The 56,452-nt window shown below is 45.3% G+C and carries 69 protein-coding genes and 2 tRNA genes (1 of these 71 cut by a window edge); 57 read left to right on the top strand and 14 right to left on the bottom strand.

Features of this window, described 5'->3' with window-relative positions:
* The 28 genes from MH117_RS09725 to MH117_RS09590 all read left to right on the top strand — a co-directional run.
* On the top strand, positions 1-202 hold the end of the coding sequence (locus MH117_RS09725) for a phage portal protein (RefSeq protein WP_239328446.1). The gene continues 1,259 nt to the left of window position 1, outside the view; only the last 202 of its 1,461 coding nucleotides appear in the window; the start codon falls outside the window, past its left edge; the stop codon is at positions 200-202.
* The gene (locus tag MH117_RS09720; RefSeq protein ID WP_239328445.1) at positions 199-1,026 is read left to right on the top strand and encodes a phage minor capsid protein; all 828 of its coding nucleotides are present in this window, start codon (positions 199-201) and stop codon (positions 1,024-1,026) included. The genes MH117_RS09725 and MH117_RS09720 overlap by 4 nt, the downstream gene beginning before the upstream one ends.
* 16 nt (positions 1,027-1,042) lie before the next feature.
* Positions 1,043-2,260 carry an SGNH/GDSL hydrolase family protein gene (locus MH117_RS09715; protein ID WP_239328444.1) on the top strand — a complete coding sequence of 406 codons (1,218 nt, stop codon included), beginning with the start codon at positions 1,043-1,045 and terminating at the stop codon, positions 2,258-2,260.
* Positions 2,261-2,332: 72 nt separating this feature from the next.
* The gene (locus tag MH117_RS09710; protein ID WP_239328443.1) at positions 2,333-3,019 is read left to right on the top strand and encodes a phage scaffolding protein; all 687 of its coding nucleotides are present in this window, start codon (positions 2,333-2,335) and stop codon (positions 3,017-3,019) included.
* A gap of 60 nt (positions 3,020-3,079) precedes the next feature.
* Positions 3,080-4,207, top strand: coding sequence for an SU10 major capsid protein (locus tag MH117_RS09705; protein ID WP_239328442.1), 1,128 nt, complete (start codon positions 3,080-3,082; stop codon positions 4,205-4,207).
* 53 nt (positions 4,208-4,260) lie between these two features.
* The gene (locus MH117_RS09700) at positions 4,261-4,554 is read left to right on the top strand and encodes a hypothetical protein (protein WP_239328441.1); all 294 of its coding nucleotides are present in this window, start codon (positions 4,261-4,263) and stop codon (positions 4,552-4,554) included.
* A 14-nt stretch (positions 4,555-4,568) separates the two neighbouring features.
* Positions 4,569-4,955, top strand: a complete 387-nt coding sequence (locus MH117_RS09695; protein ID WP_239328440.1) for a hypothetical protein — start codon at positions 4,569-4,571, stop codon at positions 4,953-4,955.
* Positions 4,956-5,282: a hypothetical protein gene (locus tag MH117_RS09690; protein ID WP_239328439.1), complete on the top strand. Its 327-nt coding sequence runs from the start codon at positions 4,956-4,958 to the stop codon at positions 5,280-5,282. It begins immediately after the preceding gene.
* On the top strand, positions 5,237-5,707 hold the full coding sequence (locus MH117_RS09685; RefSeq protein ID WP_239328438.1) for a hypothetical protein: 471 nt from the start codon (positions 5,237-5,239) through the stop codon (positions 5,705-5,707). The genes MH117_RS09690 and MH117_RS09685 overlap by 46 nt, the downstream gene beginning before the upstream one ends.
* On the top strand, positions 5,704-6,069 hold the full coding sequence (locus MH117_RS09680; protein WP_239328437.1) for a minor capsid protein: 366 nt from the start codon (positions 5,704-5,706) through the stop codon (positions 6,067-6,069). The genes MH117_RS09685 and MH117_RS09680 overlap by 4 nt, the downstream gene beginning before the upstream one ends.
* A gap of 65 nt (positions 6,070-6,134) precedes the next feature.
* Positions 6,135-6,671, top strand: coding sequence for a hypothetical protein (locus MH117_RS09675; protein WP_239328436.1), 537 nt, complete (start codon positions 6,135-6,137; stop codon positions 6,669-6,671).
* A 57-nt stretch (positions 6,672-6,728) separates the two neighbouring features.
* Positions 6,729-7,121: a hypothetical protein gene (locus MH117_RS09670; protein WP_239328435.1), complete on the top strand. Its 393-nt coding sequence runs from the start codon at positions 6,729-6,731 to the stop codon at positions 7,119-7,121.
* A gap of 77 nt (positions 7,122-7,198) precedes the next feature.
* Complete coding sequence (locus MH117_RS09665) at positions 7,199-7,417, top strand: hypothetical protein (RefSeq protein ID WP_239328434.1); 219 nt, start codon at positions 7,199-7,201, stop codon at positions 7,415-7,417.
* A gap of 39 nt (positions 7,418-7,456) precedes the next feature.
* Entirely contained in the window at positions 7,457-11,434 is a 3,978-nt protein-coding gene (locus MH117_RS09660) for a hypothetical protein (RefSeq protein WP_239328433.1), read from the top strand.
* Positions 11,431-11,982 (top strand): distal tail protein Dit, encoded by a 552-nt coding sequence (locus tag MH117_RS09655; protein ID WP_239328432.1) that lies wholly within the window; start codon positions 11,431-11,433, stop codon positions 11,980-11,982. Before MH117_RS09660 ends, MH117_RS09655 begins: the two co-directional genes overlap by 4 nt.
* A gap of 15 nt (positions 11,983-11,997) precedes the next feature.
* The gene (locus tag MH117_RS09650; protein WP_239328431.1) at positions 11,998-12,396 is read left to right on the top strand and encodes a phage tail fiber protein; all 399 of its coding nucleotides are present in this window, start codon (positions 11,998-12,000) and stop codon (positions 12,394-12,396) included.
* A 12-nt stretch (positions 12,397-12,408) separates the two neighbouring features.
* A complete protein-coding gene (locus MH117_RS09645; protein WP_239328430.1) occupies positions 12,409-13,536 on the top strand; it encodes a hypothetical protein in 1,128 nt (375 codons plus the stop codon).
* A gap of 11 nt (positions 13,537-13,547) precedes the next feature.
* Positions 13,548-13,925, top strand: a complete 378-nt coding sequence (locus MH117_RS09640) for a hypothetical protein (protein ID WP_239328429.1) — start codon at positions 13,548-13,550, stop codon at positions 13,923-13,925.
* A 14-nt stretch (positions 13,926-13,939) separates the two neighbouring features.
* A complete protein-coding gene (locus MH117_RS09635) occupies positions 13,940-14,122 on the top strand; it encodes a hypothetical protein (protein WP_239328428.1) in 183 nt (60 codons plus the stop codon).
* A 48-nt stretch (positions 14,123-14,170) separates the two neighbouring features.
* Positions 14,171-14,695, top strand: coding sequence for a phage distal tail protein (locus MH117_RS09630; RefSeq protein ID WP_239328427.1), 525 nt, complete (start codon positions 14,171-14,173; stop codon positions 14,693-14,695).
* 10 nt (positions 14,696-14,705) lie between these two features.
* Positions 14,706-16,769 (top strand): phage tail spike protein, encoded by a 2,064-nt coding sequence (locus MH117_RS09625; protein WP_239328426.1) that lies wholly within the window; start codon positions 14,706-14,708, stop codon positions 16,767-16,769.
* A 70-nt stretch (positions 16,770-16,839) separates the two neighbouring features.
* A complete protein-coding gene (locus MH117_RS09620) occupies positions 16,840-17,394 on the top strand; it encodes a hypothetical protein (protein ID WP_239328425.1) in 555 nt (184 codons plus the stop codon).
* A 26-nt stretch (positions 17,395-17,420) separates the two neighbouring features.
* Positions 17,421-17,765 (top strand): hypothetical protein, encoded by a 345-nt coding sequence (locus tag MH117_RS09615; RefSeq protein WP_239328424.1) that lies wholly within the window; start codon positions 17,421-17,423, stop codon positions 17,763-17,765.
* A 66-nt stretch (positions 17,766-17,831) separates the two neighbouring features.
* Positions 17,832-18,026 (top strand): hypothetical protein, encoded by a 195-nt coding sequence (locus MH117_RS09610; RefSeq protein ID WP_239328423.1) that lies wholly within the window; start codon positions 17,832-17,834, stop codon positions 18,024-18,026.
* 3 nt (positions 18,027-18,029) lie between these two features.
* Entirely contained in the window at positions 18,030-18,233 is a 204-nt protein-coding gene (locus tag MH117_RS09605; protein WP_239328422.1) for a BhlA/UviB family holin-like peptide, read from the top strand.
* Between the two features lie 4 nt (positions 18,234-18,237).
* Positions 18,238-18,894: an N-acetylmuramoyl-L-alanine amidase gene (locus MH117_RS09600; protein WP_239328421.1), complete on the top strand. Its 657-nt coding sequence runs from the start codon at positions 18,238-18,240 to the stop codon at positions 18,892-18,894.
* Positions 18,895-18,928: 34 nt separating this feature from the next.
* Entirely contained in the window at positions 18,929-19,174 is a 246-nt protein-coding gene (locus tag MH117_RS09595; protein WP_239328420.1) for a phage holin family protein, read from the top strand.
* A gap of 225 nt (positions 19,175-19,399) precedes the next feature.
* Positions 19,400-19,789, top strand: a complete 390-nt coding sequence (locus MH117_RS09590; RefSeq protein WP_343224457.1) for a recombinase family protein — start codon at positions 19,400-19,402, stop codon at positions 19,787-19,789.
* Positions 19,790-19,967: 178 nt separating this feature from the next.
* Here MH117_RS09590 and MH117_RS09585 read toward each other — a convergent pair whose 3' ends face one another.
* From MH117_RS09585 to MH117_RS09570, 4 genes are all read right to left on the bottom strand, one after another.
* A complete protein-coding gene (locus tag MH117_RS09585; RefSeq protein ID WP_239328418.1) occupies positions 19,968-20,894 on the bottom strand; it encodes a helix-turn-helix domain-containing protein in 927 nt (308 codons plus the stop codon).
* 376 nt (positions 20,895-21,270) lie between these two features.
* On the bottom strand, positions 21,271-21,630 hold the full coding sequence (locus MH117_RS09580) for a hypothetical protein (protein ID WP_239328417.1): 360 nt from the start codon (positions 21,628-21,630) through the stop codon (positions 21,271-21,273).
* Positions 21,631-21,685: 55 nt separating this feature from the next.
* Positions 21,686-21,874, bottom strand: coding sequence for a hypothetical protein (locus MH117_RS09575; RefSeq protein ID WP_239328416.1), 189 nt, complete (start codon positions 21,872-21,874; stop codon positions 21,686-21,688).
* A gap of 19 nt (positions 21,875-21,893) precedes the next feature.
* A complete protein-coding gene (locus MH117_RS09570) occupies positions 21,894-22,298 on the bottom strand; it encodes a hypothetical protein (RefSeq protein ID WP_239328415.1) in 405 nt (134 codons plus the stop codon).
* Positions 22,299-22,708: 410 nt separating this feature from the next.
* Between MH117_RS09570 and MH117_RS09565 the strand changes: the two genes are divergently transcribed.
* From MH117_RS09565 to MH117_RS09525, 9 genes are all read left to right on the top strand, one after another.
* Entirely contained in the window at positions 22,709-23,953 is a 1,245-nt protein-coding gene (locus MH117_RS09565) for a DNA polymerase IV (protein ID WP_239328414.1), read from the top strand.
* Positions 23,950-24,273, top strand: a complete 324-nt coding sequence (locus MH117_RS09560; protein WP_239328413.1) for a YolD-like family protein — start codon at positions 23,950-23,952, stop codon at positions 24,271-24,273. Before MH117_RS09565 ends, MH117_RS09560 begins: the two co-directional genes overlap by 4 nt.
* A gap of 278 nt (positions 24,274-24,551) precedes the next feature.
* Positions 24,552-24,640: transfer RNA gene (locus tag MH117_RS09555), tRNA-Leu, on the top strand.
* Between the two features lie 117 nt (positions 24,641-24,757).
* Positions 24,758-25,441, top strand: coding sequence for a uracil-DNA glycosylase (locus tag MH117_RS09550; protein WP_239328412.1), 684 nt, complete (start codon positions 24,758-24,760; stop codon positions 25,439-25,441).
* Between the two features lie 423 nt (positions 25,442-25,864).
* Positions 25,865-25,939, top strand: a tRNA-Val gene (locus MH117_RS09545).
* Positions 25,940-26,661: 722 nt separating this feature from the next.
* The gene (locus MH117_RS09540; RefSeq protein WP_239328411.1) at positions 26,662-27,312 is read left to right on the top strand and encodes a zinc metalloprotease; all 651 of its coding nucleotides are present in this window, start codon (positions 26,662-26,664) and stop codon (positions 27,310-27,312) included.
* Between the two features lie 205 nt (positions 27,313-27,517).
* Positions 27,518-28,012, top strand: coding sequence for a hypothetical protein (locus tag MH117_RS09535; protein ID WP_239328410.1), 495 nt, complete (start codon positions 27,518-27,520; stop codon positions 28,010-28,012).
* 458 nt (positions 28,013-28,470) lie between these two features.
* Entirely contained in the window at positions 28,471-28,632 is a 162-nt protein-coding gene (locus tag MH117_RS09530) for a hypothetical protein (protein WP_239328409.1), read from the top strand.
* 139 nt (positions 28,633-28,771) lie between these two features.
* Positions 28,772-28,963 carry a hypothetical protein gene (locus MH117_RS09525; RefSeq protein WP_239328408.1) on the top strand — a complete coding sequence of 64 codons (192 nt, stop codon included), beginning with the start codon at positions 28,772-28,774 and terminating at the stop codon, positions 28,961-28,963.
* A gap of 89 nt (positions 28,964-29,052) precedes the next feature.
* On the opposite strand, the gene MH117_RS09520 is transcribed toward MH117_RS09525, so the two are convergent.
* The gene (locus tag MH117_RS09520) at positions 29,053-29,226 is read right to left on the bottom strand and encodes a hypothetical protein (RefSeq protein ID WP_239328407.1); all 174 of its coding nucleotides are present in this window, start codon (positions 29,224-29,226) and stop codon (positions 29,053-29,055) included.
* Between the two features lie 128 nt (positions 29,227-29,354).
* On the opposite strand from MH117_RS09520, the gene MH117_RS09515 reads away from it, so the two are divergent.
* The gene (locus MH117_RS09515) at positions 29,355-29,801 is read left to right on the top strand and encodes a GNAT family N-acetyltransferase (protein ID WP_239328406.1); all 447 of its coding nucleotides are present in this window, start codon (positions 29,355-29,357) and stop codon (positions 29,799-29,801) included.
* Positions 29,802-29,956: 155 nt separating this feature from the next.
* Complete coding sequence (locus MH117_RS09510) at positions 29,957-30,196, top strand: DUF3892 domain-containing protein (RefSeq protein WP_239328711.1); 240 nt, start codon at positions 29,957-29,959, stop codon at positions 30,194-30,196.
* A 75-nt stretch (positions 30,197-30,271) separates the two neighbouring features.
* Here MH117_RS09510 and MH117_RS09505 read toward each other — a convergent pair whose 3' ends face one another.
* A complete protein-coding gene (locus tag MH117_RS09505) occupies positions 30,272-31,006 on the bottom strand; it encodes an MBL fold metallo-hydrolase (protein WP_239328405.1) in 735 nt (244 codons plus the stop codon).
* A 151-nt stretch (positions 31,007-31,157) separates the two neighbouring features.
* On the opposite strand from MH117_RS09505, the gene MH117_RS09500 reads away from it, so the two are divergent.
* The 4 genes from MH117_RS09500 (at position 31,158) to MH117_RS09485 (ending at position 33,480) form a co-directional block, all read left to right on the top strand.
* Complete coding sequence (locus MH117_RS09500; protein WP_239328404.1) at positions 31,158-31,367, top strand: hypothetical protein; 210 nt, start codon at positions 31,158-31,160, stop codon at positions 31,365-31,367.
* Positions 31,368-31,562: 195 nt separating this feature from the next.
* Positions 31,563-32,231: an N-acetylmuramoyl-L-alanine amidase gene (locus MH117_RS09495; RefSeq protein WP_239328403.1), complete on the top strand. Its 669-nt coding sequence runs from the start codon at positions 31,563-31,565 to the stop codon at positions 32,229-32,231.
* A 212-nt stretch (positions 32,232-32,443) separates the two neighbouring features.
* Positions 32,444-33,019, top strand: coding sequence for a stalk domain-containing protein (locus tag MH117_RS09490; RefSeq protein WP_239328402.1), 576 nt, complete (start codon positions 32,444-32,446; stop codon positions 33,017-33,019).
* Positions 33,020-33,165: 146 nt separating this feature from the next.
* Entirely contained in the window at positions 33,166-33,480 is a 315-nt protein-coding gene (locus tag MH117_RS09485; protein ID WP_239328401.1) for a DUF1292 domain-containing protein, read from the top strand.
* A gap of 66 nt (positions 33,481-33,546) precedes the next feature.
* Here MH117_RS09485 and MH117_RS09480 read toward each other — a convergent pair whose 3' ends face one another.
* Entirely contained in the window at positions 33,547-33,966 is a 420-nt protein-coding gene (locus MH117_RS09480) for a DUF1885 family protein (protein WP_239328400.1), read from the bottom strand.
* 212 nt (positions 33,967-34,178) lie between these two features.
* Here MH117_RS09480 and MH117_RS09475 point away from each other — a divergent pair, with 212 nt between their 5' ends.
* On the top strand, positions 34,179-34,466 hold the full coding sequence (locus MH117_RS09475; protein WP_239328399.1) for an SAV0927 family protein: 288 nt from the start codon (positions 34,179-34,181) through the stop codon (positions 34,464-34,466).
* Between the two features lie 73 nt (positions 34,467-34,539).
* On the opposite strand, the gene MH117_RS09470 is transcribed toward MH117_RS09475, so the two are convergent.
* Complete coding sequence (locus MH117_RS09470) at positions 34,540-36,018, bottom strand: aminotransferase class I/II-fold pyridoxal phosphate-dependent enzyme (protein ID WP_239328710.1); 1,479 nt, start codon at positions 36,016-36,018, stop codon at positions 34,540-34,542.
* 219 nt (positions 36,019-36,237) lie between these two features.
* On the opposite strand from MH117_RS09470, the gene MH117_RS09465 reads away from it, so the two are divergent.
* Positions 36,238-37,413 carry an MFS transporter gene (locus tag MH117_RS09465; protein ID WP_239328398.1) on the top strand — a complete coding sequence of 392 codons (1,176 nt, stop codon included), beginning with the start codon at positions 36,238-36,240 and terminating at the stop codon, positions 37,411-37,413.
* A gap of 339 nt (positions 37,414-37,752) precedes the next feature.
* On the opposite strand, the gene MH117_RS09460 is transcribed toward MH117_RS09465, so the two are convergent.
* A complete protein-coding gene (locus MH117_RS09460; RefSeq protein WP_239328397.1) occupies positions 37,753-38,397 on the bottom strand; it encodes a DUF1054 domain-containing protein in 645 nt (214 codons plus the stop codon).
* Between the two features lie 216 nt (positions 38,398-38,613).
* Here MH117_RS09460 and MH117_RS09455 point away from each other — a divergent pair, with 216 nt between their 5' ends.
* Both MH117_RS09455 and gndA read left to right on the top strand, forming a co-directional pair.
* Complete coding sequence (locus MH117_RS09455) at positions 38,614-39,210, top strand: hypothetical protein (protein ID WP_239328396.1); 597 nt, start codon at positions 38,614-38,616, stop codon at positions 39,208-39,210.
* A 237-nt stretch (positions 39,211-39,447) separates the two neighbouring features.
* The gene (gene gndA, locus MH117_RS09450) at positions 39,448-40,860 is read left to right on the top strand and encodes an NADP-dependent phosphogluconate dehydrogenase (protein ID WP_239328395.1); all 1,413 of its coding nucleotides are present in this window, start codon (positions 39,448-39,450) and stop codon (positions 40,858-40,860) included.
* 100 nt (positions 40,861-40,960) lie between these two features.
* Here the strand turns inward: gndA and MH117_RS09445 are convergent, their stop codons facing one another.
* A complete protein-coding gene (locus MH117_RS09445) occupies positions 40,961-41,284 on the bottom strand; it encodes a methyltransferase (protein WP_239328394.1) in 324 nt (107 codons plus the stop codon).
* A 129-nt stretch (positions 41,285-41,413) separates the two neighbouring features.
* Between MH117_RS09445 and MH117_RS09440 the strand changes: the two genes are divergently transcribed.
* Positions 41,414-41,950: a shikimate kinase gene (locus MH117_RS09440; protein WP_239328393.1), complete on the top strand. Its 537-nt coding sequence runs from the start codon at positions 41,414-41,416 to the stop codon at positions 41,948-41,950.
* A gap of 11 nt (positions 41,951-41,961) precedes the next feature.
* On the opposite strand, the gene MH117_RS09435 is transcribed toward MH117_RS09440, so the two are convergent.
* Entirely contained in the window at positions 41,962-42,282 is a 321-nt protein-coding gene (locus MH117_RS09435; protein WP_239328392.1) for a rhodanese-like domain-containing protein, read from the bottom strand.
* A gap of 196 nt (positions 42,283-42,478) precedes the next feature.
* Here MH117_RS09435 and aroA point away from each other — a divergent pair, with 196 nt between their 5' ends.
* The 4 genes from aroA to ptsP all read left to right on the top strand — a co-directional run bounded on the left by aroA (position 42,479) and on the right by ptsP (position 48,307).
* Positions 42,479-43,783, top strand: coding sequence for a 3-phosphoshikimate 1-carboxyvinyltransferase (gene aroA, locus MH117_RS09430; protein WP_239328391.1), 1,305 nt, complete (start codon positions 42,479-42,481; stop codon positions 43,781-43,783).
* Positions 43,784-43,864: 81 nt separating this feature from the next.
* The gene (locus MH117_RS09425; protein WP_239328390.1) at positions 43,865-44,299 is read left to right on the top strand and encodes a CoA-binding protein; all 435 of its coding nucleotides are present in this window, start codon (positions 43,865-43,867) and stop codon (positions 44,297-44,299) included.
* A 349-nt stretch (positions 44,300-44,648) separates the two neighbouring features.
* On the top strand, positions 44,649-46,541 hold the full coding sequence (locus MH117_RS09420; RefSeq protein WP_239328389.1) for a glucose PTS transporter subunit IIA: 1,893 nt from the start codon (positions 44,649-44,651) through the stop codon (positions 46,539-46,541).
* Complete coding sequence (ptsP, locus tag MH117_RS09415) at positions 46,538-48,307, top strand: phosphoenolpyruvate--protein phosphotransferase (protein ID WP_239328388.1); 1,770 nt, start codon at positions 46,538-46,540, stop codon at positions 48,305-48,307. The genes MH117_RS09420 and ptsP overlap by 4 nt, the downstream gene beginning before the upstream one ends.
* Positions 48,308-48,519: 212 nt before the next feature.
* Here the strand turns inward: ptsP and MH117_RS09410 are convergent, their stop codons facing one another.
* Positions 48,520-49,044, bottom strand: coding sequence for a type 1 glutamine amidotransferase domain-containing protein (locus MH117_RS09410; RefSeq protein WP_239328387.1), 525 nt, complete (start codon positions 49,042-49,044; stop codon positions 48,520-48,522).
* A gap of 343 nt (positions 49,045-49,387) precedes the next feature.
* Here MH117_RS09410 and MH117_RS09405 point away from each other — a divergent pair, with 343 nt between their 5' ends.
* The 4 genes from MH117_RS09405 (at position 49,388) to MH117_RS09390 (ending at position 52,153) form a co-directional block, all read left to right on the top strand.
* Positions 49,388-49,825, top strand: a complete 438-nt coding sequence (locus tag MH117_RS09405; protein ID WP_239328386.1) for a hypothetical protein — start codon at positions 49,388-49,390, stop codon at positions 49,823-49,825.
* Positions 49,826-49,870: 45 nt separating this feature from the next.
* Positions 49,871-50,212 (top strand): bacillithiol system redox-active protein YtxJ, encoded by a 342-nt coding sequence (gene ytxJ, locus MH117_RS09400; protein ID WP_239328385.1) that lies wholly within the window; start codon positions 49,871-49,873, stop codon positions 50,210-50,212.
* A 118-nt stretch (positions 50,213-50,330) separates the two neighbouring features.
* A complete protein-coding gene (gene ccpA / locus MH117_RS09395) occupies positions 50,331-51,341 on the top strand; it encodes a catabolite control protein A (RefSeq protein ID WP_239328384.1) in 1,011 nt (336 codons plus the stop codon).
* 107 nt (positions 51,342-51,448) lie between these two features.
* Positions 51,449-52,153 carry a 5'-methylthioadenosine/adenosylhomocysteine nucleosidase gene (locus MH117_RS09390; RefSeq protein ID WP_239328383.1) on the top strand — a complete coding sequence of 235 codons (705 nt, stop codon included), beginning with the start codon at positions 51,449-51,451 and terminating at the stop codon, positions 52,151-52,153.
* 184 nt (positions 52,154-52,337) lie between these two features.
* Here MH117_RS09390 and MH117_RS09385 read toward each other — a convergent pair whose 3' ends face one another.
* Complete coding sequence (locus MH117_RS09385; protein ID WP_239328382.1) at positions 52,338-53,522, bottom strand: acetoin utilization protein AcuC; 1,185 nt, start codon at positions 53,520-53,522, stop codon at positions 52,338-52,340.
* A gap of 19 nt (positions 53,523-53,541) precedes the next feature.
* Positions 53,542-54,174 (bottom strand): GNAT family N-acetyltransferase, encoded by a 633-nt coding sequence (locus MH117_RS09380; RefSeq protein WP_239328381.1) that lies wholly within the window; start codon positions 54,172-54,174, stop codon positions 53,542-53,544.
* A 393-nt stretch (positions 54,175-54,567) separates the two neighbouring features.
* On the opposite strand from MH117_RS09380, the gene acsA reads away from it, so the two are divergent.
* Entirely contained in the window at positions 54,568-56,292 is a 1,725-nt protein-coding gene (gene acsA, locus MH117_RS09375) for an acetate--CoA ligase (protein WP_239328380.1), read from the top strand.
* Positions 56,293-56,452 lie beyond the last annotated feature (160 nt).

The following is a 56,452-nucleotide window of genomic DNA, read 5'->3' as shown; positions in this document are numbered from 1 at the left end:
GGACGATAAGGAACAGGCGGAGATTGCACAGATTCGTACGGGCGGAAAGTCGACATTAGACGTCCATACTGCGATCAAGAAATTGGACGGCGTGGACGATTCCCATGCTAAAGCGATAATGGTACGGATCGGACAAGACGAGAAGGACGCAATGGGTACCGTCACCAGCTCTGTGTATAACGAAGTTGAGGTAGTTGAATGACGACGAAGATTCCCGAGCCAGAATATCGATACTCAACGGACAAGCTTGTAAAGGCATATAAGAGTGCAGTTCGTGAGATATTTCGGACACTCGACCGTGTCGATATCTCGAATATGACTCGCGCTAATACAGCCGCGATGTTAACGGAAGTGTCGAAAGTTTTGGCATCACTTAACGATGAGTCTGCGGCATGGGTAGCCGAAAATATTCCGATTGCTGCACAAAACGGCGTATTAACCGCGCTCGTCGCACTTGACGTTAAAGATGCGGCAAAGGTCGTTTCATTCAACAAGATCAATCGCGAAATGGTTGCAGCAGTGGTTGCGGATACCCAAGCGGATCTTCTCGCTGTTACACAGAATGTCGACCGTCGTGTACGGACAACTATCCGCCAAGTCACCGCCGAATCAATGCGTATGAACATGGCGCGAGGAATTAACGGCAGAAAGACGATCAATCGCGATATCCTCGACGGACTCAAGAAGAAGCTCGGGGATTCGGTTAACACCGGAATAATTGACGCAGCCGGCCGTCGTTGGAAGCCGGAAGTTTACGTCGATATGATTACGCGGACGAAATCTTTAGAGGCGCACAAAGAGGCAACGCTCAACGAAGCAATTACTCGCGGTGCATTTTACGGAGTCATTTCGCGACACAATGCGAAGGATGTTTGCCGCAAATGGGAAGGCCAAATAGTAAAGTTAGTGCGGGATGCTCCCGGAGATTATCCATATATAGGCGATTTACCTCGAAATGAAATCTTTCACCCTTGCTGCCGTCACGTGGTAACACCGTTGCGAGATCCAGCGCTCCTAAATCAATAAGGGGTGAAAGTGGATTGTGAAAACAGTAATAACAGATTCAGTGAAAGAACGATTAAACTACTCAATGCCTGTTGCCAATGAACTAAAACTAGGGGACATCATCCAAGAATTACAGCAAAGTAGGGGGAACGAAACGCCGTTCATAAGTAGCACACTGGTTAACGACAGAATTGTTTGTTTTGGTGATTCGATTACCTCGGGTGATGCAGCAGGTGTTCGGATGTATCCGACATGGCTATCATTTCATACTGGTGGTTTTGTTCGAAACAGCGGGGTTTCCGGAAATACTGTCGCACAGATGCTACAGCGGATTGATGCGGATGTCATCGCACATCGTCCAGGAATATGTGTAATCCTTGGCGGAACTAACGATATCAATAGTGCTCGGCCACTCGCAGACATCACAGCGGATATCACAGCGATAACAAATAAATTAATCTCAAATAATATCACGCCAATCTGGTGTACAATACCGCCACGAAGCGATAATCTCGCGCATCTACCGACGATTCGCAAGCTTAATACGTGGATTTATGCACATTGCTTGCGTCAAGGTCTCGAAATCATTGACTTATATACAGCGTTTAGCAAGCCAGACGGAACACCCAAAGACGGATTTTTGCTACCGGACAAGCTCCACCCAACAACTGCGGGAATGACGGAGATCGCGAAGCTAGTCGCAAGCTACTTGCCTAGAAATCAGCGTAAAATTCCGACATTGTTTGGCGGAGACGCAGAAAGCATCGTTCCTAATCCGACTTTTTCGGGTAGTAATTCGGTAGCTAACGGTTGGATGCAATATGGTTCGGCAGGCACTCTTCTTAGTTACCGAAGAGAAGTTAGCCCTAACGATTCGTCGTCAATGTGGCAAGTGATCCGCAAAGAGCAAGGCATCGACTCAAAGACCGGCGGTATTCGATGCGTGCTACCAGCAACATTGGTTGCTGGGCGAACATATCGCGTTGAACTAGATATCGATTACGAATCAGACGTCGACAACGTGGTCACGTCTTATTTCCAGTTCAAGGACTCTTCGAACGCTGTTATCGGAAGTGCGGTGTTTCTCCTACGGTCGCCAACGCTAAAGCGTCTCGATAATGTTCGAATTAGTGCGGAGATAACAACACCAGCAGGGACGGTCTCGACCGAATGGATTACGTACTCGCAGGCCACGAGTGCCTTTACGCTAAAGGTTGGACGTCCACGAATCATCGAATATTATTCCACGCCGTAGAGCGTTGACCTACGACATGTCATAAAACTGACGGAAGATATAGCCGACGGGCTTTATACGGGAGGAATTATGATGAATAAAGTAACGAAGCGTTTTGCACATAAACTCAATCTCCAATTGTTCGCGGAAGGTGACCCGGAGCCAACTCCGCAAGAACCGCCAGCAAATCCAACGCCGGAACCGGATAAAACGTTCACTCAAGCAGAGCTTGACACCATTGTTTCGCAACGTCTCGAACGTGAGCGTAAGAAATACGGAGATTACGACGAGATTAAATCGCAACTAACAGAGCTTCAAACGGCGGAAGATGAGCGTAAAAAAGCGCAAATGACGGAATTAGAACGCATCGAAGCAGAAAAAAGCGAAGCACTCAAGAAAGCACAAGAGGCCGAGGATGCGGGAAAAGTGAAAATAGAGTCTGCGAACAAGCGTCTTATTCGCGCTGAATTTACCCTAGAAGCGAAAAACGCGGGAATTGAGTACGTAGAAGCTGCGTTTAAACTTGTAGACTTAGCTGGAGTTTCCGTAGATGATGACGGAAACGTACTTGGTGTTAAGGATGCAGTAAAGGCACTCACCGAAGATAACCCGTTTTTGGTCGCGCAGAATCCGATCAAACCAAGGACGATAGGTGATCCTCCGCCAGATTCCGAGGGGAAAACGAGAACACTTGAAGCGCAGCTTGAAGAAGCGAAGAAGCGCAAGGATTTTAGCAAGGTTATTGAGCTTTCAAACAAGTTAAAAGGACTTATTAAGTAGAGTCACCAGCTAACAAGTTGGCGGCTATTTTTATTTGAAAATTAAAGGAGAGATTTGTTAATGACATTTTTCGGTGCACAAACTTATGATTTCCAAGATCAAATTCGTGATCTATCGGCAGGAATTTCACTAATCATCGACGACGAACCTACATTGCTCAGTCTCATCGGAATTAATGGCGAACCATTGAAACAAACGAAGTATGAGTGGATGTCTGACAACTTAAATTCCAATCGTGCAACCCTTGCGGCTGATGTAGATAATGCAGCAACTGCATTAACAGTTAAAGCCGACGACGGCGAAAAATTCAAGGTGAACGCACTCGTTGTCCTGGGCGAAGAGTACGTCAAAGTGGTATCTATTACGGGTGATGTGGTAACGGTTGAACGTGGGTTTGACGGTACTCCTAAAGCTACACATAAAACCGGCGACGAGATTCGAATCGTATCCCGTCCGCAGCATCAAGGCGCAATGCCTGGCCAAGATGAAAGTCATGATCGTCATGTCGATTTCAACTTTACTCAGATCATCGAGCGATACGCGTCTGTGTCCAACACTCAACAAGCGGTAAGCACATACAACGTGACGAACGAACTAGACTACCAAGTTCAACTCCGTTTGAAGGAGATGGCTCGCGAACTGAATGATTGGTTGATTTATGGCCGTCGTATCGAAGGTCGCAAGAGCGTCCAACCGAGCATGACAGGTGGTTTGTTGTACTTCGCGCAAAAGAAAAATGCTGCAACTCAAAATCTTAATGGCGATGAAGTTTCCGCAAAAGCGTTGAACGATGTTATGGAAAAAGTGTTCCAACGTGGTGGTAACGTAAATACGATTTTGACTAATACCGCTGGCGCACGTCAGATCTCGAAGCTGGCGAAGGACGCAATACGCGTTGAGCGTACAGATACGACTACAGGGCACCGCATCTCGACGTTTGTAGGCGATATTGTCGGCGGAAGTGATGCAACAATTATCGTTGACCCGAACATGCCGAAGAACAAGATGATGTTATTTGACCGTAACATCCTGAGCTTACACACGCTGCGTAACATCTATGATGTTGATGCTTCGGTTCCTGGTGCTGACTTCGTTGCTCGCCAGATTCGCGGAGAACTCGGTGCGAAGGTCAAGAACGCTGCCGAGAAAATCGCGGTACTAGAGAACATTTCGACTTCGGTATCCTAATTTTCGTTGGGCGCTTTCGGGCGCCTTTATTTACGTTGAAAGGAGTGTGTGACTTGGCGAAGTACCAAGCGCGACCATTTTATGAAGTGAAAATCGGCAAGCAGACGGTAGTATTCGATTACTTCGGTTTATATGTGACTGAGGAAACAACTATCGTCGCGGAGCTGGATACACTGGTTCCCGGATACATTCAACGCATCGATGAACCGGAAACTATCGCTTCCGAAGTAGTGCAGCCGAAAGAGGATGAACCGGAGCCGGAAGCTCCTACAATGGAGCAACCGCAAGAAGATGAATCGAAACCGGAGGAAAAACCGTCAACTCGACGCAAAGCCTCCGCAAAATAATGGAGGTGTCGCTAATGGCGGTAAATATAACGGAAGCTGACGCGTATATCGCGGCAAATTGTATAGACGTAGAGGACTGGTCGGATTGTGACGAAGCGAAAAAACAACGGATTGTTAACGTCGCCTTTCGTACATTGACGACCAAATATCCGAAGCTGACGGTACCTGATGCTGCGGTATATGAGTTTAGCAACGAGTTAGCAATCGCATTTAACGATACAAACCGGTTGCAACAGCAAGGAATTGCGGCATTTTCTCTTACAGGAGTCGCGAGCTTTACGTTTAAGGATTGGGCGAAGTCCGGTGTCGAGAACTGGATTCCACAATCTGCGCTTGACATTATTGGAGCCGATAACGGCGTTAAGATTGGCGCACGGCAAGCGAAATGGACGGTGCTGTAGATGCCGTTGGGAGTTCCACTGAAGCAAACCGTTGTCGTTTCGCCTTTTATCAGCAATGACCCGGATTGGAACGAGCCTGTTTACGGAACGCCGTACGAAGCTAAGTGTCGCGTGACAAACGAAACAAAGTTAGTACGGAACCAACATGGACAAGAAGTCGTTTCATCCGCGCAGCTCTTGTTCAACAAGCTTCCGAAAATATCCACGTCCGATAAATTCGAGTTTACCGACGAAAACGGAGTCACGGAGACCTATGCGCCAATTTCAATTGATCCTAAAAGGTGGCTGAACGGCAAAGCGATTCTAACGGTGGTGAGCTGCGAATGATGGAGTTTGATTTTTCTGGCTTTCTAGCGATGATGGATATTCGCAAAAGGGAAGTTCAGGAGGGCGCAAAGGTCGGAATGCATGACGCAATGGACGATTTACTTCGCGTATCGAGGGACTTGGCTCCTCTTGACAAAGGTCAGTTAAGACGTACGAGTGGTAAAAACGTTGAGGCTACGCTGACGGGCGTAACTGGCGAGGTTTATTTTAACGCGACAGAGATGGACAAACACGGAAATGTCATCAACTACGCGCTGATAACGCATGAGCTGCATAGCGGCGACGGATATTCAGGATCTCGATTTAAGAACCCTACGACTCCTGGAACGCAGCCCAAATACCTCGAACGACCGCTCAAGGAACGTGCGGATCGGCATAAACAGATGATAGCGGACGGTATACGAAGGGAGATTGCGCGACAATGAATCTGACGGATATTACCGGATATTTGCGGCAGGCTGTGCCCTACACGTATGTGCCGAATGAGTTTGTGGCAGGTAATCCGGATGATTGCGCATATGTACGATTGACTGGCGGATTCCCACCGTCGGAGTGGACGAGCAAGCGGAAGCCCTCGTTTCAGGTCATATTGCGTGCGAAGAGTACCTCGGTTGCCGACTCGAATGCTAACGCGATATACGCCGAGCTTAACAGAAAGGCCGAGTTTTATTTCGGAACTCAACGAATCATTAAGTGTGTCGCGGATCAGTCCAGTCCAATATATCTTGGAAAGGACGAGAATGGACGCGCTACATATTCGCTTAATTTTACAGTGACGACAATTTAATACGAGCATTGATGGGCGATTCCGAGATGGAGTCGCCTTTTTCTATTTCGGAGGAGGAACGATAAATGGCGAGTGATGTAAAGAAAATCGAACTTGGACCCGCGATTGTCGAGTATGGTGACGCTCAGGATAAAGTTATCTTTGAGACAACGATTGGCGGCGTCGTGCTGACGGTAGAAACAACTTACCGCGAGCAGAAGATTGACCAAAAAGGTGAGACAGTCGTCTCTAAACGGATCACGGGACGAAACGCAAAGGTAACAGTACCCTTTGGTGAATATGACCTCGATAAGATTCCGCAAATCATGGTCGGTGCTACTCTAGTCAAGGCCGCAACAGGTGACGGCAAGAAAGTCGTGATCAGTACGGCAGTCGGCCACGATTTGATTACAATGGCAAAGAAAGTTGTTATTAAACCGGTAGCAGCAATGAGTGATCCGTCCAAGTGGGCGACACTTCCATTAGCATTTCCGGAGACAGAATTGCAGTACAACTACGACAATGACAATGAGCGAATCACGAATGTGACGTTAAGCTCAACCCCTGACGACAAGGACATCGTCTTGATTCTAGGCGACGAAACGGTAAAAGCAACCCCTTAATATCGATTGGCGGCGCTCATTGCGTCGCCTTATTTTATTTCATGGAGGCGAAAATAAATGCTTAATTTTAAGCGTTCAGATACAGTTCGGATCGGCGAGCGTAACGTTCGCGTTCGCAAAATCACAATTGAGAAGTGGGAAGAACTGTTCAACTCGATTCAGATACTACCGCAAATGATTATCTCGGTAATCAGTGCGCCAGCAGCCGATAGAATCGGATTTTTAGTCGTTGCCTTGCGTGAGACATTCGACGAAGTTGTCCGAATAACTGCGTTGTTAACGGACTTAGATGAGGAGTACATCCGAAAAAATGGCGCACTGGACGAGTTGGTCGAGTTTTACGCTGCGACCGTGAAGGTCAATAATTTCGGTGAACTTTTAAAAAACGGACAGAGCGTCTTGGGCAAGGTGATTCCGAAGATTCCGGCGATGAGCCAAGACGCAACTTAACGTTAGATCAATTCTTTATCGAATGTGCTGTTCGACTCGGGAAGACCCAAGTTGAGTTTAGCAATGGATATTACATCATGGACTTGTTCGACGTATTAGACGCGAATAAACGGGTAAATGCGGAGAATTGGCTAACGCAAATTAGCGTTCAAGCCGCGCCAAACTTGAACGAAGAAGATTTCCGAAGGTTTATCGGAAGTTTGCGAAAAGAAGCCGGACACATGACTAAGCAAACGCCGAAGTTTGATGAAGCCGGATTTGAAGCGTTGAAAATGCAATTAAAAATCGGTTTATAATGCGCCCAATTTCGGGCGCTTTTTTAATGCCCGAAAGAGGTGATTAGCATTAGCAGTACGACGGATGTAGGCGGAATAAAGGCGTCAGTCACCGCAGATATCTCCGGATTTATGTCGGCGATAGACCGCGCGAAGGCTAAAGCCGCAGAACTCGGAAGTGCCGGACAACAAGCGAGCGGATCGTTTATGACGTTGAATCGTTCGCTCGAAGATCTCGGCTTGTCCGCGCAAAAGATCCAGAATATCAATCGATATCTTCGCGAATCCAATCCGCAGATTCTTCAACGCCAGCTTGCGGCCGTCCGCGAGGAACTTGTACGACTCGGAGCATCAGCACAGGAGATTGACAAGATTACTCGCGAATTGACCGAAGCACAAGGCGAAGCCGATAAGACTCGCGGAAAGCTCGGCGGGATTGAATCTGCGCTTCTTGCGTTAGGTGCGTCTGCGGCATTTAGTAAATTACTTAGCGAGATGCGCGAGTATGTTGCCGAAGCCGAACGGATGTACAACGCGACTAAAGGCTTGGTCGAAGTATCGAAAAATCTCGGATACAACGTTGGTGAAGCGACGAAAGCCGTACAGGATACCGCGAAAATCGGATTTATGTCGATGACAGAATCGGCGCAAGCATACAAGACGGCGCTGGCAATGGGCCTCGATATTGAACAGACAACTACGCTCATTAAAGCTATGGCCGATGCCGCCGCTTACAATAGGCAGGCACATTACGGATGGGGACAAGCGATTGTCGTCTCGATGGAAGGTATCAAAAACGGGAACAGCGTCTTGACGGATGCGGTCGGCGTTACGAAAAACCTTTCCGTCATGCAAGCTGAATACGCAAGGACAATCGGCACAACTGCCGGTAAGTTAACGGATGCTCAAAAGATTCAAGCGGCATACAACGGATTTTTAAGAGAGTCGGAGATTTTTACGGGCAATGCTGCGGTCGCATTGTCGGATTATACGGGCATTGTGTCTTCGTACAATACCGCAGTCCAGACGCTCGAAGTAAGCCTAGGCGAAAGTATCAAACCACTATTCGCTGCGTTTTACGAAGTGCTTACGCCGATTATCGTTTCCTTGGCGGAGTGGGTGACGGAAAATAAAGAGCTAGTATCCGGACTGTTCGCGGCAGGGGTTGCGGTGACGGGGTTTGCTGCTGCAATGGGAACTCTCTTGGGGATAATAAATGCAATTAAGTTTGCTATGCCTGTGTTGGAGGGTGCACTTGCCGGCATTGGACTTACAATGGGACCGGTTGGTTGGGCTATCGCTGCAATTGGCGCGGTTGCTGCGGGGCTTGGTATGTACACCGCACATGCTCGCGAGGCTGCAAAGGCTGCGGAGCAGGTGTCAGAAGCACAGTCGAAAATGAACGCACAACTCGAAAGATCGCCAATCTTGCGTAGTGCTAACGAAGTTAAACAGTTGCAAGAATCCGAAAAGGAACTTGCGGCGTTACTTGAGGAACGAATCGAGCTACAAGAGAGACTTCGCGAAGCAGAGGCATCATCTGTCGATAATTGGGACGCGCTTCCTGAGTTGGATCAGCTCGAATCCAAGCTTGAGAAGATCGACGAGCAGTTGGCGACCTTGGGCCACGGAAGTTTCGAAGAGGCGACTACTAACCTACGTCGTATGCGCGAAGAAATCGACAAGTCTTCCGTCGCCATGTACCAAATGAATAAAGCCGAATATGAATCTCTCGCGACGAGACGGAGTCAAATCGAAGATGTTGACACGCTCATGAATCGATATAAGGCGCTCAATTCGGAAAATAAACTTACCAACGAGCAGAATACGGAACTTAGCGAGACAATCAACGCTTTGAAGAAAGAATATCCCGATCTCACGTGGGAGATTGACGCACAAGGTCGTGCGCGGATAGCCAATATTGATGTTATAGAGGATCAAATTGGCGCAGAGAGAAACATGTTGGAGGCATCTTCCGCCGCAGCAAAAGCTCAGATCGAGAACCAAATTAAAGTCACAGAGGCAAATAAAAAGGCTATCGAGGCACAAATAAAAAACTATCAAGCATTGCTTGAGGTCATAAGTGCAGTTGCTGGCGTATCGATTTCGGGTCCAGAAAAGTCAGAAATAAAGAGTCAATTCGAAGGGTTTGTTGATCCGCTTGCTGAGCGTTCAATGGCAAACTTTATAAATGACAATAAAGACAAAGTCTCCGAAGAAATCAAGACGCAATTAGAAGGTCAGAAGAAACAACTTGAAGCCGCCAATGAAGCTAAGAAGTCGATGGAGAAATCTCTTCAAAACCTTTCCTCCGGAGAGTTTATCAAGATTGATAACTCTAAAAATGGTGATAAGCAGAAAAAGGAGAAGAAAGGAAAGTCTCCAGAGGAAATCGCCAGAGAAGAACGCAAGAAGGCGTACGACGCGGAATTGGCTACAATTCAGTACCAAGCGGATATGTACGACTGGTCCGCCGAGCGGCAAATCGCTGCTTACGAAAAGGTGCGAGCGTCACATAAGCAACACCTCAAAGAGACGGTTGATGACGCACGTCAGCTCAACTTGCAAATTAAACGGTTAGGCGAAGATAGCGCACGTTCACGATATGAGTTTTCTACCGAGTGGATATCGCGAGAAGAGCGTCGTATGCAGGACTCGTATAAGACCGAAGAAGCAATCGCAAAAATGAAGATTGACGCTTGGACTCGGCTCCGCGACAAATACAAGAAAGATAGCGAAGAGTATAAAAAATCGGATGAACAACTGTATCAAGCGCGAAAGCAGCTTGTTAGAGCGCAGTTCGACGCTTCGTCAGATTGGATCGAAGCTGAATCGCGTCGTATGGAAGAGGCCGGTAAGTCCGAGAACGAGATCGCGCAGATGAAAGTCGAGGCGTGGCGTCGTGTTCGTGATCGTTACGCCAAAGATTCCGAGTTTTACAAAAAGGCGGATGAGCAGCTTTATCAAGCGCGAAAATCGTTTGTTAAGGATACGCAAAAGGTCGCGGAAGACTTGTACAAGGCGCAGAAGACGAATATAGACAAGGCGAAAAAGGCCGAACTCGACGCGATTGAGGAACGCAAGAAAGCGGCACTATCCGATTACGATGAGCGGATCAAGGCAATTGACCGGCTCAAGCAGAAGGAACGCGAAGGTAACGATGATGCCGATTACGAAACGTTGCTTGCGGAGAAACGCGCTCGACTTGCGCTGCTTCAATCCGCAGTTGGTCCGGACGGAATTCGCGAACGCGACGAACTTGCGAAAGAGATCGAACGCATGCAGCTCGAACACAATCGTGACCTTCGCGAACGTAATCTCGATGAGCAAAAGCAAACGCTGCAAGACGAGAAGACTGAGCGAGAGAAGGCGTTTGATAAAGAAAAGTCCGATGCTGAAGCGAAATATGATGCGCTTATTGCCGCATTCTCCGACTTTTCTGGCGACGTGAAGTCGGTAGAGTCTGCGATATCTGCATTCCGAATCAATTCAAACGCGGAAACAAACAAGCAGATACTTTCAGACCTCGACTCGTTTGTCGCGCAGTATAACGCTAAGATGGCCGCAATATCACGCGCTAACTCTTATGACAGCGAACTAGCGGAATACAATGCGAATAAAGATGCATGGACAAAAGCTAAGTCTCGAAATGATGCTATGGAAATGTCGAGGCTTAACGCTCGTAATATCGAGATTCGCAGCAAGTATGGTATCGCACAAGATACCGGAAAGCTTCCGTCATTTGATGTTGGCGGCGTAGTTCCTGGTCCAGTAGGACAGCCGATGCAAGCGGTCATCCACGGTGGAGAGGCAATATTTAATCCGATGCAACTCTCGAAATTGTTCGCGATGTTGAATGCTCCAGCACCAACGTTGAGATATGACCGTCCTGCGGCATCGGCGCAGACTATCGTCAATCACATCGACATGAGCGTTAATGACGCTGTCTTCGAGGACAAGGCGGATGTGGAGACGCTATACTCCGAACGCGAACGAGTGGCATCGCGAGTACGTACGTCAGGGGTGAAATCCGTATGACAATCGAATATGATGTCCGCGTGAATGGTACGTGGCTCTCGACGATAGGCGCTGCTCTATATGAGCGGCGTCTTCCTATTTTACCGGAGAGCGACGAATCAACTTTAAAGCTCGCAGGCAGAGACGGAGAGTTGTCGTTTGGTAGTTCATATAATCCGCGTCGAATCGAAATGACGTTGTTAATTACGTCAACACCTTCGGAGTATCACCGGACTCTTGCGCTGCTCGCTCGGATATTTAACGGCAATCGTCGCGAAGTCACCGTCGAGTTTTCGGATTTGCCGAACCGAATTTACCGCGCGGTGTATAACGGCACACTTGCGCCAGATGGACAAGTTGGGAGTCGTATGGTCAACGTCAGCTTGAAAGCAAACGACCCGTGGCCCGAATCGACCGAAAAGGTTACGGAGGTTACGATATCGCATTCACCCGAAATAACGTTCATTACTTCGAACGGTGATGTACAGGCGGAGCCGGCCATTGTTTTAACCAATATTGGGACCAATACGATTCGTAATTTCCGAATTACAAACGAGTACACGATTTAGAAAGGGGAACGAATTATGAATATATCGAATTGGCTATCTGCGGCAATGCTGAACGCAGCACTTCGTAACACGGCGTTCACTCCGCCTGCGGCCGTCTTTCTTGCTCTATATACATCTGATCCGACTCAGGCGGATACAGGCACGGAAGTCACTGGAGGTGGCTATACTCGTATGCCGATTACTTTTTCGGCTCCTGCGGTCGAGGGCGGCAAGCAGACAGTTAAAAACTTGGCTGATATCGAGTTTCCCATTGCTGCTGCGGATTGGGGGCAGATAACACATGTCGGACTTCGAACAGCGGCGACAGGCGGTAATCTATTATGGTCTGCGCCGATTCCAAACCCACGAACGATTCAGAGTGGAGACAAACCGAAGTTTCTAAAAGACAGCACAGTCGTTCGATTCGTGCAATAAGGAGGCGTTTAGATGGCACAATTACCGATGTATCCCGCAGTGGTCAACAGTCCAGGTACCGAGCTTGCTGCGGCTATATCAGCGAGTGACACGACAATCTCATTAGTCAGTGTGACGGGGATTCCTGCGGCTCCAAATTTGCTTACGATAGGTAGCGACGAAACTGCCGAGACGATCCGATACACCGCAATAAACGAAAAAACACTTACAGTTGAACGCGCTTTTCAGAGCGTTGCTAAATCGTGGAGCGCAGGTGCAAAGGTAGCGAGGTACTTTACTGCGTATGATTACGATGCTATGCGCCAGAACATTGCCGAAACTTTTACATCTGTCAGTAGCGGAAAAACGGAAGTAGCTGCCGCCATTACTGACATGGGACAATCTACGGGCAGCACGGCTGAGTTTGCGGTAATGGCAACGAATGTACGAAACATTTCCAAAGATGCAACAGCAACGGCCGCGGACCTGCGCGCAGGTAAGACTATGTACTCGGGTGGAGCGAAAAAAACGGGATCACTTCCAGTACAGGCGACTGGGGCGCAGACTATCACGCCGGGGCCAACTGACATCGTTAAAAGTGCGGGAATCTATGACGGACCAATCACGGTGAAGGGCGTTCCTGTTGATTCTAACACTGTCCTCGTGGGTAACTCGATTGCAGGTACGGCGGGGGCGATGCCTAACCGTTCGGCAGAGAATTATCACATGCCTGGAGCAGCAGCAGAACTCGCATCAGGTGATAGGATATTTATAAAGCCAATATGGGGCTACTATGACGGTCAGTCTTGGGTCTCTTATCCGATACCTAACTTGCGACCGGAAAATCTACGTGATGGTATACAAGTTCTAAATATGACAGGTATTCTAATTGAAGGGAAAAAGTTTGCAACTGGTAAATATACCGGAAGTAATATTCATGTGGCAGGCCTATCATTTCCACCAAATCGCATTCTGGTTTGGGGAAGCTATGGCGACTCGAGCTATTACATGGATAACTTTTTACAAGCAAAACGTCATTATTATTTCGGATCTACTCCATCCGTTAGTCTATTCAGCGGATTTGGTTATGTAGCAAACGGATTCACATGTAGCACTAACGAGAATAGTAATATCGAATGGTCATGGGAAGCTTATGCATAAGGAGGCCTATTATGTTTGTGCCACGAAGATTATATTTTGACAAAGTGACAGGATCAGTGTTTTTTGAGAGTGGTAATTTTACAGATATGTGGTTAACAGAGGTTCCTAGCGTTGACCTTGATATAGAACGATATAAGCCATTGTCTGAGCGAAATCGCATTACGTTTGATGTGATTGAACTAGAGCCAGATCAGTATGCTCAGGACTTTGCTGAGTGCGTTGGTTACCGAGTTAATCCAGTCACAAAGAAATTGGAGTTTAGTTACCCAGATCCAAACCAGCCAAAACCAGAGCCAGTTTATCGAAAGCCCTTATCGGAAGAGGTTGCACAGACTAAGGCGAGAGTTTCAGATTTAGAACTAACAATAGCCGAGATAATGGCCCAATAGAAAGGAGCTGCAATATGAAAGACTTTCAGATACGCGTAATCGCAAGAGCGTGTATTACTCGTCATGACAGCGGTGAAGGAGACATCAAGGGAATTGTAAGTTCCTACAAACTTGCACCAACTAATGAGACGAGAGTCGAAGCGCATGTATATGCGGAACGACCGGATATAACACCAGACAGTCCGAATGCACAGTGAGCGCCATCTAACCGGTAGGCGCTTTTATTATGGGCGGGGGTGTTCAAATTGTTTAACCTAACGCCGTTTAATCTTGCACCGTTTAATCGAATCCGGTACATTGAAACGTTTTTGACCGTGGTCATAGAAACAGCGACGGAAGCTATCGCAAGGTTAAACGTAGATATTCCAGTGTCCGTAGTTATTGACAGTGCTACCGAATCTCAATTCGCACTGACACGTGAGATAACACTTCTCTCTCAGCCGTTAGAGACGGCAACGGAATTAATGGCGCGAATGGTGCGCGAGCGGCTATTGTCAGTCACTGCCGACACTGCAACGGAATTTAGCGTTGATGTAACTTATGCACACGTTGACGAGATTAAATTTAATGGGGATTTTAAGCCGGGCGATAGACTTGTTATCGATACGAAAAAGATGACGGTCACACTAAACGGCCAGAACGTTTTACACTTGTTCGACGGGGATTTCTTCAATCTTGTCCTAGGAGTCAACAAGCTAACATACACAGACAACGAAAGCACTCGTAACATACTAACGCGGATCACGCACCGAGATAAATTCTTGTATTAGGGGGTAACGTGTGAATCACCTTCAATCGTATGATAAAAACCTGCGACGGGTTGGAATCCTAAACGAAGTCGATCCAAATAGCATACAACGACGAAGACGGCTCAATAGCGATTATGAGCTGTCTTTTTTAGTTCCGATGACGAGCGACGATTTCAAGGACAAAATACAGCTCAAGGGCCACGTGAAGGATGAACGCGGGCAATATTACATTATCAACTCTAGGCAGCGTGTCCGAGATGGACGCAAGCTGACGGCTGCTATAACTTGTACTCATGTTATGTTTAAGTTGACAGATTATAAGGTGCCGTATGGTTCTTATATTTCGGAAGCATTCGGGTGCCACATCTCACGGCTGCTCGATGCGATATCAGCGGCAACAGGCGGTAAGTACACGTTTAGCATCGATGACACATTTGACTTATTCGATGTCAAGGACTGGGGTCGCGGCAATGCGTTACAAGCGCTCAATGACGTTATCAAGATGTACGGCTGCGAGCTGGAACCCGATAACTTCCGCATCCACGTAAAAAAGAAGATCGGCGCGGATAACGGGTTGCAGTACCGTATTGGTAAAAACATCGTGTCTACTAATTTTAAAGATGACGCGAACTCACTTGTGACACGGATGTTCGCGCAAATGAAGGACGGACGAACATGGATCGGTCAGTCAGCATCAATATTAGCCGATGACGAGCGCAGCCTTTTAGCACAAGTACCAGGCGCTATCGTTGACGGCAAGCTTGCGGTTAACTATTTAATATCGCCGTATCAGGCTGCGTGGTCGAATGATACTAATGCTTACTTTGACGGAGAGATCATCGAACAGGATATCGAAGATCCGATTAAGTTACTCGATGCAACTCGAAAAGCATTACGAGAGCAGGAGGTTCCTGCGTTGGAGGTTGCGGTGTCTGCTGCGGATTTGTTCAAGCTCGACAAGTCCGAGCCGAAGCCGAATCTAGGCGATACCGTCCGCTGTATCGACCCCGAATTGGGACTAGATAATATTGTCGCGAGAATTACGGAGCTGACGGAATATCCGTATTCCACCGAAAAGCATTCGCAAGTAACGGTTGCCAACGTGATGCTGCGGGATTACGAGGACATTATCGCGGACCTGGAACGGTCGAAGCGCGTTGTTGACAATATCTTCAGCAGCGGACGGATTCGTACGGATGCGTTTGAAGAGTTCGCACGAATCGCTGTTATTGACATAAACAATTCGAAAACAGAAGTCAAATATGACACGCGTGGAATTGTTTTGCAGGATAAGACTGATGTGCGCAATCAAGTTATCATGACGTCGAATGGCATTATATTAACGACAGATGGCGGGGCCACCGCTAGGACTGCGATTACACCGCGCTATATTAATGCAGAAGTGATTAATGGACAACTCGGTAGTTTTGTATCGTTGTTGATTGGTGGAGGAAACGATGTTACGCAGATTAATACGCGAGGGATTGCGGCTGGACACGCAGACTTTGCGAGCTCTCCTTTCCAAGTCGATATGAAGGGAAACGTTATTGCGCGGAGTATAAAACTGACGGGACAAATTTCACAATCCACAATGGAAAGTTCGACGATTACAGGCGGACTCATTCGGACGGCGGCATTCGGGGCGCGAGTTGAAATGGACTATCGTGGATGGCGAACATATGACGGTAACGGACGCCAGAGGATTTCGATAGATTCTAACGACCTATACGGAATGAGTGCAATATCATTTGCGGGGTCAGGCGGCAACGGCGTTGCGCACATTAATGGTGGGGATTCGTTGTTTCAGATTGCGTCGGTGGTAGATATTCAACTTGCGGCAGTTGGCCGTAGTATTTATTTTCAAGGCAATGTGGATTTTACAAATGCACCAAACATAACAGGCATTAGAATGGCACAGATAGACGGGCTTTCCGGTGCACTTAGTATAAAGGTAAATAAAGGCGATCCAACATCGAGCGCAAATGGCGGTGCACATAACCACGGATTTAGAAATGGAGCACAATTTAAGGACATTACAGGACAAGTTCACACATGGAATGAATATAGCGGATTCACGCATGCTCACACAGTATAAAATAGTATTGGAACTTTCGACCTCCTTGGCCGATAATAGTATTAGATATATCTTCCAAGGAGGTAGGGACATGAAAAAATTTATATCAGGTATTGTAGTAGGAGCGCTACTATTCGGAGGAACATCAATTTTTGCTGACTCTATTAAAAATCTAGTAGGCGAGAAAGTGACCGGTATATATGTGGTAGAACAAGGCGGGAAGAAAATTGCAGATGGTGCAATAATCAATGGATCTGCTTATGTTCCTGTCCGAGCCATCGCAGATGCAACGGGAACTCCGCTTACCGTAAAGGGGAAGAAGATTACCTTGTCGGGAAAAACAGTCCTTAATGAGGGAAATGCCTTAAGTGAAGAGGCATTGGCGTTGACAAACAAAATTGCAAAACTTCGTGGGGACATCAGCTCGATTAAAGTTAACATTACCGCTGAAAACGTCAGCATCAAGACTTATGTGGACGCCATAACCGAGGAGAAAGCACGCGAAGAAAAGATTCCGGGTCGCCTTTCTGGACTAGAGGAGAACCTCTCTAAGTCCCGTAAAGTCGTCGCAGACTATCAAACGCAGATCGACGTAGCCGAAGCGGAAATTATCCGCATTCAAGCGGAGATTGACACAAGTAAGTAATTACCTTTTATTATTGGGGTGACAAAATGGAGCAAAAACCAGATTTAGGTAAGATATACGAACTAGAAGGTAAAGAGAGGCGCATAGATGAATCCAACAGTAAAAACATGGGATGTGTATTATTTCTAGTTTTTACCTGTTTAGGAATAGCTATCTCGTTTACTGGAATAGGTATTTTCATTGGATTGCCTTTAATAGTAATGGGAATTATTTCACCATTTATGGCAAAGAAGACGGATTCTACTGTTTACCGCATAGTTTGCCCTACTTGCGGATTTGAGACTCGTAATCAAAAGAAACCGGGAATCACATGTAAAGCCTGTAAGAAACGAATGGTCTTGCAAGGTGACCATTACGTCAACGTAGATTAACATTATTATGACTAAGCTCACGTTAACCGCGTGGGCTTTTTCTTTTGCCAACGAAAGGGGATGCGCATGAAACTACGACAATTACTCGAATGCACTATCGATTTATCTGATCCAATTACGGAGTTATCCGCAGTCATCTCGACGGTACTCGCATCTCATCCCGATAAGCAAGTCGATATTCTTCACGCACTAGATGAGCAAATCGGACTTGCCCTCGCTGTGTTGGAGACGGTAAACACCGAAGAGGAAGCGGAGGTATAATCGATGGAAATGGATGTACTTAAATACTTTCTAACGCAAGGGCCGTTCGCGGTCCTTTTTGTTTGGCTTCTCATCTACGTCATGAAAAATAACAAGGAACGAGAAGCCGGATTGCAAGATTTACTCGCAAAGTTCTCGGAAAAATACGATGTCATCATCGGAGAGCTGCGCGACATGAAAGAACGTTTACCGCGAGATAAGGAGTGATTGAATGAATTATATTGCCGACTATATTCCACGCAATACCCCATGCAACCGACGTCCAGGTAACGCAATGACTCCGACAACGATTACGATCCACAATACGGGGAATCCAACGTCAACCGCAAAAAACGAACGCGCATGGTTGACGAATCCGAGTAACAGTCGAACGGCGTCGTACCATATCGTCGTGGACGAACGCGAAGCTATTGAATGCCTTCCGCTGAATGAAGTCGCATGGCACGCAGGTGACGGGAACGGCGATGGCAATCGTAAGAGTATCGGAATCGAGATATGCGAAAGTGGTGATTACGCGAAAACTCTCGATAATGCCGCTGATCTTGTCGCAAAGATGTTGCAGGAACGCGGATGGGGCGTTGATAGGCTGCGTAGGCACTATGACTGGTCCGGCAAGATTTGTCCGCGACTCATGTATGACAACGGTAAATGGACGGGATGGACGAAGTTTAAAGCGGAGGTTGAAAAGCGGATGAAAACGGCGGACAAATCTGATGTTGCGAAACTTATCGTAAACGGAAAGCGCGTAGATGACGGTATCATCATCGATGGTGTCACGTACTTCCCCGCGCGTTCCTTTGCAGCGGCTATGGGCGCGACAATTGCGTGGGATAACGTGAGCAAGACGGTAAAGGTAACGTCGAAGTAATCGAGTTTCTACTATATAAACGGAGGTATCGGATATGAACGATAATATCAACTGGAAGCAAAAGTTAGCCAGCCGGAAGTTTTGGGCGTTATTGGCTGCGTTGGGGACGAGCGTACTCGCAGCATTTGGAGCAGGCGAGAGCACAGTCGTACAAGTTACGGGGGTTATCGGTGCGGTAGGTTCGGTCGTTGCGTATGTGCTTGCGGAGGCATACGTTGATTCGAAGAGATCCGGCGCGGAGCAAGGTGACGCGTACGAAGAAAAACGCGAGGATAAGTAGATAGGCAAACGCCCACTTTCGGAGTTCATCCGTCGGTGGGCGTTTTTCTCATTTGGAACATCGATAGTTCGCGGTCATAGAACATTGAATCCCCGGATTCGTTCCGTATCTTAACGGACCTCGACGAATACTTTTCGACGATCCCCGCGTCTACGTAACAATACACTCCTGCACTATCTTCTTGCCATACTTCGACGACGGCTTGCGACATTGCCGCCGTGAAGAATTCGATATCTGCGTTTAACATGCGGTTCAATTACGACAACTCCTTGTGTTATATATACCCAGAGTTTAACATGCGACCGCATGTATGACGAGCAGGGTTACACGGTTGCTCGCATGTTTTTTGATGAAGGGTTTAGCGGAATGGACTTGGATCGTCCAGGCTTTGTCGAATTAAAGGAATACATGAAGGCTAATCAAGGTCAGACACTAATTGTGCCAACACCGAGCGTACTGTCGAGAGACTTAGGCTTTGTAAAACACTTCAACATGTTTGCGGAAATGTGTGATTATACTGTTATCTATGCAGATGGTACAGACATGGACAACTTTAAAACGGATTACGTTGGAGCACTCTCGGAACATATTCAGGAGCTTGAAAGAGGTCAATGACCTTAGACTCGGTGGAGTGAAAGAAGAGTTTTCAATTTACGAATGTGATTGACAACATTCACCAATCGAGATAAATTGTATTTAGAAGGTTTCGACTTCCGTGCGAGGTCGTAGATTGAAACATATTGATTATGTTCATTAAAAAAGAGCCGGGGAATTTATTCCTTTGGCTCTTTTTTTATTTCCATAAATTTAGATGGTCAGCAATCATCTTAACATCAGTAGGTGACTGGTAGTAAAGCACCTTGCAAATTTCGCTGTTGCCAACACTTTGCACTTTCTTGATGCCAACACCTAACTCAGTGCTAAGGTGTGTATTAAGGCCTTCCAGTAACGGTGCAGCAGCGTAAAACCGAAGTCTGTATTTACCTTTTGGACAATCAATTGCATGATGCACGGAAAAATAACCACGATAGAAATCGGCCGCTTTAGCATGAGGCAGATTCGGGTGAGTGCGATCCTCATCGTTTCTTCCTGAGTATCCCATCTCCAACATCCTCACAACATATGGGTGTGTCGGCGGGATTTTTAAGCGCCACGAGAGTTTGTCATTTTCAAGCGGCGTGCTGAAAATTTTATTGGAAACGGCAAGTGTTTGTTTGACGCCCTGTAGTAAATCTTTACGCACAGTTTGAGCTATAAAATAATCACCCGAAAAACGAGCCGAACCCCACAAGAAACCAATTGTTTCATATTTAACACTTGACTCTTCAATTAATTTCAACATCACATTAAACTCAGTGAGACATGCTTCTGTAAATATCTCTTCGCATTTAGCCCCACAGAATAGCTTTCTGCCAGAATTACTTACAACTATTCGCTTCTGACACTCCTCACGGTGGCATTTTCTACTCCATTGATCACCTGTACAAATGTAATACACTGTAGTTTTACCGATGCCGTAAATATCCGCCAGTTGTTTGTAGGTGAGATTATCTTGTTCCCGACGCCTCCTTATCTCACTGGCTGTAAAAGCGTCTAGTTTTCCGTCATTACGGTAGTTTCTTTCGAGAGTACCCTTTAACGCATGATAGGAAACCAATTCGGAAGTGATGTTATAAGTTTGAGCAATAGTCTTAACTCTTACGTTGTTATCATAGAGCATTCTAATTACCTGCTTATTCACATTTGTTAAAACGAGTTTCTTTTCCCGTGGAATCTGGTTGTTTTTGTTTCTATTATAATGTGAATTTCTTTCCCTTATGCTAAGGGTCCTGCACGAAGGGCATAACTTAGTCTTTCTTACTCCCCAAAAAGTTTCTTTACACCGATCACAAAGGCGTATTATTTTTGAAGTGGAATTCTCGCGTCCTTGTGAAGTAGTTTTACTTTGCGTACGGATGGAAACGTACTTACGCTTGGAGTAAGCTTTAGCTGTGTTACGCTTCCGACTCAATGAACATGTACTGCAAAACATCTTTCTAGGGCCGCCTTGAAACATTGTCTTACACTGAATGCAAATACGATCGTGGAGCATACACTTAGTTTCCCGTAGCTTCAATTACTTCAATTAATGCGATTCGTTCTGCAATGCTCCATGAGGTAGCTTTTCCGTGTAGCGCTTGACGCTCATCGGCTGTACCCGAAGCTGCGTCGAGAATTGACTCGTGCATGTATTTGAGGCTTACGGTTGTTAACGCTGATCCGAGGATTACCTCACCCATGATCATCAACTCATTGTCGGACAGTTCCGGTGCTGGGGTTAGGCGCATGATTAAGTCATAGCGCTCTACGATATCACCCAGGCGTGTGGAGAACTTCCCATCGCGGCCTTTTGCCTTTCCGCATTCCTCCGCAAGTTTCTCGAGCGGCGGGTTCATCCATATTTGTTTTCTTGCCACCCTAGGTTCCTCCTTAAATTAAAAGTTAATACTAGAGGGCTTCGGCCCTCTAGTATTAACTTTTGTTCTTTTGTCCTGTTAGGAGGTCTAACTTATCATTTGCGTACTGAATAATAGATTCTACCTCTCTTGTTGCTCCATATCCGTGACCCTCGGCCACAGTAGCAAGTGCATTTAGTGTTGAAAATAATATTTTTGTTACCTCATCCAATCTTGCTTCAAGTTGTTCGATTCTTTGTTCCATCCCTATCAGTCTCCTTTTATTAGAATAATTGTGCGATAACGACTGCGTCTTTTATAAGAATTTCACCGTGATCAGGATCGTCATGACGGCCTTGCTTGTTACTGGCAATAACATAACAGTGATCTGGTATGAAACACTTAAGGCAATCGTCTTGTTGCGCATCCCACGAGCTGTATTCGTATGTACTTTTTATTGACATGTCCCATGCGGATGTTCCGTCGAGCAAATCCATGTCCTCATATTCTTCAGTGCCATAAGTAGGGAAGTCGCGCTCGTCTTCGCGGTCACCATTATGGCGGCTATTCTCGCAAACTTCGCCAATCTCGCGCTCTTTGTTCTCGAAACGTAAGCCGATGTACCAGTATTGCTCTTCGTTTGCTTCGTAGATTTCTTTCGCTTTAGCGTACATTTCCACGATGTTCATAATATCCTCCTTGTCGCTGCGCTAGGCCAGCGAACTCAGTTAGTGTATATGTGGTACATTATTCCTTGACTTAATAATAACACAACTACACACTTAATACAATAATAAGTACATACTTTACTCTTATTTTATCGGTAAAATTTATATATTGAATATAGAACACACATTCGCATATAATACTCAATGACAGAACAAATGTTCTATTTAGGAGTGGTTGGTGTGTTTAAAAAGTATATTGGGCAGACCGTCGAAATCATTTACGAGGATAAATGTGGTAATATCACACAACACAGAATCTTAATCCGGAGCATTCAAAACGGGACTATCTATGCGACATGTTTAAAATCTAAAGCCTGGAGGCCGTTTCGCATTGATCGTATTCTATCTTGGTCACCAAAGGGGCAGTCAGCATGAGCAAGAAACAAGAACGGATTATTATGCTCACCGATATGCAAAGCTTCTATGCTAGCGTGGAAAAAGCGATGCAACCGCAATATAAAAACAAGCCACTGGTGGTTGCCGGTGATCCAGAACGCAGATCTGGCATCGTACTCGCGGCGTGTCCTATCGCGAAATCGTACGGCGTATCGACCGCTGAACGACTTTGGGAAACGTTAAAGAAGTGTCCTGACGTAGTCGTCGTACAGCCGCGGATGCAATTGTACATCGACGTATCGATGCAGATCACTCGCATTTTAGAGACGTATACAGATCTAGTTGAGCCGTACAGCATCGACGAGCAATTTATTGATGTAACGCACAGTATTCATTTGTTTAAGATGACTCCGGAGCAGCTTGCAGCAAAAATACAGCAACACATTTTACTCGAAACAGGCGTGTGGGCACGGGCAGGAATAGGCCAAAATAAGACTATCGCGAAAGTGTGTTGCGATATAGTCGCAAAGAAAAATAAATCCGGAATCTTCACGCTGACAAAAGAAACCATGCCTAAACACATCTGGCCTCATCCAGTCGAAAAAATGTGGGGCGTTGGATCACGCATGCGTCGTCATCTAAACCGCATGGGCATTTACACAATTGGCGAGCTTGCACAGACTCCTCTTACTCGGCTTACTAAGCGATGGGGCGTTAACGGCCAGGTAATATGGCAGGTGGCAAACGGCATAGATGACTCTCCCGTAACAACATCATCACACGATACGCAAAAGGTAATCGGAAATGGCATGACATTACCACGCGATTACGCCGAAGCGTGGGAGATAGACGTTGTGTTACTCGATCTAGTCAGCCAGGTTTGCAGAAGGTGCAGAGCCAAGAGTGTGATGGGCTCCGTGATTTCTGTAAGCTGCTCGGGCGCTGATTGGGATCATCCGACCGGATTTAATCGGCAACAGAAGCTTGCTGATCCGACGAATTCAACTACGGATATTTACGAAGCGTGTAAAAAGCTCTTCCACAAGTTTTGGGACGGCGAACCTGTTAGACGACTAGGGATTGCGATTACCGACCTAGTTGATGATTCGGTGTATCAGCTCACACTATTTGATGATCGCGAAGAAAAACGCAAGCTAGATTCCGTCATGGATACCATAAAGGACAAATTCGGGGAGACCGCGATCGTACGCGCAAGTAGCTTTACCTCCGCGGGACAAACACGAGACAGAGCGAGCAAGATCGGAGGTCACTATAAATGAGTAAAAAGCTTCAGGGAAACGGTATTTGGGAAGCTTCGCGTATGATGCTGCCGGAACACAAGGAAACGATTATAAGGCATAGAGGCGAGTATGACCGCAAGAGTCGGCCGCAGCTCGACGAGCAGGAACTCGAATACATTAACGAGCGTTTAGCGCAAGCAGCGCATGACCACGAGTCTATTGCGGTGGAACTATTTGAGCCGTATGGCAACGTTAATGTTGTCGTCGAGGTTGTCGGATTCGAAACGAATCGCGTACGTTTCCTTTGCGACGGAGAGCGTCGGTGGATCGACGTAGAGGACATCGTGAGGGTTGATTGAAGGCAGAATAAACATACGAAAATAAACGCATTATATAGGAAGGAATTTAACGGGGTAATACGCTTGTTGTTAATCCCGTTAAATTATTTTTGAGAAAGTGTTGACACTCGAAATCCCACGTGATATATTATTACTTGTCCGGTTGAGCCGCACAGGATTTTGAAACGATGAACATACGACATGCCAAGCCGTACAGTCATTCGAAAAATCCTACGAGGCACATCGAATAAAGCGAAGAGGCATATAACGCAAAACCCGCGTGGTTAAGCGGAAAACATGCCGGGATGGCGGAATTGGCAGACGCACAGGACTTAAAATCCTGCGGTAGGTGACTACCGTACCGGTTCGACCCCGGTTCTCGGCACCATTTATAACTTCTAGCACTTTATGATAATAGGGTAATGTGGATGATATAACTCCTTTCGCTGACTAGCGGAAGGGGTTTTTTATTTGTAATCGAAATAGAATAGAGAGGATGAATTGTATGAGCTGGAAAGTGGACAATGACTGGTCTCAACTTCTTCACGATGAAGTACGGAAGCCTTATTTTAAAACATTATGGACATGGTTAAGAGAAGAGTATAATCATCAAGTGATTTACCCTCCATTTGACCAATTATTTACGGCCTTCCAGTTAACTTCCTATGCGGACACAAAAGTTATGATCGTGGGACAAGATCCGTATCACGGTCCAGGCCAAGCTCACGGTCTTAGTTTCTCGGTGCAGCCAGGCGTACGAATTCCTCCGTCACTTCTTAATATGCTCAAAGAGAGTGCGACTGATGTGGGTACAACGATGCCGAGTCACGGATATTTAAAAGCGTGGGCGGAGCAAGGCGTATTTATGTTAAATACGGTTCTGACTGTTAGGGAATCACAACCAAATTCTCATAAAGGTCAGGGCTGGGAAACATTTACGGATCAGGTCATACAACTGTTGAATGAACGAGATCGTCCTGTCGTCTTTGTATTGTGGGGTAGTCATGCACAGGCGAAAGCTAAAATGATCGATCGCTCCCGTCATTTCATCGTACAGGCACCACATCCAAGTCCGTTGTCTGCTCATCGTGGGTTCTTTGGCAGCCGTCCGTTCTCGAAAATCAATGATCATTTGCAAGCGCTTGGGGAAGAGCCTATTGTTTGGCAGCTTCCTCCGATTGAATCATAAAAATAAAAGAGACTGCTTGTATCTAATGCAGAAACATCTGCACAATGCAATGCAGTCTTTCTTTTCGTAAGTGGATTTGAAAGTTCATGTTGAAGGGCGCTACCGTCATGCTTCTGAAATGTTCTAGAAGTGTGTAAGTAGTAGTAAGTAGTACTAACTATAAACTGTGCATGAATACATGAACAGTAAACGTTGACAATGACTTTGGCCGATGATATATTAATTGATATATTCACTGATTATTTGTTGATTTACTTCTAATAATGTGATCTGTTAGCTCAGCTGGGAGAGCACCAAATCTATTCTCACAGGTTAAAAAGATGTTTTATAAGTCTCTTTTTATTGAATATAAAAAGAATAGAGACAACTGCTAATAATGCGGTTGTCGCTAGGAACATCTTCTGTTATTATTTATCTAAATATAGGACGGTAGCTCAGCGGGAGAGCATTATCTTGACAGGGTAAGGGTCATGGGTTCGATCCCCATCCGTCCTACCACTTAATATAAATTAGTGCGTATATGTAATATAATTTAGTTGATTTTAAGGCCATTCTCAATATAATTAAATGTATGAATGATGTTCAACAATTATTCCATCTAAATGGTATGTTTATATCTTATAAATCAAGACTCTAGTTCATTATTTTTGATGAACTCTAGAGTCTTGATTTCATTTATACTAAGTCTTAATGCGGAATAAGCTTTATTCATTGAAGTTTTCCGATTAGTTATTATAAGAAACATCACCAGCAAATCTAGCTTACATTCATAATAAGAATCTTTTGTACTTTGACGTTTTTGCACTAGTTTCGAATTTTAACCTTCTCCTTCCTTTTAGATCTCTCAATATGGACACGTACACAATAAACCATATTGAGAAAAATCAATCTATTTAAAAGACACCTCTGTTAAATCTCGATCTTCATAAATTTCAACTACATCATACGTGGGAATCCTTAGAAGCAACTCATTCACGGTTTTTATCTGAGACTGAATCGAATGCACTTGGTCATCTTATTGGTAGATGATCATATTTAGTTTCTCTAATCTGAGAACGTAAGATAAAAATTGTATAAGTATTAATAATGATCATATAAATACTCATCGAAACATGATATTATTATCTTGATTTACAAATATTTGAATCTGAGTGATAACTTTAGGGGATTTGTTATAAGGTGTATCGTGAGTTTATTATTTTGAGGAAGGTGGATATCAATTGTTAAAAAGATTAAGACTCGTCGCCATAATGTCAATTTTACTATTGTCGTTCTCAGCAACTTCAAGCGCCCATGAAATGTATTATAGTGGTTCAGCACCAAACTGGGCACCAATTCCCTTGAAATGGAGTATTACAAATTTTGGCGCCGCACATTTAAAATTTAACAATGATTCTCTAAGTTCTAGTTATACTAATCACTATGTCAATGCCACAAATGCTTGGTCGAATAGTACGTCTAAAGTACAAACAACTAGAACAACGTTTTCATACTCAAATGTAGACATACTGACTCCAACAAATGACTTTTGGGAACAAAAAGTAGGATTTGTTAATGTGTACAGTGTATATGGTATTACGGACATAACCACAACAGATAACATACTAATAAAAGATTCAAACTCCGCAATAAACTCCACACGGTTAATTAAATACGGTCACATTTATATGAACCCTCATTCACAAGTATTCGGGAGTGAGAATGATAAATTATATACAATGGTGCATGAAATTGGGCACGTTCTAGGTTTAGGTCACCCTAACTCCATATTTTATCCGGTCAATGATGATTCTATCATGAGACAAGGATCATATTCGAGTTACACGACTCCAAGAGCTCATGACATAAATGATATTTCAAATAAATATTAAAGTGTATATTGAAAATGGAGGTAGTGTAATGCTAATTACGAGGAGGACTAAGATTTATAGTGTCGTAGGATGTATTGCTCTAATATTTGTGTTGTCACTGTATATATACAATGACAACAGTTCATCTATAGGACTTTCCGCTAAAAGGATACAAGAATTGCGACAAAAATATCCTTCCTTAGATGGTGAACACCCCACATACCATATGAAAAAACAATCTTTTCAAGAAGTCACTAAACTAACAGAAACAATCATTACTGCTGAAGTAATTGGTGAATTGCCAGAGTATGATATAGATTTAACGGGCCTACCAAATACACCTGAAAATAAGATTAATCAGAAGAGAAAGCAAAATGGATTATCAACTCTCACTGCTACATTCACACAATATGAAGTTAAGGTATTGGAAACCATAAATGGAAATCCAGTAACAGGTAATATTAAATTAGTCTACAATTCAGTATTTCGGGGAATTGAACCTGATCTCAAAAAAGGGATGAAAATTGTTACGGCTATTGCAGCAGGGAAACTGGCTCATGAAGGGAAGTATTACTTCACTAGATATGGAACTTACTACATCGTAGATAACGATTTTGTGCTTTCGGCAGTTGATGACGAGTTCTCAATTAAGATGAACGGAAGACTACTGAAAGAATTTATTGAAGAAATCAGCACAATACCTTTACCTGCTCCTCGTTGATGTGATACGGTAATATCTTTGGAATGAGATATTACCGTATTTTTATATTTTGAATTTTAATAAACAGAATAGTATTACATAGAAACCTATTTACAGTGGTTCGAGCCCACTACAGATCACCATACATACTAATGTAGAACCCTTGATGATGATCAAGGTTTTTTTTATTTTTAGTTGATGTCGAGAGCTATGCTTCTATCAAGCGAGCCGTTGTTAAGATTGGAGCACCTCAATGCTGCTACAGCGGCAAGCAAGGAGTTTTTTTTGATTAGACAAAAAGGGCTGTAAACTGTAAGCATTTCTTTGCTATCATCCACTTACGCTTGTCCTGACGATCAAGTGGACGTAGAGAAGCTGACTTTTGGCGCTCGTGACGACTAAAGCTGGTGACTTGATCATACATTGAAGAAGAATGATCACTACCTTCTCCAAATGGAGAGGACAAGCGGAGGGATATGATGCTGGGAGCTCAGTTATTCGTTTGGCTATTAGGCGTGTTCGGAATCGTAGCGGTCTTGTGCTGGCTGCTATCACGACTGTTGGTTCATGACAGCACCAACCAGGATGAGCGGTATATATGGCTTCGTAAAATAGATGATGGCTCTGGCAAGGAGCATTAGTTAAGCTTTGGCTGCCTGAGCTTAGAAGAAATTTAAATACCATGTGGTGTGTAGTCGTTTGCAAATGGTGTTTAAGATTATCTGTTTACGGTGAAAATGGTGATATACATCGTTGATATGTCAATTGGAGGGATGTATGATGCCGAGACCGAGGCCTTATTTCAAACCAATAGTTGTTGCAATTATCGTTATTGTAGTGCTTGTGAGTAGTTCAGGCATGATGATAGCGAGCCCCGACCAGTACAAGGATCTTGAACCTCAAGAGGGAACAGTTCCGATCTATGAGGATGTATATGGCAAAGTTGTGCCAAACGATGTATATCAACCCTGATGAACAGATGACTTTCGATCAATCAAATACGAACAGGCCCTGATGGTAACTCCAGGTTGCATTAGGTACTGTTCGTATTTTGCTGTGCTTTATACATGGTCAGGATCACGATCTCGAGGATCTGTCGCTGAAGTAGGCGAATCTGATAGCTCCTCTGTATCCCACTTATGCGTGTATGCTTTTTTGGTAACGATAAGCAGCAGGCAGACCGTACCAATAACCATTACTACTACGGCCACAATTGTTGCGGTAACCGGGTCCATTAAGTACCTCCTATTATTGTAAGCGTATTCGATAGCCTTACTATACATGAATTTCATTTTTTTGTATAATATAATTTTGTTCATACATATGGTAAAATAGTTGCTTATAAATGACGGAGGTGAGGCTAGTGGCAGCTGAGATTATAGAGGTCAAAACCCAAGAGCAATTGGATGAGTGCATCACTATCCGTAAAGAAGTATTTGTTCAGGAGCAGAATGTGCCTGATGAACTAGAATGTGATGAATACGATACATTAGATGCCCCGGCCTTCCATGTACTACTCATGATTGATGGCAAATATGGGGCTACAGGACGAGTTAAGCTGCTTGATGAATTTACGGCAAAAATGCAACGAATTGCAGTCAGAAAGCCATTTCGTGGCTTAGGAATAGGTCGGACCTTAATGATTGGATTAGAACAAATAGCTAGGGCGCATGGCGTTGAGAAGTGTGTGTTGGACGGGCAGTGCCAAGCAGAAGGGTTTTATCAGTCTTTAGGCTATGAGACCGTATCGGAAGAGCCTTTCTACGACGCAGATATTCTGCATGTGCGTATGGAGAAGAAATTGACTTAGTACACTTTTTAAGTTTCTCTATTTTATACCTGATACTCTTGCATAAAATGTCAGTCGTTCGGGAATGCTAACGATTCACCGCATCTGGTACAAAGGTTCGGTCTCAGAAGAGGCTTTATCATGTGGCCAATATTAGTAGAAGCGAGAAGGATGGGATAGCATTGACAGAACGTGAGACATTTACAGCGGTACAACGTAACGGGGATGGGGATCTGACATCGTTTCAGACAAGCTCAGGAAGAGTGCTAAACTATACTGAGGCTTTGCAGGCTGTCCATAATGGGGAAATTGCCGGAGCAAACACGTTTAAGGGAAAAAACGGAGGCACTTATATCCGGGGTGATGCTGATGGCGATCCTTCCAACAATTTGGACAACCTGCCGACTTTTAACTAATGCAATGGATCACGTTGTTATAAGAGCACTTTGACCGTATCATACGGCTGAAGTGCTCTTTTCTATAACAGCAAGCTACATTAGGGTATAAATTTGATGCTGGTTAATAAAGGTCATTGGACCGGTACGGCCTTCCCATTGAGGTCGCTCATCTCCGTAATGCATTAATGAAATACGCTGCTGCAAAGGTATCGGCAATGATAGCAGCTCATGTATGGTGGAGTGTACTTCGCCTGTTCCGATCAGCTGGCAGTCATGCCATATATGTTCAACCCCATTATCAACGAGGGATTGGAGCAGCTCAAAGTTAAAGCGCATATCTGCTGTGTAAAAAAAACGTTCGTTAATGAGCAGCGAGTAACTATTTTTACCGGGCATATGATCGGTTTTTACCCATTTGACTTGCAGATCAGCGGCAAGGGGATGGTTGAGCTCCGGTTCCATTGGCAGCACATCAAACACATCGTCCAATTTGTTAATCCCGTCTTGGCTCATTCCACCTTTAAGTGTATTTTCCCATAACATATCCACCAGAGATGCCGCGATATATAGCTTAGGCTTGCGCTTGTATCTGAATTTCATCTGGAATGCATATTCTTCCAGGCCGCCGACATGATCAGCATGCAGATGAGTGACGATGACGCCATCGAACTCATTGAAGGATTTGCCTAGCTGGTGAACAGCCATAGGCGCTGTAATTCCACAGTCAATTAAGAACGCATGTTGAGTGGTGTGCAGTATGGCATTATTGTTTAAATATGTTTTGGCAAAAGCACTCCCTGTGCCTAGCATTTGCAGTTGAATAGTCATCTCTCTTCCAGATCCTCCAAGCTCTATTATTTTACACCCACTGTATCATGGGCTAGGTAAATGCACAAGCGAACGGCGCTTGTCTCACATAGTATGAGGGTGAAGCGATTTGCTTTGCAGTGTGAGACGTGGGAGAAGTGGGTGAGCTATTGTGGCCAAAGGAAAAGGCGCCAAAAATAAGAAAAAAGAGCTATCTGGGGGACGTGCCCAGTATACGATGCGAGTTGTGACTTCTGACCGGTGCATCGTGTGTCCGACGCCTTGTACAAGAGGTCTGAAGTATGTCTCACGAATGACTGAGCCAGGAGCGGTCGGCAACGGTGTACCTTGCGTGTTAACACGAACTAAGCTTGGTAAGTAATTAACTAAAGGCTTTGGGATGGACACAACGTCAACTTGAACTGCTCAGGGAACGGATAGTATGTATATTCAAAAGTTCAAGCATTTACTACTGTTACTTTCCCTTCCCTGGGTCATCACGCGCATCCATGTGCGTCAATCACCTACTTACTTAAAGAACACTTGATGTGATGTCGGAGGGATGAGGTGGCATGGGATGAATATCGTGTGGAAAGGTAATGCGTATACCAATTCATGCGTTCGCAGGGGACAAGTTCCCCAGATTATAGTTAATCATATTGCATCTGCTCGTATGTCAACATTGGATGATTGGTATACGAACCGAAATAACAAAGTATCCTCGGCTCATTATGGCATCTCCAAGAAGGGCGATATCCATCAATATGTAGCGATAGAACGTGCGGCTTTGGCAAACGGAATCCCCCATAGCAGCATTAAAGCAGCTTCATCTTTATACGTGAGAAGCAAGCAGCACAATCCTAATTTATACAGTGTCTCCATTATTCATGAGGGAATGGAGGGTGAGCTAACCGATGAGCAGTTTCAAGCGTGTATAAAGCTGCATCGTTATATCCAAATAATGATTCAGGAAAAATGGGGTCATCATCTGCCGCTCACATCTGATTATGTGATCGGACATCATCAAATTGATCCTATACACAAAGCAGCCTGTCCAGGTTATAAATTTCCATGGGGCAGATTATATGAGGCATTAGCCTGTATCCCAGTTTACGACGAAAATATTGAAACCATTATTAAAAAGCTGCATAACGCCGATCTTCATCTAAAGCGTCTGGAGCAGCGGCTTGCTGCGCTGGAGATGCAGGAAAGCAGGACTGACGAACACGGTGAGCACAAGAACTAAAATGAAAATAGCCCTGCTCCAGGTAACATTAGACAGTAGGAAAGACAGGGCCTTGCTAGCGATACGCCAGTACAGGATGAACGTGCATAGTGGATATTACTTAAAAAAGCCTCAAAACCTTGCTGTAAAGAGAGTGAATTGCAAATGTTGCCGCAACTCTCTTGCATATTAGGAGTATAACTATACAACTAAGCTGTTGGAGGTTAGCACTCATGAAATGCAGGAGAATTGCCGCGCTTGTCTTACTCGGTTCTATTGTAGGTGGATCACTGGCCACTACGATACCGACAGTTGCTGCGGAAAGCAACACAGACAAGGTGCATGTTGAATTAAACGGCCAAGCGATATCAGATGGGGGGGTAATGGTAGACGGGCGAGCCTATGTGTCTGTACGCGATCTGCAAGAAGCATTGCAAGCATTCGTATACTGGGACGCCGCCAATAAGAGAATATCGATTCAGAAGCCTAATATTCATATGTTGATGTTCCAGGACAAGGCTACTTTTGGCAAAGTTAAGACTGGAAAGACAGCATTCTCCGTACTGGTACAAGTTGATTCGCTGAAGACGCAAGTTGACGCCATTAAGCTGACGATAACAGACCCGAACGGGAAATCTTCAGATATTCAACAATCAGATATTGATACGAAGCAGGACAATTTCTGGTTCCGGTCTTCGGATTATAAATACGATTTCAAAGCAAAAGGTGAATATACTGTAAACTGCTATTTGAGACAAAAAAACGGCGAGTTCACTTTACTGTCTAAAAAGACGATAGAAGCGGTGTAATTACGGATTTGCCCATTTATGAGTGTTATTTTTGAACGTTACATATACTAACCTTCAAGGGTGTCATTTCGTTGACCTTCCTCACATATCGTGGTACGATACGAGGGATGCAACATACTATTTGCACAATAAAGGAGAACTATGTAATGAGCGAACATAACCATAATCATGACTGCGGCTGTGGCGAGAACCACGACCATGAGCATAATCACGAAGAGTTTATCGTCACACTTGTGGATGACGAAGGTAACGAAATAGAAATGGCATTGGTCGAAACGTTTAACGTTGAAGAGCAATTGTACGCGCTGCTTCTAGAGAGAAACAACCCTGAAGCTGATGGTATCATTGTACGCGTAGACGAAGACGGCGAGGACATGGTCCTTAATGCTATCGAAGAAGATGAAGAGTGGGAACGTGTACAACAAGCCTATGACGAGCTTGTTGCCTCCCAAGAGGGTTAATTCCCTTCCATAATAAGGTACTAGGAGAGCCCTAAGGCAACTTGGGGCTTTTTGTTATATACGCGGTTATTTACGGGGATTAAAGTACATCTTCCGCCCGTTAAACAACGTAAGCTCAGCCTTCCATGTGCGTGCCAAATACTTGCATAGCTCATTGCCTTTATTCGAATCCCCCTGCGTGGATGTGTCAGGAAGCACAACTTCAACATAATGACTAACGTTGTCCTCTGTATCATGTGTACCAACGCCGAACAGGATAGATCGGTACAGCGGATGATTGCCTCGCAGCAGGAAACCGACCTGTTCTTGGCCTGGCTTAGTCTCGAACGTATAAGGAAAGGCTGCTTCAGCATAATCCCAACCCAACTGGGTGCCTGTTAAGCGGGCTTGTTCTTGATAACAAAGCAACTGCTGCTTCAAATCTTCCAATGTTGCGGAAGGTACCGCTGATCCATCCTTAAAAGCAATTATGGCGCGTTGACTCACCGTACTCCCTCCTAAATATACCGTAATCCAAGTCCTATCATAACACCCCTTAGTAAAAGTGGCAATATTTTCATGCTTGCATTTTTACAATCCATTTACAGCTTGGTTCTGGTTGATAAAAAATGGAAAAACATGATATAGTGAAAACGTATCAGTGCGAGTTGGAAATAATGGTTGTGGGAAGGAAAACCGAATCGTGAGGAGGAGATGTCATGTATGAGCATTTGTATGAAGTGACGGAGCAAGCAAATGTCAGTTTCATAGGATGGGCTGCTGAGCAAGGACGTTACGATTTCGCACTCATCTACTCCAATCATTTCATCGGGAAGACGCTAGTCGTCTGTATGCAGACCGGAAGATCCACACTGTTAAGCGAAGAGGACCTGACGCCTGAACAGGTTCGAGTATCTTTTCAACTAGAAGATATGACCTCTGCCAAGGAAGCTGTGCAAATTCTAAGCACCCGAATTCCTGCACTGCAAGTAAGAGACCAATACTAACGATCGCATTAGTCCATAGAACTAGCTGACATAAGGAGAGGCCTCCCATAGGGGAAGCCTCTTTGTTGAGCATCTATTCAAATATAGCGGTTTCTTCCTTAATAACCTTTACAAATTGAATGGAACGGTCTTCAGGCCCTTTGACAGGCAGACCGATATCCACGTGATCACGTATATAGTCAATGTTTTGCTGTGAAATGACTTCACCCGGAAGTAATATCGGAATACCAGGCGGATACACATAAATAAACTCAGCAATAATACGTCCCGCAGATTCTTTGAATGGAACAATCTCTGTATCCCCATAGAATGCATCGCGCGGTATCAGGGACAACTGCGGAATTTCCGGTATTTTTACGATTAGTTCTTGAACCTCATTACGATTAATATGTGCGGCAGACAGCTCACGTAAAGCGTCAATCAGGATGCTGATCGTTTCATCAGTATCTCCAGGTGTGACAAGGCACAAAATGTTGTACATATCACTCAGCTCAACTTCAAGATTATAATGATCACGAAGCCAGTTCTCCGTCTCATAGCCTGTTATGCCAAGATGACGGACATGAATGGTCACTTTTGTCGGATCATAACTAAATGTAGCTTCACCGCCAAGAATTTCTTCCCCGAAGCAGTATAGACCAGGGATTTGGTTAATTTCATTTCTTGCATAATGAGCGAGTTTAATCGCACGTTCCGCTATGTCATGTCCATTCAGCGCCAAGTTCCGGCGTGATGTATCCAATGAAGCAAGCAGTATATAGGAAGTGGATGTTGTTGTGAGCATGCTAAAAATGGTTTGGATCCGATGAGGATTGACCAGTCCATTCTTCGTATTTACGTTTAGTACAGAGCTTTGCGTCATGGAACCGCCTAATTTGTGAACGCTCGTGGCAGCCATATCCGCGCCAGCCTCCATGGCTGACATAGGAAGCTTCTCGTTAAAGTGGATCAGAACGCCGTGTGCTTCGTCTACTAGGACCGGCACTTCATAGGAGTGCGCAAGATCCACGATTTCTTTTAAGTTTGCACATATACCAAAGTAGGTCGGATTGATAACAAGTACAGCCTTGCTATCAGGATGCTTCTCTAGTGCTCGACGAACCGAACGTGTTGTGATGCCATGGTCGATCCCCAAATTGGAGTCGCGAGCAGGTGAAACGAACACCGGTCTGGCGCCAGCGAAAATAATAGCAGCCATAATAGATTTATGCACATTGCGCGGGACGATAATCTTATCGCCGGGTGAACAGACCGACATAATCATCGTCATGATCGCGCCACTCGTGCCCTGAACGCTGAAGTAAGTATAATCCGCACCAAATGCATCTGCTGCCAGCTGCTGCGCTTCCGCGATGACTCCAGTTGGTTGATGCAGATCATCGAGCGGTGCAATATTAATAAGATCTATAGCAAATGCCTGATCACCGATAAATTCTCGGAATTCTTTGTCGCTTCCTACACCTTTCTTATGCCCGGGAATATGAAACTGCACCGGATTACGGGCAGCATGATTCGTTAGAGTAGTGTACAAGGGAGTTCGATGATGATCCATCGCGGGCTCACAACCTTTCATATTCAGAATCCTCCTGTATGTACAGGAGTTGGTGCTTACAAACAAACAAGGATTAGTTTAACAAAAACCCCCCGGAATGCAAGTACATTTTCCAACCAATTCGTGTCGAATGTTCGGAATTGATAAAAGCTTCAAATTTCATTCATTTTGCTGACCGTTAAATTGTGGTAGGATGAGAAATACGGAGGGAACGTAAAAATGAACAAACAATTAACTGTCGTTGTACTAATGCTTATGATGGTCTTTATTGGCTTCGGGATCGTCATTCCTGTACTACCACTTATGATTACCGATGCAGGAGCTAATCAATTCCATCTTGGTCTGATGTTAGCGCTGTACTCACTCATTTCGTTTATTGTATCCCCATTTTGGGGAGCGTTATCGGAGAGGGTGGGACGCAGACCAATCATTTTGGTAGGTATATTAGGTTTTAGCTTAAGTTATCTATTGTTCGGCTTGGCAGACGGTCAGCTGTGGCTGATGTACGCGTCACGCTCGCTTGGTGGGTTATTCGCTGGCGCCGTCACCGCTGTAATTGTTGCCTATGTGGCAGATATTACAAGCGAGGACACTAGAACCAAAGGGATGGCGCTTGTCGGTATGGCGATCGGACTTGGTTTTACATTCGGCCCTGCATTTGGGGGGCTATTAAGTAAATATGGTCACAATACACCGTTTTTTGCTGCTGCTGCATTAACGTTATTTACATCTGTACTAGGTTTTATCCAGCTGAAAGAATCTTTGCCTCCGGAAAAGCGGACAAGTAAAGGTACGGCTTCACCTTCACGTTGGTCTGCGTTTACAGGACGTATGAAATATTTATATTTATTGTCTTTCTTTGTCACGTTTACGTTGGCAGGCTTAGAAGCAACGCTCTTTTATTATGAGGCTGTGCGTATTCCTCATATTTCGACTGAGGATATCGGATGGATGTTCTTTTTCTGCGGCTTAGCAGGTGCGCTTGTACAAGGGGGAATTGTACGGCGTTATATTAAGAAGGGCGGCGAGAAGAAAGGTATTGCTGCAGGATTAATCATATCAGCAATCGGGTTTGTGATGCTGCTGTTCTCATCCAGCGTGCTGAATGCCACACTCTACTTATGTGTGTTCGGGATCGGCAACGCTTTAATTCGCCCGTGTGTGACGTCTCTGATTACGCAGAAGACAACGGTAAGCCAAGGGGTTGCATCTGGTCTGAACTCATCGATGGACAGCTTTGGGCGCATAGCAGGCCCTCTGCTTGCGACAGCTGTGTTTAACTTAAACGTTAATTTGCCGTTTTTGATCGGTGCGGTACTATCAATAGCTGCACTTGCACTGCTTGCACAATTTGTGAAGTTGGATCAGAGTTCTGTGATCAAGACACGCATATAACATCCTGTACATATACAACAGGCATGAGCACCGAACTTTTGTCAGGGCTGTTTACAACGCAGCGTGGCAGAAGTTCGGTTTTTTTGCGCTAGCATGTCTGCTTGTACACAGACTGTAAAAGAAAAGTGCCTTCCCTCCGGCTGGAGGGAAGGCACTTTTTCCTTGCTGAGGCTGTCTTTTAACATGATAACAACCAAATATGTGCACTTAATACGTCTCTCTCTTTGCTGTCGGTACGTCATCGCTCCTATAAGCTTCAACACCTCTTATGGTGCACTGCTTGTTCTCTGGTGATTGCAAACAGTATATGAGAGGTGCTGATTAGGCTGCACTACTGGATTATATCGATTCACCTGCAAGCTTGTATAGCGGCATTAGCGTGCGAACGGTGTCGTCCACAAGCTTCATGAAAGCTTGTCCGTCAGCGAGAATTGGATCAGCTGCATCGATATGTCGACCAATTAGCCATTCTGCCGACTTCACATCACGGAAGCGATTCAGCGTCTGTATGAACTCTTCTGCAGATAGATCTCCGACCCGATTTGCATGTTTATTCATATGATCCATCGATAGCACATAATGATCAGGTACAAGCTTCTTGACATTGTCTAGTTGTTGAAGAAAGGATTGCGCAATCTGTTGTTTATTTGTTGCTTCATAAATAAAAGCGAGCCAAATAAACACATGATCATCAAATAATCCGACCTGAAAATGGGGGAGCGACTTGTAACCACGCTTGTTAGGGCCAACCGCAAGCCAAGTGTCTTTGGGTGGATTTACGGTGCGCCGAGCATGCTTAGCGATGTGCAGATACATTTCCTGTCCGGCTAGCAGCGCCGCTTCTCCTGTCAGATGTTCACCAATGAAGCGAAATTTAGGCTGTATACGATCACGGATCGCCTCCATCCGGGCTTCAAGACCTTCAATTTGGAAGGTATCAAAATCCGAAGCGTTAAATCCGGTAAAAGTTGCTGATAAAGTCATCGTTGATCCTCTCCTCGTCCATGATTCAAGCGGGTGAGCGAGCATATTTCACGCACATTTACACACCGATATTCGAATATTATACCACAACGAATGCTGCAGCCATGCTATTTCATCACATTAGGCAGAGATTAAGATGAAATTGGAGTCAATAATCCAAGTTGCACGATCATATGATGAAGTATGCAGACGAAGATTAGGTAAGGGGGAGTTGCCGTGAATCGTAGCGATGAAGTTGAATATTGCAACCTGGAGTTACGTTTTGACCGCCGGCAAATCCAGAACCTCATTCGTGATCTCATACAAGAAGGATACTCGTTGTATTGGAGCGAGAACGAATCGTTGTTTATCGTTTCCATACGAACCGGCCGGAAGCTGATCAAGCTGCGCTTTCAACGGGTTCATCACCGTTATAAGATTGTGGGGGACTACACTATTCGTGATGAGCGCCTGGCCGAATTTATGGAGAAGATGATAGGAGAATCACGTGGGCATGCGGTAGTGAAGAGGTTCAAGGATAGACATATATTTGTAGAAAACATCATGTTCGGGGAACGGATCCGTTTGGTTGAAATCTGTGGATTAGAGCAAAAGGTTCTATATCAAAAGCGTCCAGTGATAACAACAGAAGAGATGATTCGTGCTTTCCAATCTACAAGAGCAGAGGAGCGTATAGATACGCTTCGTAATGAGATCGATCAGGAGTTGGCGGATCTGTACAAGGCGATGTCACATGAGGATAACGATACGGTGGTGCACTGTAAAGAGAAATTAAGTGCTCTGCGCTCGGAAATGATTCAACTTGAATGGTAATAAGCTGCTCACCCTCACATTTGCGGGGCACATTGGCGCTCAAGCAAGGCTGCAGGGTGTTTTTCTGTGTATACGGTGGACAGGAGAAAAAGACAGGTCGTATTTCTCGAATAGGAGATATCGGTATGTGAGAAATGGCACATTGGACCTGAAGCAGGGGTTCACTTCTCTATGCAAAAAGGGTACAATAGCAATAATGCAAACCATACACTATTAGATAAAGGGTGGAAAATCCATATGGCTAAAACACAAATTGGCGTGATTGGACTTGCGGTCATGGGTAAGAACTTGGCCCTCAATATTGAGAGCAGAGGCTATTCGGTATCGGTGTACAACCGTTCCCGCGAGAAGACAGACGTACTCATTAGTGAGGCGCCTGACAAGAACTTAACGCCTACATATACGATTGAAGAGTTCGTTCAATCGTTGGAAACTCCTCGCAGGATCTTAATTATGGTTCAGGCAGGACAAGCTACTGATGCTACAATTGATCAATTGATACCACATTTGGATCAAGGTGATATCATTATTGACGGCGGCAACGCCTACTTCCCTGATACACAACGCCGCAGCAAGTACCTGGAAGACAAAGGTTTCCGTTTCATCGGAACTGGCGTATCCGGTGGCGAAGAGGGAGCATTGACAGGTCCGGCCATTATGCCTGGCGGTCAAGAGAGTGCATATCAGCTTGTAGAGCCAATCTTGACGGCGATTTCCGCTAAAGTGAATGGCGAACCTTGCTGTACTTACATCGGCGCTGACGGCGCAGGACACTACGTGAAGATGGTGCATAACGGCATTGAGTATGGCGACATGCAGCTTATTTGTGAAGCGTATCATCTATTGTCCAACGTGTTGGGTGTAGATGCCAAAGAACTTCACGAGATCTTTACAGATTGGAACAAAGGCGAGCTTGACAGCTATTTGATCGAGATTACGGCTGACATCTTCTCCAAGTATGACGAAGAGACAGGCAAACCGATGGTTGAAGTGATTCTGGATTCGGCTGGTCAAAAAGGCACGGGCAAATGGACAAGTCAAAATGCATTGGATCTGGGTATTCCGTTGTCCATGATTACGGAGTCCGTATTCTCACGCTTCTTGTCTGCGTTAAAAGATGAGCGCGTTGCTGCAAGCAAAGTGTTGTCAGGTCCTCAAACAACAGCATTTGCTGGTGCCAAAGCTGAGTTTATCGAAAAAGTTCGCAAAGCGTTATTTGCAAGTAAGATCGTATCTTATGCACAAGGATTCTCGCAAATGCGTGTTGCTTCTGATGAATACAACTGGAACTTGCCACTTGGTGATATTGCTAAGATTTTCCGTGGCGGATGCATTATCCGTTCCCAGTTCTTGAATAACATTAAGGAAGCATACGATCGTGATGCGGATCTGAAGAACTTGCTGCTGGATCCTTACTTCAAAGAAATCGTGGAAGCTTATCAAGATGCTTGGCGTGAAGTAATCAGCGTTGCAGTAACAAGCGGCGTTCCGGTTCCTGGATTCTCTTCTGCACTCGCATACTTTGACAGCTACCGCACAGAACGTCTGCCAGCAAACTTGCTGCAGGCACAACGTGATTATTTTGGTGCACATACATTTAAACGTATAGACAAAGAAGGTACGTTCCATTACAATTGGTTGTCCAATTAATTGAACGAACAGCATTTCACATACAAAAAAACGCCGAGCTGATATAAGCTCGGCGTTTGTCATAAGCGTAACTATTGTGACAATAGAATGGATTCCGCTTCTAATCATCTTGCATTGCAGGTGACCACAGACCATAGGCTGCCTCTGCCAGATAAAAGCGGAGCCGATCACTTTCCTGATCAAACTTGTTATGCTGCAGCAGCATAACTGATACTTCAGCGAAGTAACAGAAATTTCGTTTGATCCGGTCTGCATCAAGAGCTGATAATGCTTCGTCATTACAAGACAGCTTGCTCTTGACCATATTCAGCACCCAGACAATATCTTCTTTGCACAAAGGGTGCTGCTTATCCATTATTCGTTCCATGCGGGCAGCAATTGTTCGTTGTGTCTTGTAGCGATCGGTTGGGGGCGGCGAAGACATCATCATTCACTCCTATATAATGGCATGTACTACCATCTTTACGTTCATCCCTTTCATTTTATACATCCTGATTGTCGAATAGAAGTCAGCTATGGTATCATATGGGCAGTTTATCGGTAGGAGAGAACGATGATGGTGATGAATGACCACGAGACAAGTATTGTATTGATAGGATTTATGGGGACGGGAAAATCGACAGTCGGCCAGCAGTTGGCGCAGCATCTAGGTTATGAGTTTATTGATCTGGATGCAGAGATTGTGAGTCGGCAAGGCAGAACAATCCCTGAGTTGTTTGCACAAGATGGAGAAGCGTACTTTCGACTGCAAGAGAACCGTATCTTAACTGACTTGCTTCAGCATAAGACACGGCTTGTCATTGCTACAGGCGGGGGGGCCGTTCTGGATGATAATAATTGTAAAACGATGCTGCATAACGGTTTTGTTGTTGCGTTAACAGCCCAACTGGATACCATCGTCGCACGTGTTCAAGGTGATACGAATCGGCCGTTATTGCAAGGAGACGTCACAGAACGTGTACATGCGTTGATGGAGGCCCGCCTAGGTCGATACGACTTTGCTCATTGCACAGTTGAAACGGATTACTTAGCAGTAGAACCAATCATAGCAGCAATCATGAGTGCCTATGCTAAGCATTCACTTCGGTGAGCAGGAGGAGACTAGAACTGGATTGGACCCTCGATGTCAGCCCAAGCCAGCATACCGCCCTCCATGTTAACAGCCCCTTCAATGCCGAGATGTTGTAAGTATTCACAGACGCGTTCGCTGCGATAACCGCTTCGGCATATAAAAATGATCTCAGAGGTACGTTCAACCTCTTGGATCCGATCAGGAATCTCATTCATGGGAATATGCTTGGCGCCAGGAATGATGCCTTGGGCTACTTCCTCATGCTCGCGCACATCTATGAGGTTTAACGCTTCACCTCGTTCAAGGCGTAACTTTAACTCTGAGACGTTAATCTGCGGTATAGTATTCATATGGCCTCCCTTAAATCTAGTGATCATATATCTTGCATATAAGATATGATGTATATCACAAGTTGTCAAAATGATCATAATAAGCGTGTTATCTTTTGTCAATTCACATCTACTGCTCCTTTTGGGAGAAAGTAAGGTAAATGTGTAATTCGATATTTAGTACAGAAAAATAAATCGATAAAAAGGAGTGGTTGTAATGGACATGCTGGTCAAGCCGACAGCCCAATTAAAGGGTGATATTCAAGCGTTATCTTCCAAAAACTACACAACACGTTATTTGCTCGTTGCTGCATTAGCGGAAGGAACAAGTACGATCTATTATCCGGCGCACAGTGAAGACAGTGATGCCATGCGCCGCTGCTTGCAGGATCTCGGCGCTATACTCGTAGAAGATGATACAAAGATCGTATTAACGGGTTTCGGAAACACACCACGTCTACAGCCTGCATCAAAGGAACTGAACGTTGGGAATGCGGGGGCTGTGCTGCGCTTCTTGATGGGAATTGCTTCTTTGCTGCCGGAAGTACATTTTGTAAATACATACCCCGAATCACTCGGCAAGCGACCGCACGACGATCTAATTGTTGCGCTCCAACAGCTAGGGGCGGATATCGAGCATCGTGAAGGCAGATTGCCGATTACGATCCGTGGTGGGCAGTTAAAAGGCGGACATATCAAGGTATCTGGTAACATTAGCTCACAGTATTTGAGCTCCTTGTTGTTTTTGCTGCCGCTGCTGAAAGAAGACAGTGTTGTCGAGGTGACGGATGATCTGAAGTCAAAAGTAGTGGTTGGTCAGACACTGGAAGTTATCCGTGAGGCAGGAATTACGATTGAAGCGAGTGAGGATCTGATGCACTACCGTATTCCGGGAGGGCAGCATTACACAGCCCGAACTTATCACGTGCAAGGTGACTATCCAGGTTCAGCAGCTGTGCTAGCCGCTGCTGCCGTAACACATTCCGATGTGACGCTGCGCGGTTTGACTGTGGACAGTAAGCAGGGGGAACGTGCCATTGTGGATGTGCTGCGAATGATGAATGTACCCTTGACTCATGAAGACAGTGTCGTACGTGTACAAAGTGCTGGCAAGTTGACCGCGATTGACTTTGACGGGGATGCCGCAACAGATGCTGTGTTGGCTATGGTTGCAGCAGCGGTATTTGCAGATGGAACTTCGCGGTTCTACAACGTAGAAAATCTCAGATACAAGGAATGCGATCGTATTACTGACTATGTAAACGAACTTCGTAAGGCAGGCGCAAATGTGGAAGAGCGTCAGGCAGAGATCATTGTCCATGGACGCCCAGAAGGTGTGGAAGGCGGAGTAGAGATAAACGCGCATTATGATCACCGCGTTATCATGGCGCTGACCGTCGTTGGATTGCGTGCTAAGCAGCCTATCCGCATCAAGGATGCACATCACGTTGCTAAGTCATACCCGCAATATTTTGATCATCTTCTGGCGTTAGGTGCGCAAGTGGAATGGATCGACGGGTAGATATATTTAAGCTTCTGATAAAGGATAAACGCATAGCCTAAAACATGAACTAAAGCATATATGAGAATGGAGGAATTCGCGATGGCATATGAACATCCTTCGCAAGATGCACTTAAACAATTGCTGTCAGCCAGCAAGACGATTGCTGTTGTTGGGCTGTCAGAAGATCCGACACGCACTTCGCACATGGTTGCAGCAGCGATGCAGAACAAAGGGTATCGTATTATTCCGGTTAACCCGAAAGCGGCTCAGATTTTGGGCGAGACTTGTTATGCCACGCTGGAGGCTGTTCCAGAAGCGATTGATATCGTCAATGTGTTTCGCCGCAGTGAGTTCTGTCTCGACGTTACCAAGGAAGCAGCGGCTGTTAAAGCAGGCGCTGTATGGTTACAGCAAGGTATTGTTAATGAAGAAGCTGCAGCTTATGCGAAGGAACATGGAATGGACTTTGTAATGGATGCTTGCATTAAAGTTGTAGATGCGATACTGCTTCCTGAAGGGAAACCGCACAAATAAATATAGAGCCAGTAAACAAGAGCCGACTAGGAGCCATTCCTTGCGGCTCTTGTTTGCGTTGGCTAATATGTTAATCGATATGCTCACAGAGGGGCTAGGTAACAAATTTAAAGTTAGCCTTCTGGCATCTAGTCAAAGAAAAGGCTACCTTGGCTAATTAATTATTGTTGTTTGGGTTGGAGGTAGCGTATAATAGTCATGGCTTTGGACTTGGATTACATGTGAAATGGGGAGCTTTTTTTACTATCCACAGTACTGTCGTCCTAACGATGAGACATCGTTTATATTGACTTACATAACTTAAATTAGAGAATATATTTTGATACGCGCTGGAAGGAGAGAGGTGCTCTTGAATCAATTAGGATCGTTGCAGCAGCTTTCTCGTGCTTTAATGCAGCCGCTTATGGCTCTGCCGGCGGTTGCTATCTTGCTTGCCATTGCCCAACTCTTAAGCAGCTTAGGATTCGCTGACGCTTCCATTTGGATGGATTGGGCGGGCAAGACCATGCTGTACATGATGCCTTATTTGTTTGCTGTAGGCGTTGCGCTTGGATTGTCCAACAACGAGGGGAATGCAGGTTTTGCAGCTTTAGTGGGTATGTTTATTTTTCATCAATTGCTCCAATACACAACGCCAGCGGGTGTTACGGTTGTTCAACCTACCATACTCATCGGTGCGCTGTTTGGTGTGCTTGCAAGCTTGGCCCACGACCGTTTTCATCATTTTCAGCTGCCCGAATATTTACAGTTTTTTGGCGGCCCTCGCTTTGTGATGATCGTGATGTCATTATGTTCGGTAGGGTTATCATTTCTGCTTGTGTCGATCATGCCCTTTCTGGAGCAAGGGGTCACGTTTGTAGGTGATGAGATATTGGCGATGGGCAGCTTTGGCGTATTTCTGTATGGAGTACTTCATCGGGTGCTGGTCGCTTTTGGTCTGCATCATTTGTTAAACAATATCGTTTGGTTTCAAGTCGGTTCTTACAACGATACGAACGGTATGTCTTTTACAGGTGATCTGCCCCGGTTTTTTGCGGGAGATCCTACCGCTGGCACGTATATGGCAGGCTTGTTTCCGATTATGATGTTTGCGCTGCCTGCGGTGGCGATGGCGATCATACATGAATCACGCGAGGATTTACGTCCGAAGGTGTACAAGACTTTTTTAAGCGCTGCATTTTTATCGATGTTTACGGGCATTACCGAACCTATAGAGTTTGCATTTTTGTTTGCTGCTCCATACTTGTTTGTCGTACATGCGCTGCTGACAGGAGCGGCTATGTGGCTTACAGCTGAATTAGGCATTCATCACGGATTTTCTTTCTCAGCGGGGGCATTAGATTATATTGTGAACTTTCATCTTTCAACCAATGCGATTTGGTTAATCCCGATCGGTATTGGGTTTGCCATTGTATATTATGTGCTGTTTCGATTTGCCATCCATCGATTTCAAATCCCTACGCCTGGACGAGTAGAAGGTTCGCTGCTGGATGATATGGCTGGTGACCTTATTCATCGCGTACCTCTGATTATTCAGGCGCTTGGCGGTAAAGATAATCTTGTCGACATTCAAGCCTGTATTACACGTTTGCGTCTGCGCGTACATAATGACAAGCTGATTGATCGTCGTACGCTTCGTTCCTTGGGATCAGCAGGTGTGCTCCGTCTGGGCGGTGGACATGTGCAAGTTGTTTTTGGTACGTATTCCGAGATTCTACGGGATGAGATGTTAAAACGTATACAGCGAGATATGAAGCAGGTGTGGTTTGTGGCACCAGTACAGGGTCGGATGATCCCAATTGACGAAGTGCCTGATACGATATTTGCTAAGAAACTGGTCGGTAACGGTGTTGCCTTCTATCCAGACAAAGGAGAACTTGTATCTCCGGTTGCCGGGTTCATTAGACACGTGTATCCAACGATGCATGCAGTTGGGATAGAGACGCCGGAAGGTTTGGAAGTATTACTTCATATCGGAATCGAAACATCGACGTTGAATGGAGCGGGCTTCCAAGCTGTTGTTGAAGAAGGCGAAGAGGTGAAGCCAGGTCAACTGCTTGTCAAATTCGATATCGCCTACATCAAGAAGAGGAGCCGATCAATGGCCACACCAATGGTTATCACCAATTCAGATAAGGTTGCATCATGGAGCTTCGCACCTTATGCCCAAGTGAAGAAGGGACAGACATCTGTGCTGTCCGTAGTCCTGCGCGAAGACAGTAATGGGGGTGAGAAGCGTTGACTCAGAAGGTTAGAGGCATAGGAGCATCAAGTGGTATCGCGCTTGGTAAAGCATTTGTACTCCCTACATGGGAGTGGGATGTACCGGAAGAGAAGATGGACCCATCCGATTTGGCGAGAGAGTTCGAGCGCTTATATGAGGGTGTTCGCTCTTCCAAAGATGAGATTGAATATATTAAAAATGAAATCCGCGATATGGTGGGTAGTGAAGAATCAACGATTTTTGACGCCCATCTTGCTATATTAGAAGATCCTGTGTTTATGAATGAGATTCAGGGTATTATTCAGCGACAATACAAAGCCGCAGAAGTTGCAGTAAAAGAAGCAATTGATCATTTTGTCACCATGTTTGATTTGCTCGACGATGAGTATATGAAAGAACGCGCGCTTGATATTAAGGACGTGGGCAACCGACTGCTTAAGCATTTATTAGGAGCACCAGAAATAACGCTGCCTACAGATACTCAGCCTTACATTCTGGTGGCTAAGGAATTATCTCCTTCACAACTTGTCCATCTGAATCCAAAAAATGTGCTCGGGATCGTAATGTTAATGGGAGGCAAGACTTCTCATTCGGCGATTATGGCACGCGCACTGGGCATTCCGCTGGTTTTGGGGCTGGATGGAAAGTTGGAGAAGCCGATTCAGACTGGCGACATGGTCATCGTGGATGGCGAGCATGGCTACGTGTACGTAGAACCAACCGATGAAGTGATGATATGGTATGAAGAGCGCCGTCATGTGTTTTTGAAGGAAGCAGATGAACTGGCTAAAATGAAGGACCTTCCTGCGGAGACAAGCGATCACCATAGGATACATCTTGCAGCTAATATTAGTTCCACCAGAGAACTTGATATTGCAGAGCACAATGGAGCGGAAAGTATCGGCTTGTTCCGAACGGAATTTATGTATATGGATCGTACATATCCACCTAATGAGCTGGAGCAGTTCACTGTGTATAAGGAAGTTGCACAAACTTTTCAAGATCGACCAGTTATTATACGTACGCTCGACATCGGTGGGGATAAACCGATGGATTATTTACAGCTGCCTGAAGAGGATAATCCATTTCTAGGATACCGGGCGATCCGGATTTGCTTGGATCGAACGGACGTGTTCAAAACACAGCTTCGTGCTGTATTGCGTGCAAGCGCCTTTGGCAAGGTGAAATTAATGTTTCCGATGATCAGTTCCTTTGAAGAAGTGGCGGCCGCTAAAAGGCTGCTGGAGGCTGCTAAGGAAGAGCTTCGTCAAGAAGGAACTGCATTTGACGAACATTTGCCTATTGGGATCATGATTGAGGTGCCCGCGGCTGCGGCCATCGCGGATCTTCTTGCTGAGGAAGTTGACTTCTTCAGCATTGGAACGAACGATCTGGTACAGTATACGCTGGCTGTGGATCGTATGAACGAGCAGATCGCACATATGTATGATCCCTATCATCCTGCTGTGCTTCGACTCATACGCCACACGGTAGAGTCCGCGAAACGAAGTGGAATAACGGTTGGGGTATGTGGAGAGATGGCGGGCGACCCGCGTGCGGTCCCTCTTTGGATTGCACTAGGGGTTGACGAGCTGAGCATGTCTTCAAGATCTATTCCAAGAGTGAAGGCAGCTATTCGGCGGACAGCACATCTGACATGTGTTGAAGTGACCAAGCAAGCTTTCTCTAGTCGGAACAAGGCAGAATTGGAACAAGTCCTTCATTTGGATCAATTTCCTAATTCGGCACCAGAACAGACGGGGGAAAAGTCAATGAATTCTTGAGTTGAATTCTGATCGAAAATGCAAATGGGGCGGTAGTCAGTAAACGATTCTTGGAGCTAATTCAGGAATTTAGATGAAAATATAATGGAGCACAAGTACGACTGAGGGCTATCACGATATACTATGGCTGTTATAGCTTTGACATGCATGAAGTGTGGCAGGATGACTCCGCACCACACTTCGCGCATGAACCTAGGCATAGACTATTGTTATCATATGCCTGCGAGTGCATCGCAGAACGCTTTGCCGTAAGCAGGCAAGTCTGGTGGACGACGTGAGGAAATAATATTTCCGTCAACCACAACATCCTTGTCCAGCCATATAGCCCCTGCATTTTCCATATCATCACGAATACCTGGAGTAGACGTTACGGTTCTGCCGCTCAATATTTTGGCGGAGATTAATACCCAGCCTGCATGACAAATTTGGCCAATTGGCTTGTTGGCAGCATTCATTTCGCGTGTAATACGCAGCACATCTTCATAACGGCGCAGCTTGTCCGGCGCCCATCCACCCGGAACGAGCAGGGCATCATAGTCAGCTGTATTTACGGTTTTAAAGGCATAATTCGACGTAGCGGGAACACCGTATTTCCCCATGTAAGTATGCCCAGCCTCCGCACCAACCAAGTGAACCTCAGCGCCTTCTTCACGGGCGCGGTAGACGGGGTACCACAATTCCAAATCTTCGAACTCTTCATCAACCAGTGCAATGATCTTTTTTCCAGCTAAACGCATCGAGTAATCGACTCCTTTAGATTTATAGTTTATGGTGTCAAATAGTTAAATGACGTGCAAATAATGGTATAGCTACACGTATTTAACCACAATTGCCTTTAAATGAACATACAAAAGCGTAGGCAAAGGCTTATAATTGTGAGTAACATCATTGTTTATTATACATGAATTGAATTCTCATTTTCTAAATGTGTAAATAAATACATGCTTATTGGAGCAGGAGAACGGTTAATAAAGTCGAAATATACGTTAATCCATACGCGAGCAGAGTAGTTGTTGGGGTTGAGATGCACGAATGCAAATACGAGAGACGAATGTATATGTAATCTAGGGGTGATCCAGTATGAACAAGCGTTGCACATGCGGTCAAGAGATGGATATGACATTACGTACAGTAGTACATGCACGAACCATTGAGATTCATCACGTTCCTGTATACACCTGCACTTGCTGTGATCACTCAGAGTTGTTCCCTGAGTTAAAGCAGGATGTGATTAGGTTGATGAAGCTGTTAACAAATGACGAGTCTGCAAAAAGAAAGCGCATTTATTTTGATGAAGAACATGAAGTAGCCAGTGTATTTAAAGAATGTCTGGATATGGGCGGGGATCATTTGCTTGATCTATTTAACCATATGGTAGTAGAGCGGGTGAATCATCTGCTTGACATTTATTTACTCGCCAAGACTTGGGGCGATGTTGAGTGGATGATCGACATTCAACGCCGGTTAAAACAACTAACAACATTTAGTGCTACTCCTTATCAGGTTAAAATCAGTTAAGTTAGCAATAATGTAATATATCAGCGTTAGAGGAGGAGGGTATTGATGTACAATGTGGATACGGATTCCAAGCTGCATGAACTGATCTCCAAGTCCCATGAACAGCCGGTGGTGTTGTTCAAGCATAGCACACGCTGCCCAATTAGCACGAATGCCGATGAAGAGATGTCGCTTGTAGTTAAGCATTTTTCACAAGGCCCTATTCAGTTTGGCTTAATTTATGTCGTTGAGAATCGAGATGTGTCGCTGCTGGCAGCAGATGAGCTCGGGATCAAGCATGAATCTCCGCAAGTATTAGTGCTGCAAGATGGTAAAGTCCTCTGGCACGATTCCCATTATGGGATTCGATATGACAAGTTGGAGCCAATACTTTCTCAATTTAGCTAAAAGACGACAATTTATGTATATGAGTTGACGTGTCATTGCGAATTTTCTGAAAATATCGTATTATTGACTTTAATATGTGAGTACGTATTAAATAACTAGGTAATTGGAGAGAAGGATCGTGACGGTAACTATTTATGATGTAGCGAGAGAAGCAGGCGTCTCGATGGCGACTGTCTCCAGGGTTGTAAATAACAACCCGAACGTAAAGCCTCAAACGCGTAAGAAAGTTTACGAAGCGATTGAGCGTTTAGGTTATCGCCCCAATGCGGTTGCCCGCGGACTTGCGAGCAAGAAGACAACGACAGTCGGTGTTGTTATTCCTGACATTTCCAATTCCATTTTTGCTGAGATTGCGCGTGGTATTGAAGATATAGCTAATATGTATCATTACAATATCATCTTGTGCAATGCGGACAAGAAGAAGGAGAAGGAAATTCGTGTTATTAACACGTTGCTCGAGAAACAAGTGGACGGCTTGCTATTTATGGGCGGAGTGGTCACGGAAGATCATGTACAAGCTTTCCGTACAGCTTCTGTACCTATCGTGTTATGTGCAACGACGGATGAGAACGGCGTTATCCCATCAGTAGACATTGATCATGAAGGGGCCGCATTCGATGCTGTGAACACGTTAATTCGTCACGGCCACCGTGACATTGCGATGATCAGCGGCACGCTGCAGGATCCAGCGAATGGCTTTGCTCGTTTCCAAGGGTACAAGAAGGCTCTTGAACGCGCTGGTATTGAATACAAGGAAGATCTGGTACGGATCGGTAACTATCGATACGAATCGGGTGTTGAAGCGATGAAATATTTCCTTGGTCTGAAGAAGAAGCCGTCGGCAATCTTCTCAGCAACCGATGAGATGGCTATCGGTGCCATACACTGTATTCAAGATGCAGGACTTAAAGTGCCTGACGATTTTTCAGTCATCAGTGTGGATAACATTCGCATGGCTTCTATGGTGCGCCCACAATTGACGACGGTTGCACAGCCGATGTATGACATCGGAGCGGTAGCTATGCGTCTGTTGACTAAGCTTATGAAGAAAGAGAATGTGGAGCACTCTCAAGTGATCCTGCCGCATGAGACGATTCTTCGATTGTCGGTAAGCTCTGTGAACGAATAAGCGCGCGAGACGGTGCTAAGCCCCGAGTAACGGGGCTTTTTGCATGTACGGACACGTCTGGCTGTGGTACTAGGTAACAGGAATGGATACGCGTGGGAGGGAATAAGATGACAATCGGAATTATAGGTGCAATGGATGAGGAAATCGCTTTGCTGCTTACTGCTGTATCGGACATGCAAGAAGAGACACAAGCGGGCAACCGATATTATAAAGGATTGCTGCATGGCCATCAGGTCGTAATCTGCAAGTCCGGTGTCGGCAAGGTTAATGCAGCAATTACAACTCAAGTATTAATTGACCGCTATCAAGTAACTCAAATTTTATTTACCGGTGTCGCGGGTGCGGTTAATCCGAACTTAAACATCGGGGATATTGTCATCTCAAGCGCGTGCATTCAGCATGATATGGATGTGACGGCGCTCGGGTTTAAGCCAGGTGAGATTCCTTATCAAGCTTGTTCAACGTTCACGGCAGATGCACAATTAATTCGCCTTGCCGAGAGTGCGTGCGCGAACCGATTTGCAGGACGTTATATGAAGGGAATCGTATTGTCAGGTGATCAATTTATTGCGAGCCGTGAAAAGGTTCGTGCCTTGTTTGAGACCTTTGAGGGTGCTTGCACAGAGATGGAAGGCGCTGCAGTGGCACAGGCTTGTATGTTAAATCATGTGCCGTTTGTTATCATACGCTCGATGTCTGATAAAGCAGATGGTTCGGCTCACGTCAACTTTGCAGAGTTTACGGTTACAGCCTCAGAACATTCTTTCCAGATCATCGAAAGCATATTGCTCGAGTTGCAAGCTGCAATATAGTGCACACTGCAAGCACTCTAGTTTACTGCGGCTATATCACATGTCTGTAGTCATATCCAAATAAAAATGGTTGAGCAGTGTTTACATTGCTCAACCATTTTTATTGCTGTATAAGCTGGACAATACTTGGGAAATTATATCAGGTTAGACATATCAGTCTGCTATAATGAAGAGCTAGTGTATCCTAACGTACATACTCCAAAGCAATGTTTTTTACTTTGGCATTATGTTCTTGAATGATTCGACGACGTGGCATAGGTTCCCACAAGTTTACATTATCGAGCCATGTGTGGGGCAAGTCTACTGGGGAACGGTGCTGCCAATGCTCAATCCAGTCGGTTGGGATGGACTTTAGTGGTGCTTCGGTTAATTGTTGAATAAGCGGATGATCAGTCATCTCTAGCCATAATAGGCTCCAAGCACGCGGCACGACTCTCCATATTTCGTAACCGCCGCCTCCAAGTGCCACCCAGCGCCCTTCACAATAGGTATGAGCGAGCTTATGAATGATACGTGGCATCTCCTTATAAATCCGCATGCTGCAGTGCATGTGAGAAAGCGGGTCCAGTGCATGCGCGTCACATCCATGCTGGCTGATAATAATATCTGGCTTAAACGAGTGGGTGACTTGTTCTATCGTGTCCTGAAAGCATTCAAGCCACGATTCATCTTCTGTATAAGGTTCCAATGGGACATTCACACATGAGCCAAAACCTTCACCTGATCCGCGCTCATAAACAAATCCTGTGCCAGGAAACAGAAACTTGCCTGTCTCATGAATAGAATAGGTCATAACGTTAGGATCGGTGTAGTAGGACCATTGAACGCCATCTCCATGGTGTACATCAGTATCGATGTACAGGACTCGTGCATCGTACTGTTCTCTAAGCAAGGCGATAGCGACAGAGGCATCATTATAGACGCAGAAGCCCGCGCCTTTACCAGGGAAGGCGTGGTGAAGACCACCTCCTAGATGGATCGCATGTTGCGTACGGCCTGACATAACGGCATCACAGGCGGCGACAGAGCCTCCTACAATAGCAGATGCTGCTTGATGCATGCCAGGAAAGTAAGGCGTGTCGTCTGTGTCTAACCCGTAGGAAGCTGCTTTAAGAATCCAGTCTGGGTCAGGCAACGGTTCACTTAGTTGGCGGACTGCATTCACGTAGTCAGACCTATGTATAAGCTGAAGCGCTTCCAATCGGGCAGAAGCTGGCGACATCATCTGTTCGGGTTGCAGTGCGCCTATTCGTGCAAGTAGATCCTGCGTCATATGCAAACGCGCCTGATCAAATGGGTGATCCGCGTAAAAATGATAGTTGAATGTGTCGACATGTTGAATAAATAAAGCGTTCGGTTTACTACTCATGCGGTAAATCCTCCAATATTTAATACATGAAACGCTGTCTAAAGCGGACACGGTCAAATTGTTCTTTAGAAGAGAGCGGCACATCCTTACCTATACGTACCATTAAGCAGTTAGCTGGATGAGAGCAAATCTCAGGGTCGTCCGTAGCATACCAAATCATGTCGACAGACTCCATCAGCTTCTCCATCATTTTTCGGTAGTCCCAAACATTAAGTCCGGTTCCGTCCAAATCCCAGTGCCAGTAATATTCGGTTGTAAATACAATGTAATTTTCTAGCTGACCTTCCTCAAATGCTGTCTCAATCATACGACGCCCGAGTCCAAGTGAACGATAATCAGCTGCCACTTCAATCGCACCAAGTTCAATCAGGTCCTCCATGTTACCTTCAGACCAACGTTCCAGTTCATCGGGATAATGAAAGGTAACGTATCCAACGATTTTGTCCTCATCACGTGCAATAATCATTCGACCTTCAGGAAGTTGGGCAATCTCGATAAGTGCTTGATGTTGTTCTTTAGGCCTTCGAAAGGCATTCAGATCGGAATGCATGTCTAGCACCTGCAATACCGCTGGCTTCACGGGTCCTTCTACAATAACAACACGATCGCCATAAGGGACGATATGTGCGCGATAGCATTTACGATGTTCCATGAGCGACACTCCTTTTAGGGTTCATCTTCGTTTATAGCAAATATTACAAGATTTGAAAAGGAGAGTTTTGAAGAAGTTGTCGTTAATTTGCAAATAGTGAATGCTGTCGAAGCAGTCATCACTAATGCGGATGAAGAAAAGAAGCTGTACATGCTATGTGATTTTATCGCTAACAACGAAAAATGAACGTTCAAAACTAAAATATTACAGGAAAAGAATAGGCGAAAATTAATTCATATGCTATAATGATTGTGCCAAAAAGTTCATAATATTTCCCCTTGACATCAAGCGAATACATCATCGTCCCTTATTGATAGTTTCATGAAAGCGGTTAAATAATCGCCATGCAGACAGACGCGTCTAAAGAAGATTGAAACAGGAGGATGAAACGGAATGGGTAATGTGCAAGGAGAAATCATTGCTGCCACAGCAACAAGTCCGAATTTGACGAATTATGAGGTATCTGCAGAAAGTTTTAACTGGGAGGAAATTGAAAAGCACTTTACATGGCATGAATCGGGAAAAGTCAATATGGCATATGAGGCGATAGATCGTCACGTAGCCGAAGGGCGTGCTGATAAGATCGCTTTATATTACAGCGATGCGCAACGCGACGAGTCTTATACGTACGGTGAGTTAAGCCGGAAGTCGAATCAATTTGCCAATGTGCTGCGCAAATACGGAATCGGCAAGGGAGAGCGTGTATTTATTTTTATGCCGCGCACACCCGAACTGTATTTTAGTTTGCTTGGAACTTTAAAAGTTGGAGCGGTTGTGGGTCCTTTGTTCGAAGCGTTTATGGAGACAGCGGTTAAAGACCGATTGGAAGACAGCGGTGCGATTGCGATCGTGACAACACCTGCACTGCTGCACCGTATCCAGCGAACTGAGCTGCCTGCTCTGAAACACATTGTTGTAGTTGGCGAAGGTGTGCAGGCCGAAGAAGGGATTATTGACTTCTACGCTGAGATGGAAGCAGCTTCTGAGGAAACGGAGATTGAATGGCTCGGGCGCGAAGACGGACTGATTATCCACTATACATCTGGTTCAACAGGTAAGCCAAAAGGTGTTTATCATGTTCAGAATGCTATGATTCAACATTATTATACAGGGAAGATAGTGCTTGATCTTAAAGAAGATGACGTCTATTGGTGTACAGCCGATCCAGGATGGGTAACAGGTACATCTTACGGAATTTTTGCGCCATGGTTGAATGGGGTATCCAACGTAGTCCGTGGTGGCAGATTCAGTCCACAAGATTGGTATGGCACTTTACAACGATATAAAGTAACCATCTGGTACAGCGCGCCTACGGCTTTCCGTATGTTGATGGGAGCAGGGGATGACGTATTGTCAGGGTTTGACCTATCTTCAATACGTCACGTATTGTCTGTAGGTGAACCGCTTAACCCTGAAGTTGTACGCTGGGGGTTAAAGGTGTACAACCAGCGCATCCATGATACGTGGTGGATGACGGAGACTGGCGCACAGTTGATTTGCAATTATCCAAGCATGGATATTAAGCCTGGTTCGATGGGGCGTCCTATACCTGGTGTGCAGGCTTCTATTATCGATGATCAAGGCAATGAGCTGCCGCCTTATCGTATGGGGAATTTGGCGATTCGTACATCCTGGCCATCTATGATGCGTAAGGTATGGAACAATCCTGCTAAGTACGAAGAGTATTTCCGCTTGCAAGGGTGGTATGTATCAGGTGACTCGGCTTATCGTGACGAAGATGGATACTTCTGGTTCCAGGGGCGGATCGACGACGTAATTAATACCTCAGGCGAGCGAGTAGGACCATTTGAGGTTGAAAGTAAGCTTGTAGAGCACCCTGCGGTTGCAGAAGCCGGTGTTATTGGAAAGCCTGATCCGATGCGAGGTGAAATTATTAAGGCCTTTATCTCGCTGCGTGAAGGTTATGAGCCATCGGATGAATTAAAGGCGGATATCTCAAAGTTCGTTAAGGAAGGCTTGTCTGCTCATGCTTCACCTCGTGAGATTGAGTTCAAAGACAAACTGCCGAAGACACGTTCAGGTAAGATCATGCGTCGTGTATTAAAAGCGTGGGAGCTTAATCTGCCAACAGGCGATCTGTCAACAATTGAAGATTAACATCGATAGACAGATCCTTATTCATTCGATAGATTGATGAAGGATAGGCCTTATAATTTGTTCATAAATCATTACAGCATGAAAGAGCTACAAGGGCATGGGTAACTCAGCCCTTTGATTGTACATGTGATTTCTGATGTCTGGTAAGCAGGAAGACATG

Origin of the sequence: Paenibacillus sp. ACRRX, from assembly GCF_022346885.1 — a bacterium.
Taxonomy (GTDB): domain Bacteria; phylum Bacillota; class Bacilli; order Paenibacillales; family Paenibacillaceae; genus Paenibacillus_B.
Note: the sequence above shows the minus strand (reverse complement) of the source record. Positions and strands in the feature narration are given on the sequence as shown.

What these genes read in the sequence shown, in the direction of transcription:
- MH117_RS09720 (WP_239328445.1), top strand. Translation starts at nt 199, where the DNA reads ATGACGACGAAGATTCCCGAGCCAGAATATCGATACTCAACGGACAAG.
- MH117_RS09710 (WP_239328443.1), top strand. Translation starts at nt 2,333, where the DNA reads ATGAATAAAGTAACGAAGCGTTTTGCACATAAACTCAATCTCCAATTG.
- MH117_RS09705 (WP_239328442.1), top strand. Translation starts at nt 3,080, where the DNA reads ATGACATTTTTCGGTGCACAAACTTATGATTTCCAAGATCAAATTCGT.
- MH117_RS09695 (WP_239328440.1), top strand. Translation starts at nt 4,569, where the DNA reads ATGGCGGTAAATATAACGGAAGCTGACGCGTATATCGCGGCAAATTGT.
- MH117_RS09690 (WP_239328439.1), top strand. Translation starts at nt 4,956, where the DNA reads ATGCCGTTGGGAGTTCCACTGAAGCAAACCGTTGTCGTTTCGCCTTTT.
- MH117_RS09680 (WP_239328437.1), top strand. Translation starts at nt 5,704, where the DNA reads ATGAATCTGACGGATATTACCGGATATTTGCGGCAGGCTGTGCCCTAC.
- MH117_RS09675 (WP_239328436.1), top strand. Translation starts at nt 6,135, where the DNA reads ATGGCGAGTGATGTAAAGAAAATCGAACTTGGACCCGCGATTGTCGAG.
- MH117_RS09670 (WP_239328435.1), top strand. Translation starts at nt 6,729, where the DNA reads ATGCTTAATTTTAAGCGTTCAGATACAGTTCGGATCGGCGAGCGTAAC.
- MH117_RS09665 (WP_239328434.1), top strand. Translation starts at nt 7,199, where the DNA reads ATGGACTTGTTCGACGTATTAGACGCGAATAAACGGGTAAATGCGGAG.
- MH117_RS09655 (WP_239328432.1), top strand. Translation starts at nt 11,431, where the DNA reads ATGACAATCGAATATGATGTCCGCGTGAATGGTACGTGGCTCTCGACG.
- MH117_RS09650 (WP_239328431.1), top strand. Translation starts at nt 11,998, where the DNA reads ATGAATATATCGAATTGGCTATCTGCGGCAATGCTGAACGCAGCACTT.
- MH117_RS09645 (WP_239328430.1), top strand. Translation starts at nt 12,409, where the DNA reads ATGGCACAATTACCGATGTATCCCGCAGTGGTCAACAGTCCAGGTACC.
- MH117_RS09640 (WP_239328429.1), top strand. Translation starts at nt 13,548, where the DNA reads ATGTTTGTGCCACGAAGATTATATTTTGACAAAGTGACAGGATCAGTG.
- MH117_RS09635 (WP_239328428.1), top strand. Translation starts at nt 13,940, where the DNA reads ATGAAAGACTTTCAGATACGCGTAATCGCAAGAGCGTGTATTACTCGT.
- MH117_RS09620 (WP_239328425.1), top strand. Translation starts at nt 16,840, where the DNA reads ATGAAAAAATTTATATCAGGTATTGTAGTAGGAGCGCTACTATTCGGA.
- MH117_RS09615 (WP_239328424.1), top strand. Translation starts at nt 17,421, where the DNA reads ATGGAGCAAAAACCAGATTTAGGTAAGATATACGAACTAGAAGGTAAA.
- MH117_RS09610 (WP_239328423.1), top strand. Translation starts at nt 17,832, where the DNA reads ATGAAACTACGACAATTACTCGAATGCACTATCGATTTATCTGATCCA.
- MH117_RS09605 (WP_239328422.1), top strand. Translation starts at nt 18,030, where the DNA reads ATGGAAATGGATGTACTTAAATACTTTCTAACGCAAGGGCCGTTCGCG.
- MH117_RS09600 (WP_239328421.1), top strand. Translation starts at nt 18,238, where the DNA reads ATGAATTATATTGCCGACTATATTCCACGCAATACCCCATGCAACCGA.
- MH117_RS09595 (WP_239328420.1), top strand. Translation starts at nt 18,929, where the DNA reads ATGAACGATAATATCAACTGGAAGCAAAAGTTAGCCAGCCGGAAGTTT.
- MH117_RS09585 (WP_239328418.1), bottom strand. Translation starts at nt 20,894, where the DNA reads ATGCTCTATGATAACAACGTAAGAGTTAAGACTATTGCTCAAACTTAT.
- MH117_RS09575 (WP_239328416.1), bottom strand. Translation starts at nt 21,874, where the DNA reads ATGGAACAAAGAATCGAACAACTTGAAGCAAGATTGGATGAGGTAACA.
- MH117_RS09570 (WP_239328415.1), bottom strand. Translation starts at nt 22,298, where the DNA reads ATGAACATCGTGGAAATGTACGCTAAAGCGAAAGAAATCTACGAAGCA.
- MH117_RS09565 (WP_239328414.1), top strand. Translation starts at nt 22,709, where the DNA reads ATGAGCAAGAAACAAGAACGGATTATTATGCTCACCGATATGCAAAGC.
- MH117_RS09560 (WP_239328413.1), top strand. Translation starts at nt 23,950, where the DNA reads ATGAGTAAAAAGCTTCAGGGAAACGGTATTTGGGAAGCTTCGCGTATG.
- MH117_RS09550 (WP_239328412.1), top strand. Translation starts at nt 24,758, where the DNA reads ATGAGCTGGAAAGTGGACAATGACTGGTCTCAACTTCTTCACGATGAA.
- MH117_RS09535 (WP_239328410.1), top strand. Translation starts at nt 27,518, where the DNA reads ATGAAAAAACAATCTTTTCAAGAAGTCACTAAACTAACAGAAACAATC.
- MH117_RS09530 (WP_239328409.1), top strand. Translation starts at nt 28,471, where the DNA reads ATGCTGGGAGCTCAGTTATTCGTTTGGCTATTAGGCGTGTTCGGAATC.
- MH117_RS09525 (WP_239328408.1), top strand. Translation starts at nt 28,772, where the DNA reads ATGCCGAGACCGAGGCCTTATTTCAAACCAATAGTTGTTGCAATTATC.
- MH117_RS09520 (WP_239328407.1), bottom strand. Translation starts at nt 29,226, where the DNA reads ATGGACCCGGTTACCGCAACAATTGTGGCCGTAGTAGTAATGGTTATT.
- MH117_RS09505 (WP_239328405.1), bottom strand. Translation starts at nt 31,006, where the DNA reads ATGACTATTCAACTGCAAATGCTAGGCACAGGGAGTGCTTTTGCCAAA.
- MH117_RS09495 (WP_239328403.1), top strand. Translation starts at nt 31,563, where the DNA reads ATGAATATCGTGTGGAAAGGTAATGCGTATACCAATTCATGCGTTCGC.
- MH117_RS09490 (WP_239328402.1), top strand. Translation starts at nt 32,444, where the DNA reads ATGAAATGCAGGAGAATTGCCGCGCTTGTCTTACTCGGTTCTATTGTA.
- MH117_RS09485 (WP_239328401.1), top strand. Translation starts at nt 33,166, where the DNA reads ATGAGCGAACATAACCATAATCATGACTGCGGCTGTGGCGAGAACCAC.
- MH117_RS09475 (WP_239328399.1), top strand. Translation starts at nt 34,179, where the DNA reads ATGTATGAGCATTTGTATGAAGTGACGGAGCAAGCAAATGTCAGTTTC.
- MH117_RS09470 (WP_239328710.1), bottom strand. Translation starts at nt 36,018, where the DNA reads ATGGATCATCATCGAACTCCCTTGTACACTACTCTAACGAATCATGCT.
- MH117_RS09465 (WP_239328398.1), top strand. Translation starts at nt 36,238, where the DNA reads ATGAACAAACAATTAACTGTCGTTGTACTAATGCTTATGATGGTCTTT.
- MH117_RS09460 (WP_239328397.1), bottom strand. Translation starts at nt 38,397, where the DNA reads ATGACTTTATCAGCAACTTTTACCGGATTTAACGCTTCGGATTTTGAT.
- gndA (WP_239328395.1), top strand. Translation starts at nt 39,448, where the DNA reads ATGGCTAAAACACAAATTGGCGTGATTGGACTTGCGGTCATGGGTAAG.
- MH117_RS09445 (WP_239328394.1), bottom strand. Translation starts at nt 41,284, where the DNA reads ATGTCTTCGCCGCCCCCAACCGATCGCTACAAGACACAACGAACAATT.
- MH117_RS09440 (WP_239328393.1), top strand. Translation starts at nt 41,414, where the DNA reads ATGATGGTGATGAATGACCACGAGACAAGTATTGTATTGATAGGATTT.
- MH117_RS09435 (WP_239328392.1), bottom strand. Translation starts at nt 42,282, where the DNA reads ATGAATACTATACCGCAGATTAACGTCTCAGAGTTAAAGTTACGCCTT.
- aroA (WP_239328391.1), top strand. Translation starts at nt 42,479, where the DNA reads ATGGACATGCTGGTCAAGCCGACAGCCCAATTAAAGGGTGATATTCAA.
- MH117_RS09425 (WP_239328390.1), top strand. Translation starts at nt 43,865, where the DNA reads ATGGCATATGAACATCCTTCGCAAGATGCACTTAAACAATTGCTGTCA.
- MH117_RS09410 (WP_239328387.1), bottom strand. Translation starts at nt 49,044, where the DNA reads ATGCGTTTAGCTGGAAAAAAGATCATTGCACTGGTTGATGAAGAGTTC.
- MH117_RS09405 (WP_239328386.1), top strand. Translation starts at nt 49,388, where the DNA reads ATGAACAAGCGTTGCACATGCGGTCAAGAGATGGATATGACATTACGT.
- ytxJ (WP_239328385.1), top strand. Translation starts at nt 49,871, where the DNA reads ATGTACAATGTGGATACGGATTCCAAGCTGCATGAACTGATCTCCAAG.
- MH117_RS09390 (WP_239328383.1), top strand. Translation starts at nt 51,449, where the DNA reads ATGACAATCGGAATTATAGGTGCAATGGATGAGGAAATCGCTTTGCTG.
- MH117_RS09385 (WP_239328382.1), bottom strand. Translation starts at nt 53,522, where the DNA reads ATGAGTAGTAAACCGAACGCTTTATTTATTCAACATGTCGACACATTC.
- MH117_RS09380 (WP_239328381.1), bottom strand. Translation starts at nt 54,174, where the DNA reads ATGGAACATCGTAAATGCTATCGCGCACATATCGTCCCTTATGGCGAT.
- acsA (WP_239328380.1), top strand. Translation starts at nt 54,568, where the DNA reads ATGGGTAATGTGCAAGGAGAAATCATTGCTGCCACAGCAACAAGTCCG.